At 44.5% G+C, this 55686-nt stretch carries 71 protein-coding genes and 1 other annotated feature (1 of these 72 only partly in view); of the genes, 69 read left to right on the top strand and 2 right to left on the bottom strand.

From position 1 onward, the window contains the following. The 66 genes from AC0YN7_RS28080 to AC0YN7_RS27755 all read left to right on the top strand — a co-directional run. Positions 1 to 690, top strand: partial view of a PIN/TRAM domain-containing protein gene (locus tag AC0YN7_RS28080; RefSeq protein WP_475813314.1) — the 3' portion only. Its footprint begins 408 nt before the window's first position; the window shows 690 of its 1098 coding nt (coding positions 409-1098); its start codon lies off the left edge, out of view; it ends in the stop codon at positions 688 to 690. Positions 691 to 1060: 370 nt separating this feature from the next. Next, a complete protein-coding gene (ispD, locus tag AC0YN7_RS28075) occupies positions 1061 to 1780 on the top strand; it encodes a 2-C-methyl-D-erythritol 4-phosphate cytidylyltransferase (protein WP_475813313.1) in 720 nt (239 codons plus the stop codon). After that, positions 1777 to 2259, top strand: a complete 483-nt coding sequence (ispF, locus tag AC0YN7_RS28070) for a 2-C-methyl-D-erythritol 2,4-cyclodiphosphate synthase (protein WP_475813312.1) — start codon at positions 1777 to 1779, stop codon at positions 2257 to 2259. The genes ispD and ispF overlap by 4 nt, the downstream gene beginning before the upstream one ends. A 36-nt stretch (positions 2260 to 2295) precedes the next feature. Next, the gene (gene gltX / locus AC0YN7_RS28065) at positions 2296 to 3759 is read left to right on the top strand and encodes a glutamate--tRNA ligase (protein ID WP_475813311.1); all 1464 of its coding nucleotides are present in this window, start codon (positions 2296 to 2298) and stop codon (positions 3757 to 3759) included. A gap of 593 nt (positions 3760 to 4352) precedes the next feature. Then, complete coding sequence (cysE, locus tag AC0YN7_RS28060; protein WP_475813310.1) at positions 4353 to 5015, top strand: serine O-acetyltransferase; 663 nt, start codon at positions 4353 to 4355, stop codon at positions 5013 to 5015. Then, a complete protein-coding gene (gene cysS, locus AC0YN7_RS28055) occupies positions 5012 to 6460 on the top strand; it encodes a cysteine--tRNA ligase (protein WP_475813309.1) in 1449 nt (482 codons plus the stop codon). Before cysE ends, cysS begins: the two co-directional genes overlap by 4 nt. Then, positions 6457 to 6891, top strand: a complete 435-nt coding sequence (locus tag AC0YN7_RS28050) for a Mini-ribonuclease 3 (RefSeq protein ID WP_475813308.1) — start codon at positions 6457 to 6459, stop codon at positions 6889 to 6891. The genes cysS and AC0YN7_RS28050 overlap by 4 nt, the downstream gene beginning before the upstream one ends. Before the next feature lie 3 nt (positions 6892 to 6894). Beyond that, positions 6895 to 7662 (top strand): 23S rRNA (guanosine(2251)-2'-O)-methyltransferase RlmB, encoded by a 768-nt coding sequence (gene rlmB, locus AC0YN7_RS28045; protein WP_475813307.1) that lies wholly within the window; start codon positions 6895 to 6897, stop codon positions 7660 to 7662. Positions 7663 to 7665: 3 nt separating this feature from the next. After that, positions 7666 to 8190 (top strand): NYN domain-containing protein, encoded by a 525-nt coding sequence (locus AC0YN7_RS28040; protein WP_475813306.1) that lies wholly within the window; start codon positions 7666 to 7668, stop codon positions 8188 to 8190. A 300-nt stretch (positions 8191 to 8490) separates the two neighbouring features. Then, entirely contained in the window at positions 8491 to 9141 is a 651-nt protein-coding gene (gene sigH, locus AC0YN7_RS28035; RefSeq protein WP_475813305.1) for an RNA polymerase sporulation sigma factor SigH, read from the top strand. A gap of 319 nt (positions 9142 to 9460) precedes the next feature. Next, positions 9461 to 9610, top strand: a complete 150-nt coding sequence (gene rpmG, locus AC0YN7_RS28030) for a 50S ribosomal protein L33 (protein ID WP_015847242.1) — start codon at positions 9461 to 9463, stop codon at positions 9608 to 9610. A 19-nt stretch (positions 9611 to 9629) separates the two neighbouring features. After that, positions 9630 to 9839, top strand: coding sequence for a preprotein translocase subunit SecE (secE, locus tag AC0YN7_RS28025; protein WP_028609673.1), 210 nt, complete (start codon positions 9630 to 9632; stop codon positions 9837 to 9839). Between the two features lie 24 nt (positions 9840 to 9863). Further along, a complete protein-coding gene (gene nusG, locus AC0YN7_RS28020) occupies positions 9864 to 10397 on the top strand; it encodes a transcription termination/antitermination protein NusG (protein WP_475813304.1) in 534 nt (177 codons plus the stop codon). A gap of 123 nt (positions 10398 to 10520) precedes the next feature. Beyond that, positions 10521 to 10946, top strand: coding sequence for a 50S ribosomal protein L11 (gene rplK / locus AC0YN7_RS28015; protein ID WP_475813303.1), 426 nt, complete (start codon positions 10521 to 10523; stop codon positions 10944 to 10946). A 109-nt stretch (positions 10947 to 11055) separates the two neighbouring features. Then, complete coding sequence (gene rplA, locus AC0YN7_RS28010) at positions 11056 to 11748, top strand: 50S ribosomal protein L1 (RefSeq protein ID WP_475813302.1); 693 nt, start codon at positions 11056 to 11058, stop codon at positions 11746 to 11748. Positions 11749 to 11762: 14 nt separating this feature from the next. Next, positions 11763 to 11925 (top strand) — a sequence feature (ribosomal protein L10 leader region). Between the two features lie 56 nt (positions 11926 to 11981). After that, positions 11982 to 12485 (top strand): 50S ribosomal protein L10, encoded by a 504-nt coding sequence (gene rplJ, locus AC0YN7_RS28005; RefSeq protein ID WP_475813301.1) that lies wholly within the window; start codon positions 11982 to 11984, stop codon positions 12483 to 12485. A gap of 89 nt (positions 12486 to 12574) precedes the next feature. Then, positions 12575 to 12934, top strand: a complete 360-nt coding sequence (gene rplL, locus AC0YN7_RS28000) for a 50S ribosomal protein L7/L12 (RefSeq protein ID WP_475813300.1) — start codon at positions 12575 to 12577, stop codon at positions 12932 to 12934. Positions 12935 to 13198: 264 nt separating this feature from the next. After that, positions 13199 to 13807: a class I SAM-dependent methyltransferase gene (locus tag AC0YN7_RS27995; protein ID WP_475813299.1), complete on the top strand. Its 609-nt coding sequence runs from the start codon at positions 13199 to 13201 to the stop codon at positions 13805 to 13807. Positions 13808 to 14185: 378 nt separating this feature from the next. Continuing rightward, positions 14186 to 17734 carry a DNA-directed RNA polymerase subunit beta gene (gene rpoB / locus AC0YN7_RS27990; protein WP_475813298.1) on the top strand — a complete coding sequence of 1183 codons (3549 nt, stop codon included), beginning with the start codon at positions 14186 to 14188 and terminating at the stop codon, positions 17732 to 17734. A 56-nt stretch (positions 17735 to 17790) separates the two neighbouring features. Next, complete coding sequence (gene rpoC, locus AC0YN7_RS27985; RefSeq protein WP_475813297.1) at positions 17791 to 21462, top strand: DNA-directed RNA polymerase subunit beta'; 3672 nt, start codon at positions 17791 to 17793, stop codon at positions 21460 to 21462. 245 nt (positions 21463 to 21707) lie between these two features. After that, on the top strand, positions 21708 to 21938 hold the full coding sequence (locus AC0YN7_RS27980; RefSeq protein ID WP_475813296.1) for a ribosomal L7Ae/L30e/S12e/Gadd45 family protein: 231 nt from the start codon (positions 21708 to 21710) through the stop codon (positions 21936 to 21938). Between the two features lie 257 nt (positions 21939 to 22195). Continuing rightward, positions 22196 to 22618 (top strand): 30S ribosomal protein S12, encoded by a 423-nt coding sequence (gene rpsL / locus AC0YN7_RS27975; RefSeq protein ID WP_475813295.1) that lies wholly within the window; start codon positions 22196 to 22198, stop codon positions 22616 to 22618. Between the two features lie 71 nt (positions 22619 to 22689). Next, the gene (gene rpsG, locus AC0YN7_RS27970; RefSeq protein ID WP_102715357.1) at positions 22690 to 23160 is read left to right on the top strand and encodes a 30S ribosomal protein S7; all 471 of its coding nucleotides are present in this window, start codon (positions 22690 to 22692) and stop codon (positions 23158 to 23160) included. Between the two features lie 29 nt (positions 23161 to 23189). Then, positions 23190 to 25265, top strand: a complete 2076-nt coding sequence (fusA, locus tag AC0YN7_RS27965; RefSeq protein WP_475813294.1) for an elongation factor G — start codon at positions 23190 to 23192, stop codon at positions 25263 to 25265. 115 nt (positions 25266 to 25380) lie between these two features. After that, positions 25381 to 26571, top strand: a complete 1191-nt coding sequence (tuf, locus tag AC0YN7_RS27960) for an elongation factor Tu (RefSeq protein ID WP_475813293.1) — start codon at positions 25381 to 25383, stop codon at positions 26569 to 26571. Between the two features lie 214 nt (positions 26572 to 26785). Further along, positions 26786 to 27814, top strand: coding sequence for an ABC transporter substrate-binding protein (locus AC0YN7_RS27955; RefSeq protein WP_475813292.1), 1029 nt, complete (start codon positions 26786 to 26788; stop codon positions 27812 to 27814). Between the two features lie 96 nt (positions 27815 to 27910). Beyond that, a complete protein-coding gene (locus AC0YN7_RS27950; RefSeq protein WP_475813291.1) occupies positions 27911 to 28825 on the top strand; it encodes an ABC transporter permease in 915 nt (304 codons plus the stop codon). Next, the gene (locus AC0YN7_RS27945) at positions 28825 to 29619 is read left to right on the top strand and encodes an ABC transporter ATP-binding protein (protein ID WP_475813290.1); all 795 of its coding nucleotides are present in this window, start codon (positions 28825 to 28827) and stop codon (positions 29617 to 29619) included. The genes AC0YN7_RS27950 and AC0YN7_RS27945 overlap by 1 nt, the downstream gene beginning before the upstream one ends. 415 nt (positions 29620 to 30034) lie before the next feature. Then, on the top strand, positions 30035 to 30343 hold the full coding sequence (gene rpsJ, locus AC0YN7_RS27940; RefSeq protein WP_197938307.1) for a 30S ribosomal protein S10: 309 nt from the start codon (positions 30035 to 30037) through the stop codon (positions 30341 to 30343). A gap of 41 nt (positions 30344 to 30384) precedes the next feature. After that, positions 30385 to 31008: a 50S ribosomal protein L3 gene (gene rplC / locus AC0YN7_RS27935; protein WP_475813289.1), complete on the top strand. Its 624-nt coding sequence runs from the start codon at positions 30385 to 30387 to the stop codon at positions 31006 to 31008. A gap of 28 nt (positions 31009 to 31036) precedes the next feature. Then, positions 31037 to 31660 (top strand): 50S ribosomal protein L4, encoded by a 624-nt coding sequence (rplD, locus tag AC0YN7_RS27930; RefSeq protein WP_475813288.1) that lies wholly within the window; start codon positions 31037 to 31039, stop codon positions 31658 to 31660. After that, the gene (gene rplW, locus AC0YN7_RS27925) at positions 31660 to 31950 is read left to right on the top strand and encodes a 50S ribosomal protein L23 (protein ID WP_475813287.1); all 291 of its coding nucleotides are present in this window, start codon (positions 31660 to 31662) and stop codon (positions 31948 to 31950) included. The genes rplD and rplW overlap by 1 nt, the downstream gene beginning before the upstream one ends. Positions 31951 to 31967: 17 nt before the next feature. Further along, a complete protein-coding gene (rplB, locus tag AC0YN7_RS27920; protein WP_475813286.1) occupies positions 31968 to 32798 on the top strand; it encodes a 50S ribosomal protein L2 in 831 nt (276 codons plus the stop codon). 67 nt (positions 32799 to 32865) lie between these two features. Then, positions 32866 to 33147 (top strand): 30S ribosomal protein S19, encoded by a 282-nt coding sequence (gene rpsS, locus AC0YN7_RS27915; RefSeq protein ID WP_056635975.1) that lies wholly within the window; start codon positions 32866 to 32868, stop codon positions 33145 to 33147. Positions 33148 to 33190: 43 nt separating this feature from the next. Next, positions 33191 to 33526 (top strand): 50S ribosomal protein L22, encoded by a 336-nt coding sequence (gene rplV / locus AC0YN7_RS27910; protein ID WP_475813285.1) that lies wholly within the window; start codon positions 33191 to 33193, stop codon positions 33524 to 33526. Positions 33527 to 33540: 14 nt separating this feature from the next. Then, positions 33541 to 34203 carry a 30S ribosomal protein S3 gene (gene rpsC, locus AC0YN7_RS27905; protein WP_475813284.1) on the top strand — a complete coding sequence of 221 codons (663 nt, stop codon included), beginning with the start codon at positions 33541 to 33543 and terminating at the stop codon, positions 34201 to 34203. A gap of 2 nt (positions 34204 to 34205) precedes the next feature. Further along, positions 34206 to 34640, top strand: a complete 435-nt coding sequence (rplP, locus tag AC0YN7_RS27900) for a 50S ribosomal protein L16 (protein ID WP_054025320.1) — start codon at positions 34206 to 34208, stop codon at positions 34638 to 34640. Further along, a complete protein-coding gene (gene rpmC / locus AC0YN7_RS27895; RefSeq protein ID WP_475813283.1) occupies positions 34630 to 34830 on the top strand; it encodes a 50S ribosomal protein L29 in 201 nt (66 codons plus the stop codon). Before rplP ends, rpmC begins: the two co-directional genes overlap by 11 nt. Before the next feature lie 50 nt (positions 34831 to 34880). Next, complete coding sequence (gene rpsQ, locus AC0YN7_RS27890; RefSeq protein ID WP_475813282.1) at positions 34881 to 35144, top strand: 30S ribosomal protein S17; 264 nt, start codon at positions 34881 to 34883, stop codon at positions 35142 to 35144. A gap of 47 nt (positions 35145 to 35191) precedes the next feature. Continuing rightward, positions 35192 to 35560 (top strand): 50S ribosomal protein L14, encoded by a 369-nt coding sequence (rplN, locus tag AC0YN7_RS27885; RefSeq protein ID WP_076271425.1) that lies wholly within the window; start codon positions 35192 to 35194, stop codon positions 35558 to 35560. Positions 35561 to 35608: 48 nt separating this feature from the next. Next, positions 35609 to 35962 carry a 50S ribosomal protein L24 gene (gene rplX / locus AC0YN7_RS27880; protein ID WP_475813281.1) on the top strand — a complete coding sequence of 118 codons (354 nt, stop codon included), beginning with the start codon at positions 35609 to 35611 and terminating at the stop codon, positions 35960 to 35962. A gap of 31 nt (positions 35963 to 35993) precedes the next feature. Further along, on the top strand, positions 35994 to 36536 hold the full coding sequence (rplE, locus tag AC0YN7_RS27875; RefSeq protein ID WP_475813280.1) for a 50S ribosomal protein L5: 543 nt from the start codon (positions 35994 to 35996) through the stop codon (positions 36534 to 36536). Positions 36537 to 36562: 26 nt separating this feature from the next. Continuing rightward, positions 36563 to 36748 (top strand): type Z 30S ribosomal protein S14, encoded by a 186-nt coding sequence (locus AC0YN7_RS27870; RefSeq protein ID WP_115995323.1) that lies wholly within the window; start codon positions 36563 to 36565, stop codon positions 36746 to 36748. 30 nt (positions 36749 to 36778) lie between these two features. Next, positions 36779 to 37177, top strand: coding sequence for a 30S ribosomal protein S8 (gene rpsH, locus AC0YN7_RS27865; protein WP_138756281.1), 399 nt, complete (start codon positions 36779 to 36781; stop codon positions 37175 to 37177). 31 nt (positions 37178 to 37208) lie between these two features. Next, positions 37209 to 37751 carry a 50S ribosomal protein L6 gene (gene rplF, locus AC0YN7_RS27860; RefSeq protein WP_475813279.1) on the top strand — a complete coding sequence of 181 codons (543 nt, stop codon included), beginning with the start codon at positions 37209 to 37211 and terminating at the stop codon, positions 37749 to 37751. A 60-nt stretch (positions 37752 to 37811) separates the two neighbouring features. Then, positions 37812 to 38180 carry a 50S ribosomal protein L18 gene (rplR, locus tag AC0YN7_RS27855; protein WP_475813278.1) on the top strand — a complete coding sequence of 123 codons (369 nt, stop codon included), beginning with the start codon at positions 37812 to 37814 and terminating at the stop codon, positions 38178 to 38180. Positions 38181 to 38210: 30 nt separating this feature from the next. Then, on the top strand, positions 38211 to 38708 hold the full coding sequence (gene rpsE / locus AC0YN7_RS27850) for a 30S ribosomal protein S5 (protein WP_475813277.1): 498 nt from the start codon (positions 38211 to 38213) through the stop codon (positions 38706 to 38708). Positions 38709 to 38721: 13 nt separating this feature from the next. Further along, the gene (gene rpmD, locus AC0YN7_RS27845) at positions 38722 to 38901 is read left to right on the top strand and encodes a 50S ribosomal protein L30 (protein WP_475813276.1); all 180 of its coding nucleotides are present in this window, start codon (positions 38722 to 38724) and stop codon (positions 38899 to 38901) included. 44 nt (positions 38902 to 38945) lie between these two features. Beyond that, positions 38946 to 39386, top strand: coding sequence for a 50S ribosomal protein L15 (gene rplO / locus AC0YN7_RS27840; RefSeq protein ID WP_475813275.1), 441 nt, complete (start codon positions 38946 to 38948; stop codon positions 39384 to 39386). Then, positions 39387 to 40688: a preprotein translocase subunit SecY gene (gene secY, locus AC0YN7_RS27835; RefSeq protein WP_475813274.1), complete on the top strand. Its 1302-nt coding sequence runs from the start codon at positions 39387 to 39389 to the stop codon at positions 40686 to 40688. Between the two features lie 89 nt (positions 40689 to 40777). Beyond that, complete coding sequence (locus AC0YN7_RS27830) at positions 40778 to 41428, top strand: adenylate kinase (RefSeq protein WP_475813273.1); 651 nt, start codon at positions 40778 to 40780, stop codon at positions 41426 to 41428. Beyond that, positions 41428 to 42186, top strand: a complete 759-nt coding sequence (map, locus tag AC0YN7_RS27825; RefSeq protein ID WP_475813272.1) for a type I methionyl aminopeptidase — start codon at positions 41428 to 41430, stop codon at positions 42184 to 42186. Before AC0YN7_RS27830 ends, map begins: the two co-directional genes overlap by 1 nt. Positions 42187 to 42194: 8 nt before the next feature. Continuing rightward, positions 42195 to 42476 (top strand): hypothetical protein, encoded by a 282-nt coding sequence (locus tag AC0YN7_RS27820; protein ID WP_475813324.1) that lies wholly within the window; start codon positions 42195 to 42197, stop codon positions 42474 to 42476. 2 nt (positions 42477 to 42478) lie between these two features. Continuing rightward, positions 42479 to 42694, top strand: coding sequence for a translation initiation factor IF-1 (gene infA / locus AC0YN7_RS27815; protein ID WP_015847200.1), 216 nt, complete (start codon positions 42479 to 42481; stop codon positions 42692 to 42694). 42 nt (positions 42695 to 42736) lie between these two features. Next, positions 42737 to 42850, top strand: a complete 114-nt coding sequence (gene rpmJ / locus AC0YN7_RS27810; protein WP_003333770.1) for a 50S ribosomal protein L36 — start codon at positions 42737 to 42739, stop codon at positions 42848 to 42850. Positions 42851 to 42869: 19 nt separating this feature from the next. Beyond that, positions 42870 to 43238: a 30S ribosomal protein S13 gene (gene rpsM, locus AC0YN7_RS27805; RefSeq protein ID WP_475813271.1), complete on the top strand. Its 369-nt coding sequence runs from the start codon at positions 42870 to 42872 to the stop codon at positions 43236 to 43238. 19 nt (positions 43239 to 43257) lie between these two features. Then, entirely contained in the window at positions 43258 to 43653 is a 396-nt protein-coding gene (rpsK, locus tag AC0YN7_RS27800) for a 30S ribosomal protein S11 (RefSeq protein ID WP_475813270.1), read from the top strand. A gap of 126 nt (positions 43654 to 43779) precedes the next feature. Continuing rightward, positions 43780 to 44724: a DNA-directed RNA polymerase subunit alpha gene (locus AC0YN7_RS27795; RefSeq protein ID WP_475813269.1), complete on the top strand. Its 945-nt coding sequence runs from the start codon at positions 43780 to 43782 to the stop codon at positions 44722 to 44724. Between the two features lie 44 nt (positions 44725 to 44768). Beyond that, positions 44769 to 45134 carry a 50S ribosomal protein L17 gene (gene rplQ / locus AC0YN7_RS27790; protein ID WP_235240408.1) on the top strand — a complete coding sequence of 122 codons (366 nt, stop codon included), beginning with the start codon at positions 44769 to 44771 and terminating at the stop codon, positions 45132 to 45134. Between the two features lie 516 nt (positions 45135 to 45650). Beyond that, positions 45651 to 46394, top strand: a complete 744-nt coding sequence (gene truA, locus AC0YN7_RS27785) for a tRNA pseudouridine(38-40) synthase TruA (RefSeq protein WP_475813268.1) — start codon at positions 45651 to 45653, stop codon at positions 46392 to 46394. A 190-nt stretch (positions 46395 to 46584) separates the two neighbouring features. Continuing rightward, positions 46585 to 47022 carry a 50S ribosomal protein L13 gene (gene rplM / locus AC0YN7_RS27780; protein WP_235240409.1) on the top strand — a complete coding sequence of 146 codons (438 nt, stop codon included), beginning with the start codon at positions 46585 to 46587 and terminating at the stop codon, positions 47020 to 47022. 20 nt (positions 47023 to 47042) lie between these two features. Next, on the top strand, positions 47043 to 47435 hold the full coding sequence (gene rpsI / locus AC0YN7_RS27775) for a 30S ribosomal protein S9 (protein ID WP_054025303.1): 393 nt from the start codon (positions 47043 to 47045) through the stop codon (positions 47433 to 47435). A gap of 274 nt (positions 47436 to 47709) precedes the next feature. Continuing rightward, complete coding sequence (locus tag AC0YN7_RS27770; RefSeq protein WP_475813267.1) at positions 47710 to 48405, top strand: phosphoadenylyl-sulfate reductase; 696 nt, start codon at positions 47710 to 47712, stop codon at positions 48403 to 48405. 17 nt (positions 48406 to 48422) lie between these two features. Continuing rightward, positions 48423 to 49589 (top strand): sulfate adenylyltransferase, encoded by a 1167-nt coding sequence (gene sat, locus AC0YN7_RS27765; RefSeq protein WP_475813266.1) that lies wholly within the window; start codon positions 48423 to 48425, stop codon positions 49587 to 49589. A 116-nt stretch (positions 49590 to 49705) separates the two neighbouring features. After that, positions 49706 to 50494 (top strand): N-acetylmuramoyl-L-alanine amidase CwlD, encoded by a 789-nt coding sequence (gene cwlD / locus AC0YN7_RS27760; protein ID WP_475813265.1) that lies wholly within the window; start codon positions 49706 to 49708, stop codon positions 50492 to 50494. A gap of 50 nt (positions 50495 to 50544) precedes the next feature. Further along, positions 50545 to 51657: an Mrp/NBP35 family ATP-binding protein gene (locus tag AC0YN7_RS27755; protein ID WP_475813264.1), complete on the top strand. Its 1113-nt coding sequence runs from the start codon at positions 50545 to 50547 to the stop codon at positions 51655 to 51657. A 125-nt stretch (positions 51658 to 51782) separates the two neighbouring features. Here AC0YN7_RS27755 and gerD read toward each other — a convergent pair whose 3' ends face one another. Further along, positions 51783 to 52472, bottom strand: a complete 690-nt coding sequence (gene gerD, locus AC0YN7_RS27750; RefSeq protein WP_475813263.1) for a spore germination lipoprotein GerD — start codon at positions 52470 to 52472, stop codon at positions 51783 to 51785. Positions 52473 to 52676: 204 nt separating this feature from the next. Here gerD and AC0YN7_RS27745 point away from each other — a divergent pair, with 204 nt between their 5' ends. Continuing rightward, the gene (locus tag AC0YN7_RS27745) at positions 52677 to 53300 is read left to right on the top strand and encodes a KinB-signaling pathway activation protein (RefSeq protein ID WP_475813262.1); all 624 of its coding nucleotides are present in this window, start codon (positions 52677 to 52679) and stop codon (positions 53298 to 53300) included. 4 nt (positions 53301 to 53304) lie between these two features. Here the strand turns inward: AC0YN7_RS27745 and pdaB are convergent, their stop codons facing one another. Continuing rightward, positions 53305 to 54111 (bottom strand): polysaccharide deacetylase family sporulation protein PdaB, encoded by an 807-nt coding sequence (gene pdaB / locus AC0YN7_RS27740; RefSeq protein WP_475813261.1) that lies wholly within the window; start codon positions 54109 to 54111, stop codon positions 53305 to 53307. Positions 54112 to 54314: 203 nt separating this feature from the next. Here pdaB and AC0YN7_RS27735 point away from each other — a divergent pair, with 203 nt between their 5' ends. Together AC0YN7_RS27735 and AC0YN7_RS27730 are read left to right on the top strand one after the other, a co-directional pair. Further along, positions 54315 to 54941: a stage II sporulation protein M gene (locus tag AC0YN7_RS27735; RefSeq protein ID WP_475813260.1), complete on the top strand. Its 627-nt coding sequence runs from the start codon at positions 54315 to 54317 to the stop codon at positions 54939 to 54941. Positions 54942 to 55250: 309 nt separating this feature from the next. Further along, entirely contained in the window at positions 55251 to 55472 is a 222-nt protein-coding gene (locus AC0YN7_RS27730; protein WP_475813259.1) for a hypothetical protein, read from the top strand. Positions 55473 to 55686 lie beyond the last annotated feature (214 nt).

Here is a 55686-nt window from a genome sequence, read left to right as displayed (position 1 = left end):
CAAGAGGAGCTTGCAGCATTATTTGCATCAATGCTGGAGAAGCGTCGTGTTGCACCAGCAGTTGATGAACCAGGCGGCTTCGAGGAACATAAAATTCTCGATACCAGTGTTATTATTGATGGGCGAATCGCGGATATTTGTAAAACGGGATTTATTGAAGGCACGCTGGTCATTCCTGAATTTGTGCTGGAGGAGCTGCAGCATATCGCAGACTCGTCGGATTTACTGAAACGGAACAGAGGACGGCGTGGGCTTGATATTTTAAACAAGATTCAAAAAGAGCTCGATGTGAGGGTGCTTATTTACGAAGGCGACTTCGAGGAAATCGGAGAGGTCGACAGCAAGCTCGTGAAGCTGGCAAAAGCGCTTAAAGGCAAAGTTGTCACCAACGATTTCAACTTAAATAAAGTGTGCGAGCTGCAAGGGGTATCTGTTCTGAATATTAATGATTTGGCAAATGCGGTTAAGCCTGTTGTCTTGCCTGGTGAGGAAATTATTGTTCAAGTAATAAAAGATGGCAAAGAGCATGGACAAGGCGTAGCGTATTTGGATGATGGCACGATGATCGTGGTAGAAGGCGGCCGAGACTATATTGGCACAACGATGGAAGTGCTTGTCACAAGTGTCTTGCAAACGTCTGCGGGCCGAATGATATTCGCAAAGCCAAAGCTGTTGGAAAAAGCGCTGTAACAAGGTATGATAGTACTATTGTTTAAAATATAGGGAAGTACAAGTTTTACGCTTATACTCTGCCTATATTTTGCGAGAAACCACTTGTCCTTAAACAAAGACGGCGTAGTCGTTTCTTCTTAAAATATAGGAAAGTACAGGTTTCACACTTATACTCTGCCTATATTTTTGCGAGAAACCACTTGTCCTTAAACAAAGACGGCGTAGTCGTTTCTTCTTAAAATATAGGAAAGTACAGGTTCTACTCTTATACTTTGCCTATATTTCACCGCGAAACGAGCTTATGCCGCCAGAAGACGGCGCCAGCCGTTTACGCTTAAATAACGGTATTATCCGTAAACGCTTGATTACAGAGGCAGGTCGAAGGCACATGGGAGCAGAATGGGGAGTTGTCGTTGTGGCGGCCGGAAGAGGCACGCGCATGGGGACAAAGGAAAGCAAACAGTACTTGCAGTTAGGGGACAAGCCTATTCTCGTCCATACACTGGAGCTGTTTGAGGCGATGGAATCGGTTACGGAAATAGCGCTCGTCGTCGGAGAGGGCGATGTGGAGCGTTGCAAGGAATGGGTACTGAAGTACAAGCTTGCAAAAGTAAAGGCTGTAGTAATTGGCGGTAAGGAACGCCAGCATTCTGTTCATTACGGGTTACAAGCACTCGGTACAGAATGGGTGATGGTGCATGATGGTGTTCGCCCGCTTGTTACTGCGGATGCCGTTAACGCTTGCTGCGCTGCCGCAGAGCTTAGCGGGGCTGCTGTACTTGCTGTACCAGTTAAGGATACGATCAAGCAAGTAAATGAAGCGGGTGTTATCGTTTCAACACCGGATCGGCGAAGCTTGTGGGCGATACAAACGCCCCAAGCTTTTCGTCGTGTCCTGCTGCTCGAAGCACATGAACGGGCGCTCTTGGAAGGATTTATTGGTACCGATGATGCAATGGTGGTCGAACGAACAGGGGCGAGGGTTACCGTTGCGGAAGGCGAATATACGAACATAAAAATTACGACGCCCGACGATTTGCCATGGGCGGAATTTTTGCTCGCAAAGCGTCGTGCCAATAGAGCAGAGGGGAATGGTGAGCACGAATGATTAGAGTAGGTCAAGGTTTTGATGTGCATCAACTAGTAGAAGGTAGGCCATGCATTATTGGGGGAGTTACGATTCCTTATGAGAAAGGCTTATTGGGTCATTCCGACGCAGACGTATTGCTGCACGCGATAACGGATGCGGTTCTGGGCGCTCTTGGGCTTGGTGATATCGGCAAGCATTTCCCCGATACGGATGTGGCATTCAAGGATGCGGATAGCTTAAAGCTTCTTGAAGAGGTTTGGAAGCTTGTTAGAGAACGCGGCTATAAACTTGGAAATATCGATTCAACGATCATTGCTCAGAAGCCAAAGATGCTGCCTTATATACCGCAAATGGCTGAGGTGATTGCGACTGCTCTTGAAGCGGATGTATCACAAGTGAACGTGAAAGCAACTACGACAGAGCAGCTTGGCTTTACTGGACGCGGTGAGGGCATCGCAGCGCAATCTGTTGTTTGCTTAATTAAGGATGTGCTATGATCGGTTTGTTCTAATAAATCTAGGAGGGATTTTCAGATGACACAAGAAGTTCGTGTTCGGTATGCGCCTTCACCGACAGGTCATTTACATATTGGTAACGCAAGAACGGCCTTATTTAATTATTTATTTGCAAGAAATCTAGGCGGGAAATTAATTATTCGAATTGAAGATACTGATGTGAAACGCAACATCGCCGGCGGTGAAGAAAGTCAGCTTACTTATTTGAAATGGCTGGGTATCGATTGGGATGAAAGCATTGATATCGGTGGAGGCTATGGTCCCTACCGTCAGACAGAAAGACTTGATATTTACAGCAAGTATTGGCAAGAGCTGATTGACAGAGGCTTAGCGTATCGTTGTTATTGCACGGAAGAAGAGCTGGAGCAGGAGAGAGAAGCACAAACCGCACTTGGAGAAACGCCGCGTTATTCCGGTCGGCACCGTGATTTGACAGATGAACAGCGTCAGGCTTTTGAATCAGAAGGCAGAGTGCCAAGTATTCGATTCCGTGTACCGGAAGGCCGCACCTATTCGTTTGATGATATCGTGAAAGGCTCTATTAGCTTTGATACGGCGGAGATGGGCGATTTTGTTATTGTAAAGAAGGACGGTATTCCTACCTACAACTTCGCGGTTGCGCTGGATGACCATTTGATGAAAATCAGTCATGTGCTTCGCGGTGAGGACCATGTGTCGAATACACCTCGTCAACTGATGATCTATGAAGCGTTCGGCTGGGAGCCGCCGAGGTTCGGACATATGACGTTGATCGTCAATGAGCAGCGGAAAAAACTGAGTAAACGGGATGAGTCTATCATTCAGTTTATTGAGCAATACGATAAGCTTGGCTATTTGCCGGAAGCGATGTTTAACTTTATAACCTTGCTTGGATGGTCTCCGGAAGGAGAGCAAGAGATCTTCACACGTGAAGAACTTATTCAAGTATTTAATCCTGAGCGTTTAAGCAAAAGCCCTGCTGTATTTGATACGCAAAAGCTAAGCTGGATGAACAATGAGTATTTGAAAAAAGCTGACCTTTCGCGTCTAGTTGATCTATGCTTAATTCATCTGCAAAGTATGGGCCGGGTATCGAATACGCTGGATGCTGAAGGACGCGCATGGGTAACTGATCTTGTAGCCTTGCATCAGGATAAGCTGCGTTATGCCGCGGAGATCGTGCCAATGACAGAGCTATTCTTCCGTGATTCGGTAACGGATGAGGAAGAAGCGACAGTTGTCCTAGCTGAGGAGCAGGTGCCTACGGTTCTTAAAGCTTTTCTTGCTTTGATTGAAGTGGGCGAAACGCCGTTTCAAGTTGATGACATTAAAGATATGATTAAGTCTGTACAAAAAGAAACAGGTTTCAAAGGGAAGCAGCTATTCATGCCGATACGCGCTGCTTTGACCGGTCAAACACATGGTCCAGATTTGAATCAGTCCATCGCGCTCCTAGGTAAACAAAAGGTAATCGATCGTCTTCACGGACGTATAAACGGCTAAATCGAAAGCGTGATATGAGCCTGCTTGCATGGAGCTTGGATAATACCCTTGTCACATTTTCGGGTATTCGGTATACTATGTCTAATAAATGAATGAATTGAACGGCCATGAACAGGAAGAGTACGTTGCTTGAGGATTCGCAGAGAGGACAACCGTCATTCGAATCGACGTCGTATCATTAACGGCAGTAGAGAAGGTAGAATGAGGCTGCAAGTTGTCTAGTCCAACGAACGGAAATATGCACCTGGGAGCTTTGTTCCGAGCTGCTGAAGCGGGAAATAGAGGATCATAGAGTACAGCGGTTTGCTGTATCCCCTTATGAGCCTATATATTTCGGCTGAGCGGGGTAGGCAGCAACGTATTGTCTGCGTTAAAGACACGAAGACGGACGATCTAATGAATGTCGGCTGCGCTTATGAAGTCATTGCTTAAGGCAAACCTTCTAAGAGGAGCAGATTAGTCAAAGGTTGTTCAAGCAGAGTGGAACCGCGCGATTATACGCCTCTGCAGCATATTAATATGCTGCGGGGGCTTTTATTTTTTATCTGCACAGCCATAGGCAGGTGTCAGGCGCTTGAAAGGAGCAAAAGCTTATGTTTCGCCATTTTCATTCGGATGTTCAAACAGTTTTTGAAAATGACCCGGCTGCTCGCAGTCGATTCGAAGTCATTTTCACCTATTCAGGCGTACATGCTATATGGGCTCACCGTATTGCCCATGCCTTACACCGTCACGGGTGGTATACGATCGCGCGAATGATTTCTCAAGTCAGCCGCTTTATGACGGGAATTGAGATTCATCCTGGGGCACGAATCGGCAATAGACTGTTTATCGACCATGGCATGGGTGTCGTAATTGGGGAAACGTGTGAAATTGGCGATGATGTAGTCATCTATCAAGGGGTTACGCTCGGTGGTACCGGTAAAGAGAAAGGGAAGCGACATCCGACAATTGGAAACAATGTTGTTATCGGCTCTGGAGCAAAGGTGCTTGGTTCATTTCAGGTAGGTGACTTTTCGAGTATTGGTTCAAATGCGGTTGTTCTACGAGAGGTGCCGACAAATAGCACGGTGGTTGGAAATCCGGGACGTATAGTGAAGCGGAATGGAGAGCGGGTTGGAGATCGACTAGACCATACACAGCTGCCAGATCCGGTCATTGAAATGTTTCGTACGATGCAGAAAGAAATTGATGAATTAAAATCCGAGCTGGAACAGCTTCGGGAACCTGTAGCTGAAGGAGAATTACTAAAATGACAGTGTCGATATATAACACAATATCACGGTCAAAAGAACCGTTTGAATCACAGGAGCCAGGCAAAGTGAAGATGTACGTATGCGGACCAACCGTCTACGACTATATTCATATTGGCAATGCGCGTCCTGTTATTTTCTTCGATGTCGTTCGTCGATATTTAGAGGATGTCGGGAATGAAGTGCAATATGTAGTGAATTTTACAGATGTAGACGATAAGCTGATTCGTAAGGCGGAGCAGCTTGGTTCGACAGTTCCTGAGGTTGCTGAGAAGTATATTACGGCATTTTATGAGGATATTGATGCGCTAGGGGTTCGAAAAGCTACTGTTAATCCGCGGGTAATGGAGCATATCCCAGAGATAATTGCGTTTATTCAGGGCTTAGTTGACAAAGGCTATGCTTATACGAGTGAAGGTGATGTGTATTTCCGTACTGCTGCTTTTGAAGACTATGGAAAGCTGTCCCATCAAAAAATCGATGAGCTGCAATTCGGCATTAGAGTGGATATTGGTGATCGTAAACAAGATCAACAGGACTTTGTGTTGTGGAAGGGCGCTAAGCCTGGAGAGATTAAGTGGGATAGTCCGTGGGGAGCGGGACGTCCAGGCTGGCATATCGAATGCTCGGCAATGGCGCGTGTATATCTAGGTGATACGCTTGATATCCATGCGGGCGGTCATGATTTGCAATTTCCACATCATGAGTGTGAGGTTGCGCAGTCTGAGTCGTTGACCGGCAAACCTTTTGCCAATTACTGGATGCATAACGGATATATTCATATTAACAATGAGAAAATGTCGAAATCTTTAGGGAACGGCATTACGGTTCATGAGCTTGTGAAGCGGGTGAAGCCGCAGGCGATTCGGTATTTTATGTTGGCAACCCATTACAGAAGTCCGCTTAACTTCAATGATGATACGATAGCGCAAGCTGAGAACAGTGTGGAGCGAATTGCGAATTGCGCGGCTAACTTGAAGCATAGGCTGCAGGCGGCAGGCGAAGCTTCGAATTCTGCAGCAGGATCAGATGGCGACAGCGGTCTTGCAGCATCTGGCGATATTGAACTGGATACTAAGCTTAAAACGATTTTTGAACAGTTCCATGCGAAAATGAGTGATGACTTCAACACACCGGATGCAGTTACCGCAATGTTCGAATTGGTAACGGAAGCAAACCAATATATGAACCGGGCTGATGGCACGGTTGAAGCGCTGCGTGCTCTTCTTCAATTGCTTGAGCGTATGGACGGAGTGCTTGGTTTGCTGCCACAACAGCAAGCAGACGCTGATTTGTTGGATGCTGATATCGAGCAGCTAATCATAGACCGGACTGAGGCGCGGCAATCGAAAAATTGGGCAAGAGCCGATGAAATTCGTGATTTGCTTATTGAAAAGAATATTGTGCTTGAGGATACTCCACAAGGCATTCGTTGGCGGCGCAAATGAGCGGGCCTATAGATTCTAATTCATTGTTATTTCATTTACCATCCAAAAAGCCGCAGCTGATGAGTCCGGTCATTCTAGCCTATATTGGCGACGCGGTGTTTGAAATGCTGGTACGTCAATATTTGATATCATTGCCGAATCAAAAGTCGCATCATTTGCATCGCGAAGCGACTAAGTTTGTATCAGCTAGAGGACAGAAGCGAATACTGGATCGTTGGCAGCCCTATTTGACCGAGGAAGAAGCGGATATCGTTCGTCGCGGACGGAATGCGAAATCGGGCGCGCCGCCCAAAAATGCAGACGCCTCGGAATACCGGCTCGCTACCGCGCTGGAAAGTCTCGTTGGATATTTATATTACGAAGGACGAACTGCAAGAATAGGCGAGCTGTTTGACATCGCTGTTGCGGACGCAAATATTTTAGGAGGATAACTAATGACTGAGGAAATGAATCAGGAAATGAATCAAGATGAAATGATTGCCGGCAAGCACCCAGTGCTTGAGGCATTACGCTCTGGACGTGAAATTAATAAAATATGGATAGCGGATGGCGCACAGAAAACTTTAACGCAGCCAATCGTAGCTGAAGCCAAGAAATCGGGCATCATCGTACAGTTTGTCGATAAGAGAAAGCTGGACAGCTTGGTTCCTGGCGTTACTCATCAAGGAGTAGTTGCTCAAGCGGCTGCATTCGCCTATGTAGAAATAGAGGAAATTCTTGAAATAGCTAACAAGAAGGGTGAAACGCCCTTTTTGCTTCTTCTTGACGAGATCGAGGATCCGCATAACCTAGGATCAATACTAAGAACAGCCGAATGTACGGGTGTGCATGGTGTCATTATTCCAAAGCGTCGTTCAGCGGGATTGACAGCTACTGTGTTGAAGACATCGGCCGGTGCCGCGGAGCATGTTCCTGTAGCTAGAGTGACGAACTTGGCCCAAACGATCGAAAAGCTCAAGGAAGCGGGCGTTTGGGTAGCAGGAGCGGACGTAAGCGCTAAGCAGGATGTATATAAAATGAAATTTGACATGCCACTTGTTGTAGTTATTGGTAACGAAAACAAAGGGATGGGAAGACTTATTAAAGAAAAATGTGATTTTCTAGTTAAGCTTCCTATGTTAGGACAATTGAACTCGTTAAATGCTTCCGTTGCAGCCGGAGTACTTATGTATGAAGTGGTACGCCAGCGCCGGAGCGTTTAGGGCATGAACCGGCGCGACGATATTTTGTTAGTCGATGGGTATAACATAATTGGTGCTTGGCCGGTGCTCGAGAGGTTAAAGGAACATGGTTTGGAAGAAGCGCGCGATAAGCTGCTAGATATGATGGCTGATTATCAAGGGTTTACGGGGATGCAGGTGTACGTTGTATTTGACGCGCACCAAGTGCCCGGTCATGGTGCGACCTACAGACATCATAAGCTGATGATTGTATATACCAAAGAGAAGGAAACGGCAGACGAATGTATTGAACGTCTTTGCTCCGAGCTATATGTCAGACGTCGAAACATATATGTAGCTACCTCTGATTTAGTAGAGCAGCATGTTGCCTTTGGTAAAGGAGCGCTTCGAATATCAGCTAGGGAATTGCTAATTGATATCGGTCAAAACCGCAAAGAAATCGAGCAAACGCTTCGCGAGGATAAGCCGGGGAAACGCAACACGGTTGACGGAATTGTAAGCAGAGAGGTGCTTAGTCAACTAGAGAGACTGCGTCGAGGTGAGAAATAAAGGATGCCGCTTATTACTGAGTGATCCACAAAGTGAAAAAAGAATCTATCATCATTCCACAAAATTACAATTTTCAAGGAGTTATGGTAGCTTTCGAGGGCCTGATTGGTTGACGTTTTAAGGTTACATAATGTATACTGACTCTAGATTTGTAGTAGAGAACGTGTAAGTAACACTAGATTATACTAACTTAACTTTAGAGGCGAAACGTTGCTGTAATCTCATAAAAGGTATCAGCAGTTTACGCTTGCATGAGTGTGAATCTAGCGGTGTACGCCTTGCAGGCCGGAGGGATAGTTCGTGAGTATCGACCTCAAAGAATGGAGTACGCTCGAGTATGACAGCAGTACGGACGAGGAGATCGTTGAAGCGGTACACAATGGCGATAGTATAGCGCTGGAATATTTGATAACCAAATATAAGAATTTTGTGAGAGCTAAAGCACGCTCCTATTTTCTAATTGGTGCGGATCGAGAAGATATCGTTCAAGAAGGAATGATCGGCCTTTATAAGGCAATTCGTGATTTCAAAGGGGACAAGCTTGCCAGCTTCAAAGCCTTTGCGGAATTGTGTATAACACGGCAGATTATTACCGCCATCAAAACAGCCACGCGTCAAAAGCATATTCCGCTTAATTCCTACGTATCGCTCGATAAGCCGATCTACGATGAAGACTCAGACCGTACGCTACTTGATGTCATTTGTGGAACGCGAGTTTCTGATCCTGAAGAGCTTATTATCAATCAAGAAGAGTTTACGGGCCTGGAAGACAAGATGGCCGAAATATTAAGCGACCTTGAACGGAAGGTGCTTATGCTTTATTTAGACGGAAGATCATACCAAGAAATAGCTGTTGATTTGGACAGGCATGTAAAATCAATCGACAATGCTTTACAGCGTGTAAAACGAAAGCTAGAACGCTACTTGGAAGTTAGAGACATAAGCGGATAACCGCATTTATATGTAATAAGCTAGGTTTGTCAAAGGACTGTATTTTTATCTGGCTATGTCCAGAATGAAAGTACAGTCCTTTGGTTTTAAAAGGCAATGAATAGACTATACTGATAGATACGAGACCGATTCAGAGTTTGTTGCCAATTTTTCGTATGCCGAATACTTATCTTTTGCGTTGACTTCAATATTAGCGTGTGATAAAGTGTTTAGGTAGGCCTGCAGTCAGGGTTTTTTTTAGTTTTGGTATTGGAATCAATGATGTTTCATATAGAGCTTCATGATTCGTAATTTGTAGCAGTTCGGGAGGTGTAATTCAATGCGGGTAATTATCACGTTGGCATGCACAAACTGCAAACAGAGAAACTATGCGAGCAGCAAGAACAAACGCAATCACCCCGACCGCATCGAGTTGAAGAAGTTTTGCAAGTTCTGTAACGAGCAGACTCCTCATCGCGAGACGAGATAGTCAATTTGGAGGTGTGAACGTGGCATTTTTGGCTAAACTAAAGCAAAGCTTTGGTACAACGTTTAGTTTTTTTGCCGACAGCTGGGCAGAACTGAAGAAGGTTCGCTGGCCAAGCCGTAAAGAGTTGACAAGCTATTCGATAGTAGTACTACTAACGATAACGTTTGTAACTATTTACTTCTGGCTTCTTGACATCGGGATCTCGTCTCTGGTTGAACTCATTGTTTAAGAAGGGTCCAAAGGTGGATTTGTGATGGAAAAAAGATGGTACGTCGTGCATACTTACTCTGGCTATGAGAACAAGGTGAAAGCCAATTTGGAACGCCGTGTTGAATCAATGGGCATGGAAGACAAGATCTTCCGCGTGCTGGTTCCTATGGAAGAAGAAGTGGTAGAGAAGGACGGCAAGAAAAAGGTCGTCCAACGTAAGGTCTACCCCGGATATGTTCTTGTGGAAATGGTTCAAACTGACGATTCATGGTACGTTGTTCGAAATACGCCTGGCGTAACTGGATTTGTAGGATCGACGGGTTCTGGTTCAAAACCGGTTCCTCTATTGCCTCATGAAGTAGAGCAAATTCTCAAACACATGGGTATGGAAGAGCCAAAGCCAAAAATCGAGTTCGATTTGAAAGAAACAGTTCGCGTCAAAGTAGGTCCTTTCGCAGATTTTGTTGGTACAGTAGAAGAGATTTTGCTGGACAAATCAAAGCTTAAGGTACATGTGAACATGTTTGGTCGGGAAACCCCTCTTGAGTTAGATTATACTCAGGTGGAGAAGATTTAATATCTGGTTTCTGAATTCGTTGGAGAAATCCGACGGATGTTGTATTGCGAAATAGCGGATTCTATTCATATAGGATCATAAGCTGTTTACGTTTGGATTACAGGGTAGGGAGGTGTCTCAGGCATGGCAAAAAAGGTTATCAAAATGGTCAAATTGCAAGTATCTGCTGGTAAAGCAAACCCAGCGCCACCGATTGGTCCAGCACTTGGTCAAGCAGGCGTTAACATTATGGCGTTTTGTAAAGAGTTTAATGCTCGTACAGCAGATCAAGTAGGCTTGATTATTCCAGTTGTAATCACAGTATTCGAGGACCGTTCCTTTACATTCGAAACAAAAACGCCGCCGGCAGCAGTATTGCTTCGCGTCGCAGCAGGTATCGAAAAAGGTTCAGGCGAGCCGAATAAGAAGAAAGTTGCTACTGTAAAACGCGATAAAGTTCGTGAAATTGCAGAGCAAAAAATGCCGGATCTAAACGCAGCTTCTGTAGAATCAGCAATGCGTATGGTTGAAGGTACTGCTCGCAGTATGGGCGTAACAATCGTTGACTAATTGCGCTTCGTCCATCGGGACGAACGTCTTGCAAGGCTTATAGGCTTGCAAGTGGGAGGATCATCCCTAGGAGGGTGCTCCGCTACAACCACATGAGGAGGAAATTACAATGGCTAAACACGGCAAGAAATATATCGAAGCTGCTAAGCTAATTGATAGCGAAGCAACATACGAGCCTTTAGAAGCGATTGAGCTTGTGAAAAAGGCAGCAACAGCTAAATTTGACGAATCCGTTGAAGTAGCAGTTCGTTTGGGTGTAGACCCTCGTAAACAAGACCAAGCAGTGCGTGGCGTAGTAGTACTTCCGCACGGAACTGGTAAAACAAAACGCGTTCTCGTTTTCGCAAAAGGCGAAAAAGTGAAAGAAGCGGAAGCTGCTGGAGCTGACTTTGTTGGCGATGCAGATATGATTAACAAAATTCAACAAGGCTGGTTCGAATTCGACGTTTGCGTAGCAACGCCGGATATGATGGCTGAAGTTGGTAAACTTGGTCGTATCCTCGGTGGTAAAGGCTTGATGCCTAACCCTAAAGCAGGAACAGTAACGTTTGACGTTGCTAAAGCCGTGCAAGAAATTAAAGCCGGTAAGATCGAGTATCGTCTTGATAAAGCAGGTCAAATCCACGCGCCAATCGGCAAAGTATCATTCGATGCTGAGAAACTCAATGAGAATCTTAAAGCCTTGGTCGACGCACTTAGCCGCGCTAAACCAGCTGCAGCTAAAGGGGTTTACTTGAAAAACATTGCCGTTTCCTCAACTATGGGCCCTGGTGCTCGTGTGTCAACAGCGGTATACCGCTAAGTCGGAACGGAACTAAAATTCGAATACGCATACCGAAGACAGTAGGTGCCCTAGGGCTTAATTTCCTACCGAGGTGTTATGATAAACGTTTGTGAGCAAAATTCGGCCTTATGGTCGATGCGCAATAACGACATCATGGCCTTCGCTAAGTCTGCGAAGGCCTTTCTCATGCATCGAGGCGTGGAAAGCCTGTCGTATTAACGGAATGTATACTATTACGGGAGGTGTACAATTTGGCTAACGCAAATATCATCCAAGCAAAACAAGAGTCAGTAGCAGTTATTGCTGCTAAACTTGCTGAAAGCTCCAGCACGGTCGTTGCTGATTATCGGGGGTTGAACGTTTCCCAAGTAACTGAGCTTCGTAAACAACTTCGTGAAGCAGGAATTGAATTTCAAGTTCTGAAAAATTCACTTGTTCGTCGTGCTACTGAAGGAACAAACTATGAAGAATTGAACCAAATTCTGACTGGTCCTACAGCAATTGCATTCAGCAAAGACGATGCTATCGCACCTGCGAAAATTTTGAACGATTTTGCTAAGAAGAACGATGCTTTGAAACTTAAAGGCGGCGTTGTTGAAGGTAAAGTTGTGAGCATGGAAGAAATTAAGGCTCTTGCGGAACTTCCGTCCCGCGACGGTTTGCTATCTATGCTACTCAGCGTATTGCAAGCTCCAATGCGCAACTTCGCGCTTGCAGTTAAAGCAGTCGGCGAGAAACAAGAAGCACAAGCTTAATTATATCGAACCTATTTATTCTGTTCTAATCCGGCTTGGCCGGTTGTTTGACCAAACAAAAAATAAACCATATTCCTGGAGGTATAACCATGTCTAAAGAGCAAATCTTAGAAGCGATTAAAGTTATGAACGTTCTTGAACTGAACGAGCTAGTTAAAGCAATTGAAGAAGAATTCGGCGTTACAGCTGCAGCACCAGTTGCAGCAGCAGGCGCTGGCGCAGCTGTTGAAGCTGAGCAATCCGAATTCGACGTAGTTCTTAACGGTGCTGGCGCATCGAAAATCAACGTAATCAAAGTTGTTCGCGAAATTACAGGTCTTGGCCTGAAAGAAGCGAAAGACTTGGTTGATAGCGCTCCTAAAGCAGTTAAAGAAAAAGTTTCTAAAGAAGAAGCTGAAGCTGTTGCAGCTAAACTTACTGAAGCAGGCGCTTCTGTAGAAGTTAAGTAATTTTGTTTCAACAAGCGCAAACGGCTGTAGCTTGCCTTGCGGCAGAAGCATCGTTTCGCGTTGAAATATAAGCTGAGGATAAGGTCAAACTTATGCTTTCTTATATTTTAAAATATAGCTGATCATGTAGACTTACAATGAATCGGCTGACGAGCCCCTTGAAACGTCAGGTTTCAAGGGGTTCGTTGTATATTGAAAGATAAGAAAGTTAAGCGATTAACGCAGCTTATGCAAGAAGTAATGAGATCGCGGAGGAAATAGAATATGTCGAATCATTATTACTCCCAAAGTCCTGATGTAAAGCATAATCGTCACACACATGAGGTGCAGCTTCGAGGCTTTTCTTTGAAACTGGTGACGGATGCTGGCGTTTTCTCGAAATCAGGTGTCGATTATGGGAGCCAAGTTTTAATAGATGCATTGGAGTTGGAATCAAACGCAAGAGTGCTGGATGTCGGTTGTGGTTATGGGCCGATCGGATTGACGGCTGCGAAGCTCGCAGAGAATGGTCATGTCACAATGATTGATATTAATGAAAGAGCGGTTGAGCTGGCGAGAGAAAATGCAGAGCTAAATGGTATTTCCAATGTTACTGTTCTACAAAGCGATATCTATGAGTCTGTGAAAGACAAGCTATTTACAGCGATAATAACTAATCCGCCGATACGAGCTGGTAAGAATGTGGTACATCGGATTTTTGAAGAGGGTTATGAGTTGCTGGAGCATGGCGGAAGTATGTGGGTTGTCATTCAGAAGAAGCAAGGCGCACCTTCGGCTGAAGCTAAGCTGCAAGCGTTATTCGGTGATGTAGAGGAAGTAACAAAGGATAAAGGATACCGCATATTCCGAGCTGTAAAAGGATTGTCGAATTAGACAAAAAATAGTATAAAAATTTATGTTGAAATTCGATGTATATTTATTGACTTGACATTTCGAATATGATATTATTATGAAATGTCAGCATTAAATTGGGCTCAATCTCTTTAGTTAACTAAAATGTCAAGTGTGATTTTTAAGCGCGGAATGCATAAGATTTACACATTTGACGTATAATGTTTACGTTTTGGGCAAAATTATTTGATATGAGACTATCGTGCCCGCGCTGCGATCGGTTAACTGCCGGAACATGCTCTTTTTTCGAAATCATTCGAAAAGGGCTTTTCTTTATTTGACTATACAGGCGGCTGATGCCGTCTATGGTGACGCAGTAAGTATCGATGCTGTGAGACAGACATGAGGGGTGAGGTTAAGTTGGCAGGACAACTTGTTCAGTATGGTCGGCGCACGCGAAGAAGCTACGCCAGGATCAACGAGGTGCTGGAAGTCCCGAACCTGATTGAAATCCAACAAAAATCGTATGAGAAGTTTTTGGAAAGCGACTTGATTGAGTTGTTCCAAGATATTTCTCCGATTTCGGACTTTACGGGCAATCTATCGCTTGAGTTTATCGACTATAGCTTGGGCGAACCGAAGTATTCGGTCGATGAATCAAAAGAGCGTGATGTAACGTATGCGGCTCCTTTACGCGTAAAAGTAAGACTTTTCAATAAGGAGACTGGCGAAGTAAAGGAACAAGAAGTGTTCATGGGTGATTTCCCGCTTATGACTGAGACAGGCACGTTTATAATAAACGGTGCAGAACGTGTCATAGTCAGCCAATTGGTTCGATCCCCGAGTGTGTATTTCAGCACGAAGGTCGATAAGAACGGGAAGAAAAATTATACAGCTACGGTTATACCTAACCGTGGTGCGTGGCTTGAGCTTGAAACGGATGCTAAAGATATTATCTACGTACGTATTGACCGGACCCGGAAAATACCGGTAACGGTACTTTTGCGTTCACTTGGATTCGGTACTGACGCGGAAATATTAGAGCTGCTTGGCCATGATGAGTATATTCGCAACACGTTAGACAAAGATAACACGGATTCTACGGAGAAAGCTCTGATTGAAATTTATGAGCGTCTTCGTCCGGGTGAGCCACCAACTTTGGATAATGCGAAGAGCTTGCTGGTAGCTCGTTTCTTTGATCCAAAACGATATGATTTGGCCAATGTTGGCCGTTACAAAATAAACAAGAAGCTCCATATCAAGAACCGTCTGTTCAATCAGCGTCTTGCGGAAAACTTAATTGATCCGACCACTGGCGAAATTATCGCTGAAACCGGACAAATGATTGACCGCCGTTTGCTGGATGAAATTCTCGAGAAACTTGAGAAGGACGTAGGTTATAAAACGTATCATGTCGCTAATGGTGTACTTGATGCAGATAGTATTCCACTACAAACGATCAGCGTATTCTCACCATACGACGAGAGTAAAGTTATTAAGGTTATTGCGAATGGGATAATTGATAAATCCGTTAAGCATATCACGCCAGCGGACATCATTTCTTCCATAAACTACTTTATTAACCTGCTGCACGGTGTAGGTAGCACGGATGATATCGATCATCTAGGCAACCGTCGTCTGCGTTCTGTAGGCGAGCTGCTTCAAAATCAATTCCGTATCGGTTTATCCCGTATGGAGCGCGTTGTACGTGAAAGAATGTCGATTCAGGACGCGAATGCTATTACGCCTCAAGCGTTAATTAACATCCGCCCTGTTATTGCATCAATCAAAGAGTTTTTCGGTTCCTCGCAGTTGTCCCAGTTTATGGACCAAACGAATCCGCTTGCTGAGCTGACGCATAAGCGTCGTCTATCTGCACTCGGACCCGGCGGTTTGACGAGGGAACGCGCAGGCTTTGAGGTTCGTGACGTTCATAATTCCCATTACGGACGTATGTGTCCGATCGAGACGCCTGAGGGCCCGAACATCGGTTTGATTAACTCCTTGTCTTCCTTTGCTCGTATTAACGAATACGGCTTTATTGAAGCGCCGTACCGTTGGGTAGATCCGAAGACTGGAATTGTTACCGAACAAATTGATTATTTGACTGCTGATGAAGAAGATAACTACGTTATCGCGCAAGCGAATGCGCTCTTGAATCCAGATGAAACATTTGCTGAAGAGAGCACAATCGTTCGTTACAATAAGCAAGCAGATAATATTTTAACAATGCCTAGAGAACGTGTTGACTACATGGACGTTTCTCCTAAACAAGTTGTATCCGTTGCGACAGCGTTAATTCCGTTCCTGGAAAACGATGACTCCAACCGTGCGCTTATGGGATCGAACATGCAACGTCAAGCGGTTCCACTTCTTATTCCGAGATCACCACTAGTTGGTACGGGTATGGAGCATAAAGCGGCAAAAGACTCCGGAGTTTGTATCGTAGCTAAATATGACGGTGTGATTGAACGTTCGTCCGCTAATGAAATTTGGCTTCGTCGTGTAGAAGTGATCGACGGCAAACCGGTTACTGGAGATCTAGTTAAACATAAGCTTCATAAGTTTATGCGCTCTAACCAAGGGACTTGCATTAACCAACGTCCACTTGTTAACAAAGGCGATATCATCAAGAAAGGTGATATTCTTGCGGACGGTCCTTCCACTGAAAAAGGCGAATTAGCACTTGGACGTAACGTTGTCGTTGCATTCATGACGTGGGAAGGCTACAACTACGAGGATGCTATCTTGCTTAGTGAAAAGCTTGTGAAGGAAGATGTGTATACATCGATTCACATCGAGGAATATGAATCCGAGGCTCGTGATACGAAGCTTGGACCTGAAGAAATTACAAGAGACATTCCGAATGTCGGCGAAGAAGCTCTTCGCAACCTTGACGAGCGCGGAATCATTCGTGTCGGAGCCGAAATTGGCGCTGGCGATATCCTTGTCGGTAAAGTAACGCCTAAAGGTGTTACGGAGCTGACAGCGGAAGAAAGATTGCTTCATGCTATCTTTGGTGAGAAAGCTCGTGAAGTACGCGATACATCGCTGCGCGTACCGCATGGTACAGACGGAATCGTCGTTGATGTTAAAGTATTTACCCGCGAGAACGGTGACGAATTGCCACCAGGCGTTAACCAGCTAGTTCGTGCTTATATTGCTCAAAAACGGAAAATTTCCGAGGGTGACAAAATGGCCGGACGTCATGGTAACAAAGGGGTAATCGCTCGGATTATGCCTGAGGAAGATATGCCGTTCCTACCAGACGGTACGCCTGTAGAGGTTGTTCTTAACCCGCTCGGCGTTCCTTCACGGATGAATATCGGTCAAGTGCTTGAGGTTCACTTAGGTATGGCTTGTAAACATCTTGGTATTCATGCCGCTTCACCTGTATTTGATGGCGCTCGTGAGAATGACGTCTTCGATGCAATGGAAGAAGCAGGTATGCAACGTAACGGTAAAACCGTACTTTATGATGGACGGACTGGAGAATCGTTCGAACGTGAAGTTACAGTAGGGGTCATGTACATGATCAAACTGGCGCACATGGTCGATGATAAAATTCATGCCCGTTCCACTGGACCATACTCACTTGTTACGCAGCAGCCGCTTGGTGGTAAAGCACAATTTGGTGGTCAACGTTTCGGGGAGATGGAAGTTTGGGCGCTTGAAGCATATGGTGCCGCTTATACACTCCAAGAAATTTTGACAGTGAAATCCGATGACGTGGTTGGACGTGTGAAAACGTATGAGTCCATTGTCAAAGGCGAGAATGTACCAGAGCCGGGTGTACCGGAGTCGTTTAAAGTACTAATCAAGGAGCTTCAAAGTTTGGGTATGGACGTTAAGATCCTTGCTGAAAACGAAGAAGAGATCGAGTTAAGAGAATCGGATGATGATGAAGAGGCTGCGGGCGATAAGCTCAACCTTAACTTAGAAAGCGCAGAAACAGGCGCTATGGAATAAACTGGCAGCTGAATTCCGTCTATAGTCACGCGCTCAGGCGGAATTCAGTCACTAGAATGACTAGAATTACACAGTCATACATGACGAAGGAGGGTTGCTCCTTGTTGGACGTGAACAACTTCGAGTATATGAAAATCGGTCTGGCTTCGCCGGATAAAATTCGCTCGTGGTCCCGCGGAGAAGTTAAGAAACCGGAGACGATAAACTATAGGACCTTGAAACCGGAGAAGGAAGGACTCTTCTGCGAGAAAATTTTCGGACCTACAAAAGACTGGGAATGTCATTGCGGTAAATATAAACGCGTTCGTTATAAGGGTGTAGTTTGTGACCGTTGCGGCGTTGAAGTAACTCGCGCGAAAGTTCGTCGTGAGCGTATGGGTCACATTGAGCTTGCTGCTCCTGTTTCTCATATTTGGTACTTTAAAGGTATTCCTAGCCGCATGGGTCTTGCACTAGATATGTCCCCTCGTTCACTTGAGGAGATCATCTATTTTGCATCCTATGTTGTTACGGATCCAGGTGATACGCCGCTTGAGAAAAAACAACTGTTGTCCGAGAAAGAGTATCGCAGCTACCGGGAGAAGTACGGCTATGGTTTCCATGCCGGTATGGGTGCCGAAGCTGTTAAGAAACTCCTTCAGGATATTGATGTAGAGAAAGAACTGGAGCAATTGAAGGAAGAGTTGCGCACCGCTCAAGGGCAACGTCGCAACCGTGCCATCAAGCGATTGGAAGTCATTGAAGCATTCCGTAATTCCGGCAACCTGCCGGATTGGATGATTCTAGACGTACTGCCAGTTATACCTCCAGAGCTTCGTCCGATGGTACAACTTGACGGTGGACGTTTCGCAACGTCTGACCTGAATGATTTGTATCGCCGTGTAATTAACCGTAACAATCGTCTGAAGCGTCTGCTTGATCTTGGCGCGCCTGACATCATTGTTCAAAATGAGAAACGGATGCTTCAGGAAGCTGTCGATGCGTTGATCGATAATGGTCGTCGTGGTCGTCCAGTTACTGGACCGGGCAACCGTCCGCTCAAATCCCTCAGCCACATGCTGAAGGGTAAGCAAGGACGTTTTCGTCAAAACTTGCTCGGCAAACGGGTTGACTATTCTGGTCGTTCTGTTATCGTCGTAGGACCAAACTTGAAGATGTTCCAGTGCGGTCTACCGAAGGAAATGGCGCTAGAACTGTTTAAGCCGTTTGTGATGAAAGAGCTTGTCAACAAAGGTCTTGCACATAATATCAAAAGTGCGAAGCGCAAAGTTGAACGAGTAAGCCCAGAGGTTTGGGACGTTCTAGAGGAAGTAATCAAAGAACATCCGGTATTGCTTAACCGTGCCCCGACGCTTCATAGACTCGGTATTCAAGCTTTTGAACCGATTCTAGTTGAAGGCCGCGCTATCAAGCTGCACCCGCTCGTATGTACAGCTTACAACGCTGACTTCGATGGTGACCAAATGGCTGTTCACGTACCGTTATCCGCCGAAGCGCAAGCGGAAGCACGTTTGCTGATGCTCGCATCTGGTAATATCTTGAACCCGAAAGACGGTAAGCCTGTCGTTACTCCTTCACAGGATATGGTTTTGGGGACTTTCTACTTAACGATGGATAATACGGATGCAAAAGGTACTGGTTCTGTATTCGGAACCATTAACGAAGCAATCTCCGCATATCAGCGTGGTATAGTTTCCTTACATGCCAGGATCTTTATACCTGTTCGTGTTCTTAAGAAAACAAATTTCACCGAACAACAGCAAAAATCGTTACTTGTTACAACGGTAGGTAAAATAATCTTCAACGAGATTTATCCTGAAGATTTCCCTTACATTAACGAGGCGACAAAAACGAATCTGTTGCAAGGTACTCCCGATAAATATTTTGTGTATGAAAAAGGCGCTGACCTTAATAAGTTCATTGAAGACAAAGCCGTTCCTGGCGCTGTCGGCAAGGAGTATCTCGCACTGCTAATAGCCGAGTGCTTCCGTCAATATCATACAACACTTACCGCGGTCATCCTTGACCGGATCAAGCAACTAGGCTTCACATACTCTACTCGCGCAGGTATTACGGTAGCCGTCTCAGACGTTATCGTACCACAAGAAAAAGTAGAAGTTATGGCGAAATCCGATGCTAAGGTCGCGATTGTAATGGGCCAGTACCGTCGTGGTTTAATTACGAATGAAGAGCGTTATGACCGTATCATTAGCATCTGGAGCAAGTGTAAAGATGATATTACTGATATCCTGATGAAATCGATGGATCGTTATAACAACATCATGCTTATGGTGGATTCCAAAGCACGGGGTAACAAATCTCAAATTACACAGCTCGGCGGTATGCGTGGTCTGATGGCGAACCCATCCGGTCGTATTATCGAATTGCCTATCAAATCAAACTTCCGTGAAGGTCTTACCGTACTCGAGTACTTTATCTCGACGCATGGTGCGCGGAAAGGTTTGGCCGATACAGCACTTCGTACAGCTGACTCTGGCTACTTGACTCGTCGACTCGTTGACGTTGCACAGGATGTTATTGTTCGTGAAGACGATTGCGGTACGGATAAAGGCTTCTCTGTAAGCAAAATTCAAGACGGCAAAGAGGTTATTGAGGATCTCTACGATCGTATTGAAGGACGTTATGCATTTGAAACGGTTCGTCATCCGGCAACAGGCGAAATTATCGTTAATCGCAGCGAGTTAATTGACTCAAGTAAGGCAGACGCGATTATTGATGCGGGTGTTGAGAAGCTTCAAATTCGTTCAGTACTCAGCTGTCGTGCTCGTCACGGCGTTTGTAAGATTTGTTATGGACGTAACTTGGCTACTGGCAAGCACGTTGAGATTGGTGAAGCGGTTGGTATTATCGCAGCACAATCCATCGGTGAGCCAGGAACACAATTGACAATGCGTACGTTCCATACGGGTGGCGTTGCCGGCGATGATATCACGCAAGGTTTGCCGCGTATTCAAGAGCTATTTGAAGCGCGTAATCCTAAAGGTCAAGCAATTATTTCCGAGCTTGATGGTGTCATCAAAGAAATTCGTGAAGCTAAGGATCGTCGTGAGATCGAAGTGCAAGGCGAAGCAGAATCGAAAGTGTACGCAGTTACTTACGGTTCCCGTATTCGTGTTGTACAAGGCCAACATATTGAAGCAGGCGATGAGCTGACAGATGGTTCTATCGACCCTAAAGATATGCTGCGCATCAAAGGTATCCGCGGCGTTCAAAACTATATATTGCAAGAAGTACAACGTGTTTACCGGAACCAAGGGGTAGAAATCAATGACAAGCACGTTGAGGTCATGATTAAGCAAATGCTCCGTAAAATCCGTATCGTAGACGCGGGAGGTACAACTCTTCTGCCAGGCGCGTTTGTTGACATTCATGAATATGAATCTCAGAACCGTGAAGCTATTCTATCTGATAACGAGCCAGCTGTTGCAAAACCAGTATTGCTCGGTATTACGAAGGCTTCGCTTGAAACCGACTCGTTCTTGTCTGCAGCATCCTTCCAAGAAACAACTCGCGTATTGACTGATGCCGCTATCAAAGGCAAAGTTGACCAGTTGCTTGGACTTAAGGAAAATGTTATTATAGGTAAGTTGATTCCAGCAGGTACTGGTATGGGACGTTACCGTAACATTCGTTTTGCAGGCTTGGAAGATGAAGTTAAAGCTGTAGTAGAAGGCGAGTTAGAAACAGAGGCTGTTACGATCGAATAATGATCGCATCAGTGGAAAGCTTCTAATTGTAAGTATAATCGTACATGGAGAGAGCGTCCCATTAATCGCTTCGCTTAGAAGCGGAAGATGACCGCTCTTTCCCATGTTTATAGTATGAAGTGAATGCTTAGTAACTATAAAATGATTATCATTACAAGACCTTGACATAAGTACAACTTAGGTGTTAATATATCGAAGTGTGCCTAATTGTGTAATCACTGATTGGAAGAAATGAAGGTGATTTCATGCAGTTTAAGGTCGGTGCAAAACAAACGATGAAGATGCTTGAGCAGCAAAGAGCAGTCAAAGTCTATGTTGCACGAGACGCAGACTCGCAGATGATTGAGAGAATCATTCATCAATGTGAACGTTCAGGTGTTCCGGTTAAATGGGTCGATACGATGATAAGCCTTGGGGAAACCTGCGGTATCGATGTCGGAGCTGCAATGGCAGCACTCATTATCGAAGAAGAATGAAGTAGTAACCGTTTTTGTTAGTTGATTATTTAACGATAGTCATCTGGCGAGAATTTTTCTTTGCTCCTTTATGAACCGCCTGGATCTGTGGGCTTAAAATCAAGGTGAAATGTCTACCTAGCGCAAACGGCTCAAGTCTTTCTCGATTGACAGAGTTACTGTTTCGCAGTGAAATATAGACTTAGGACAGTCAATCAAGTAAGTGTCCTAAATTTCAGTTTTCAAAAGACATGAAAATAGGGGAAGGGGGTGGCATCATGCCAACAATTAATCAATTGGTCCGTAAAGGACGTCAAGCGAAAGTAGTTAAATCGAAATCGCCAGCCTTGCAAAAAGGATTTAACGCCCTAAAACGTGAAGCAACTAACATCAGCGCTCCTCAAAAACGCGGTGTGTGCACTCGTGTAGGAACTATGACTCCAAGGAAACCGAACTCCGCACTTCGTAAATATGCTCGTGTTCGTTTAACGAACCGCTTAGAGGTTACGGCTTACATTCCGGGTATCGGACACAACTTGCAAGAGCATAGCGTTGTTTTGATCCGTGGTGGTAAAGTAAAAGATTTAGCAGGAGTACGTTATCATATCGTTCGCGGAGCACTTGATACTGCAGGCGTTAACAACCGTAATCAAGCTCGTTCGAAATACGGTACTAAGCGTAAAAAAGTTAAAAAAGCATAGAATAGCCTTTTAGGTTTATCGTAATGCTAGTTTTAGAATGAATGACTATTAGAAGAAAGGGGGACTTTCTCATGCCACGCAAAGGTCCTGTAACGAAACGCGATGTATTGCCAGATCCGTTGTATAACAGCAAGCTGGTAACACGCCTTATTAACCGCATTATGCTTGACGGTAAAAGAGGTGTTGCAGCAACACTATTATATGATGCTTTCAAACTGATTCAAGAACGCACGGGTAAAGATCCAATGGAAGTTTTTGAAGCAGCTTTGAAAAATATTATGCCGGTTCTTGAGGTTAAAGCACGCCGTGTAGGTGGAGCTAACTATCAAGTGCCAATCGAAGTTAAACCAGAGCGCCGTACGGCACTTGGTCTCCGTTGGCTCGTGAACTATTCACGTAACCGCGGTGAAAAAACGATGGAAGAGCGTTTAGCTGCTGAAATCACAGATGCTTCCAATAACACTGGTGCAGCTGTTAAGAAGCGCGAAGATACTCACAAAATGGCTGAAGCAAACAAAGCGTTTGCTCACTACCGCTGGTAGAAGCTTTTCAATCGAGAGGAGAAATTATCATGTCAAGAGAGTTCTCCTTGAAAAATACGCGTAACATCGGGATTATGGCGCATATCGATGCCGGTAAAACCACTACTACTGAACGGATCTTGTTCTTTACTGGTCGTACCCACAAAATCGGAGAAGTTCACGAAGGTGGCGCTACGATGGACTGGATGGAGCAAGAACAAGAGCGCGGCATTACAATTACGTCTGCCGCGACTACCGCTCAATGGCATGGACACCGCATCAATATTATCGACACCCCGGGACACGTTGACTTCACAGTTGAGGTTGAACGTTCCCTACGCGTATTGGACGGGGCCGTTGGGGTTTTTAGTGCAAAAGAAGGCGTAGAACCACAGTCCGAAACAGTATGGCGTCAGGCTGATCGCTACAACGTACCTCGGATTGCCTATGTAAACAAAATGGATATCATTGGTGCTGACTATCTGAATGTTATCAAAGACATGCGTGAGCGTCTTGGTGCCAATGCTGTTGCGATTCAAATACCGATTGGCGCTGAGAATGGTTTCGCAGGTGTTATCGATATCGTTGAACGCGTAGCTTATGTTTACAATGACGATCTAGGTAAAGATGTACCGAAATCAGAAATTCCTGCGGAGTATGCTGAACAAGTTGAAGCACTTCGTACTGAATTGATCGAGAAAGTAGCAGAATTGGATGAAGACTTAACGATGAAATATTTGGAAGGTGAAGAAATCACTATTCCAGAAATTAAAGCTGCACTCCGTAAGGGTGTTTGCGAAGTTAAAATCTTCCCAGTTGTTGCTGGTTCCTCATACCGTAACAAGGGTGTTCAACCAATGTTGGATGCTGTTGTTGACTACCTTCCTTCACCACTTGACGTACCAGCTATTAAAGGTACGCTTGAAGATGGCGAAGAGGGTGAGCGTCCATCTTCGGATGAAGCTCCGTTTGCAGCACTAGCGTTCAAAATCATGACTGACCCTTATGTAGGTAGATTGACATTCTTCCGTGTATATTCAGGCGTACTGAAATCCGGATCGTATGTTCTTAACTCAACTAAGGGCAAACGTGAGCGTATTGGACGTATTCTGCAAATGCACGCTAACAGCCGTCAAGAAATTTCGGAAGTTTACTCTGGCGATATCGCAGCAGCAGTTGGTCTTAAAGATACAACTACTGGCGATACTCTTTGCGAAGAGAAAAGCACGATCATTCTTGAATCAATGAACTTCCCTGAGCCAGTTATCTCGGTTGCTATCGAACCAAAAACGAAAGCTGACCAAGACAAACTAGGTATCGCGATCTCCAAGCTAGCTGAAGAAGATCCTACTTTCCGCGCACATACTGACGAAGAAACAAACCAGACAATTATTTCTGGTATGGGTGAGCTTCACCTTGAGATTCTCGTTGACCGTATGTTCCGTGAATTCAAAGTTGAAACGAATGTTGGTAAACCACAGGTTGCTTACCGTGAAACATTCCGTGAAGCTGCGAAGGTTGAAGGTAAGTTCGTTCGTCAATCTGGTGGTAAAGGTCAATTCGGACATTGTTGGGTTGAGTTTTCACCGCTTGAGCCAGGCTCAGGCTTTATATTCGAAAACAAAACAGTTGGTGGATCAATTCCTCGTGAATTTATCGCTCCTATCCAGGCTGGTATTGAAGAGTCGATGAAGAACGGTGTTGTAGCCGGCTTCCCGCTCGTTGATGTCAAAGCTGTTGTTGTTGACGGATCATATCATGATGTCGACTCCTCGGAGATGGCGTTTAAAATTGCTGGATCGATGGCGCTTAAAGCAGCTAAAGACAAGTGTAAGCCTGTCCTGCTTGAGCCAATCATGAAAGTAGAAGTTACTGTTCCTGAAGAGTACATGGGCGATGTTATGGGTATGTTGAACTCCCGTCGTGGTCGTATCGAAGGTATGGATACTCGTGCAGGTGCACAAATTATCCGTTCTAAGGTACCTCTCTCCGAGATGTTTGGTTATTCCACTACACTTCGTTCCGGTACACAAGGACGTGGCGTATTCTCAATGGAGCTTTCTCACTATGAAGAAGTTCCAAGATCGATCTCTGAAGAGATCATTTCTAAGCATAAAGGCGAGTAATCGTTTTTCGCGAGGAATAAATAAATGCTTTTGGCCGTCATTGCTGATTGCATGCAATCAGCAATGACGGCCCACACATAAAAATTTGATGTAAAATTGAGGAGGCTCAAGTTCAATGGCTAAGGCAAAATTTGAACGTAACAAACCGCACGTTAATATCGGTACAATCGGTCACGTCGATCACGGTAAAACGACTTTGACAGCAGCTATCACTACTGTACTTTCCAAAAAATACGGCGGTGCAGCAATCGCATTCGACCAAATCGATAAAGCTCCAGAAGAGCGCGAGCGTGGTATCACGATCTCGACAGCTCACGTTGAGTATGAGACGCCTACTCGTCACTACGCTCACGTTGACTGCCCAGGTCACGCGGACTATGTAAAAAACATGATCACTGGTGCTGCTCAAATGGACGGAGCTATTCTTGTAGTTTCCGCTACTGACGGTCCTATGCCACAAACTCGTGAGCACATCCTGCTTTCGAAACAAGTTGGCGTTCCTTACATCGTAGTATTCTTGAACAAATGCGATATGGTTGAAGATGAAGAGCTTCTTGAATTGGTAGAGATGGAAGTTCGTGACCTTCTTTCCGAGTATGAGTTCCCAGGCGATGACACTCCGATTATTCGTGGTGCAGCTCGTGAAGCTCTTGCTAACCCAGATGGTCCTTGGGCTGAAAAAATCATCGAGCTCTTCGAGCAAGTTGATACTTACATCCCAACTCCTGAGCGCGACACAGCTAAGCCTTTCCTTATGCCTGTCGAGGATGTATTCACAATCACTGGCCGTGGTACAGTTGCTACAGGTCGCGTAGAGCGTGGAGTTATCAAAGTCGGCGACGAGATCGAAATTATTGGTCTTGCTGAAGAATCCCGTAAATCAGTAGTAACTGGCGTTGAAATGTTCCGTAAATTGCTTGACTCTGCTCAAGCAGGGGACAACGTAGGCGCATTGCTTCGTGGTGTAGACCGCAGCAACATTGAGCGTGGTCAAGTATTGGCTAAACCGGGTTCGGTTAAGCCACACACTAACTTCACTGCTCAAATCTACGTTCTTACTAAAGAAGAGGGTGGCCGTCATAAGCCTTTCTTCACAGGCTACCGTCCACAGTTCTACTTCCGTACAACTGACGTAACTGGAATCATCACTCTTCCAGAAGGTACTGAAATGGTTATGCCTGGTGACAACATCACTGTAACGGTTGAGCTTATCGCTCCAATCGCTGTTGAAGAGGGAACTCGTTTCTCTATTCGTGAAGGCGGCCGTACAGTAGGCGCTGGCGCAGTAGCATCCATCCAAAAATAATTGAAGGCGGCTTAGCCGCTAGCAATAATAAAAACCCTCACTTCGGTGAGGGTTTTTGTTCGTTTATGTACAACATCGTTGTTCACCTAGTTATTCTACTAGTTTTTAATAGAACAAATCATTGACTCTAGATATGAAATCGCTTTAATATTAAGTGATAGATAAATAAAGTATAAGGTACCATTCGATTTAACATTTGAGAGGGGTATTTAAAATGAAAAAAAGAGTTTGGGTTGGGTCAATGCTTTTAGTGGTTATGTTACTAGCTGCTGCGTGCGGTGGGAACAAAAGTGAGACTGGGAACAAAAGTGAGAACACTGGGAACAAAAGTGAGTACACTGTTTCAATATCACAGTTAGTAGAACATCCATCTCTAGATGCTACTCGTGAAGGCTTTATCGCAGCTCTTAAAGATGGTGGGATTGTTGAAGGTGAAAACCTGAAGATTGATTTCAATAATGCACAAGCCGATCCATCAAATAGTAAAGCAATTTCACAGAAAATAGCTTCAGGAAAAAGTGATCTGGCATTTGGAATTGCAACAATGCCTTCTCTAAACCTTGCAGAAGATGTAACGAACAAGCCTGTTTTGTTTGCTGCAGTAACAGATCCTGTTGATGCGGGAATTGTAAAACAATTGAAAGCGCCGGGAGGCAATATTTCAGGGGCATCCGATACAAACCCAGATGCAGTGAAACAAACAATGGACTTTATCGCAGCTGAACTGCCAAATGTGAAAACGGTAGGCCTAGTAATTAATGAAGGTGAGACAAACGCAGTAATAATGGCAAAATATGCTGAAAAAGCACTTGCTGATCATGGCATTAAGCTAATCAAAGCACCAATCGTTAACACTTCTGATGTTAAACAGGCTGTTGATTCATTAGTAGGTCGTGTTGATGCTATTTACATTACTTTAGACAATAACGTTGTTACTGGTGTAGATGCAATTATTGAAGTAGCGAACAAAAATGATATTCCGTTCTTTTCAGCGGATCGTGATACCGTTGAGAAAGGTGCATTCGCAGCTGTAGGCTTTAAATATTTTGATCATGGATACGAGGTTGGTCAAATGGCTGTTGAGATTTTGAAGAATGGCAAAAAACCAGGCGATATGGATATCACTGTTCCTCAAAAGCTGGATTTTATTATCAACTTGAAAGCAGCTGCAGAACAAGGCATCACAGTTACAGATGAAATGAAGAAATATGTTAAAGATCCTGCTAATAATATCCTTGAGTAATAAAGTTTTTAAATAATAAAAAAGTGAAATTAGACGGAAGAGGGATGACAGGCTATATGACTTCATCCCTCTTGTCATATTAAGGAGGATAAGTAGATGCTTACATCAATGGGGGGAGCTATCGAGAGTGGTTTAATGTATGCGCTGATGGCACTAGGCGTTTACATTACCTTTCGAATCCTCGATTTTCCAGATTTAACGGTAGATGGGAGCTTCACTACCGGGGCTGCTATAGGAGCTGTTTTGACAGTAAACGGCACAGCACCTTGGCTTACGGTTGTTTGTGCCTTTTTAGGCGGAGCATTAGCAGGAGTTTGTACGGGTTTGCTTCATACGAAAGGTAAGATAAATGGTTTGCTGTCCGGTATTATTATGATGATCGCTTTATATTCCATAAACCTGAGAATATTAGACAAGCCTAACGTGGGTTTACGTAATATGAATAATTTATTCGATCATGTTTCAATAATATTTGTGATGATTCTTTTTGTTATCGCAGTGAAGCTACTTTTAGATCTTTTCTTTAAAACAGACTTGGGCCTGAGTCTAAGGGCTACGGGAGATAACTCTCGGATGATTCGAAGCTTTGGAGTCAATACGGATAATACGATCATTTTTGGGATAGCTTTATCGAACGCTCTTGTAGCGACATCGGGTGCTCTAGTTGCTCACCATCAGAAATTTGCCGATGCCAGCATGGGAGTCGGGATGATTGTAATTGGACTTGCGTCTGTTATAATTGGTGAAGCTATTTTTGGAGCGCGTACTATATTTAGAGCTACTTTGGCTGTTGTATTGGGTTCGATCATATATCGTATTATTTATGCACTTGCATTGAAAATAGAATGGCTGGAAGCTTCGGATATGAAGTTGATCACAGCTGTAATCATAGTGTTTGCACTCGTTGTTCCTTCTACTCGGAGAATAATGAATCAAAAAAATATGGCTCGGAAACGTACAGCGGAAATGCTGGCCTCAATAGAAAAAACACAACCGGGAGGTGGACACTAATGTTGGAGATAGCCCAGGTGTCCAAACTGTTTAATCCAGGTACAGTAGATGAGAAGACAGCGCTTGTCGGAGCAAATCTTATTATGAAGCCAGGCGATTTCATAACGGTTATCGGAAGTAATGGTGCGGGGAAGTCAACTTTGATGAACATTATATCTGGTGTGATGAAGCCTGATGCTGGTGAGGTTAGAATAGACGGCGTAAATATAAGTCAATTATTAGAGCATCAACGCAGCCGCTGGATTGGACGTGTATTCCAAGACCCAATGGCAGGAACAGCGCCAAGGATGTCCATCGAAGAGAATCTTGCTATTGCTTATGCACGTGGGAAGTCACGTGGGTTTTCATTTGGTGTGTCACGTAAAAAACGCGCGATATTTAAAGAAGAGCTTCAACGTATCGGTATTGGACTAGAAAACCGTCTAGGAGCAAAGGTTGGATTGTTATCAGGCGGTGAGCGTCAAGCGCTTAGCTTGCTTATGGCTACATTTACAAAACCACAAATATTGCTTCTAGATGAACATACTGCAGCACTTGATCCAGCAAGAGCGGAGTTAATCACTACGCTTACGGAAACTTTGGTTAAGGAAATGAACTTAACAACACTTATGGTTACACACAATATGGAGCAAGCTATTCGACTTGGGAACAGATTGATTATGATGGACAAGGGACGCATTATTCTCGATGTGACGGAAGAGCGGAAAAAGGATTTAACCGTTGATCAGCTTCTGGGTGAGTTTGAACGGATTAGCGGCAAAAAGTTGGCCGATGACCGAATGATGTTGGGATAGATATATTATAATAGAAGAAACGCAGCGACTCTTAGGGTCGTTGCGTTTCTTTTTCATAGGAATATCAAATTTAAAATTCATGTCTAAGTATAGGCTGTCTGTATTTTGTTAATAAGAAAAATTGTACATATATGGATCGAAAAAATTGTAGTATTTTGGCGCAGTGGCGACTATAATTGTGCGAGTGAGTATTAGGCTGAGCGGTTATAAATCAAGCAATAAAGTTTTTATGCAGCATGAATAAACTTTATGTTGCAATTGCCTATTAGATTCGGTATAATATTGACTGTTGGTCTGACGTTGCGATGATGTGAGAGGTTGCCGACACACCCGGCCCCTTTGCCATGGGGCATGTGCCGGGTTTTCTCACGGAGTATGTCCGATAATAAATTGGGCGATAGAAGGAGGGACTTATATGGCAAAGCAAAAGATTCGTATCCGCTTGAAAGCATACGATCATAGAATTCTTGACCAATCCGCAGAGAAAATTGTTGAAACTGCAAAACGTTCCGGAGCAAGCGTATCCGGGCCGATTCCGTTACCGACGGAAAAGCAAATCATCACCGTTCTTCGTGCGGTTCACAAGTACAAGGATTCCCGGGAACAATTCGAAATGCGCACTCATAAGCGTCTAATCGACATTGTAAACCCAACACCGCAAACGGTTGATGCGTTGATGCGCTTGGATTTACCATCCGGTGTAGATATCGAAATCAAACTGTAATAACAGTATATGCGATTATAGAAAGGAAATGAGGTGTCAACATGAAAGGTATCTTAGGGAAAAAACTTGGTATGACTCAAGTGTTTACTGCTGAAGGTAACGTAATACCAGTTACGGTTATCGAAGCTGGACCTTGTGTGGTTCTACAGAAGAAAGACCAAGAAAACGACGGCTACGAAGCTGTACAATTCGGTTTTTCTGATAAGAAAGAAAGCAGATCGAACAAGCCAGAAGCTGGTCACGCTAGCAAGGCTAACACGACTCCTAAGCGCTACGTTCGTGAAATTCGCGGAATTAACTTAGGTGATTATGAAGTTGGCCAACTTGTAAAAGCTGACCTATTCACAGAAGGCGAATTCGTTGACGTAACAGGTGTTTCGAAAGGTAAAGGCTTTGCCGGCGTTATCAAACGTTGGGGACAAAGCACGGGTCCTATGTCTCACGGTTCCCGTTACCACCGTGGACCAGGTTCCATGGGTTCAATCCAAGCTAACCGTGTACCGAAAGGCAAACGCCTTCCAGGACATATGGGTAGCGAAACAATTACGATCCAAAAACTTGAAGTTATCCGTGTAGATGTAGAACGTAACGTTCTTCTTATAAAAGGATCGATTCCTGGCCCTAAAAACGGATTTGTAAAAGTGAAGCAAACAGTTAAGAAATAATCTCTCTTGAAGAAAGGAGGAACAGGAAATGCCAAAAGTAACAGTATTTAACGTGAGTGGCGCTCAAGTGGGCGAACTTGAACTGGCTGAAACGGTTTTTGGAATTCAACCAAATGTTCACGTTTTGCACAGTGCTGTTGTTAATCAACAAGCATCTGAACGCTTCGGTAATCACAAAACTAAAGGACGCTCCGAAGTACGTGGTGGCGGTCGTAAGCCTTGGAAACAAAAAGGAACAGGTCGTGCTCGTCAAGGTAGCATTCGCTCCCCGCAGTGGGTTGGCGGCGGTACAGTATTTGGACCGACTCCTCGCACATACGGATTTAAGCTTCCTAAGAAAGTTCGTCGTCTTGCGATCAAATCGGCATTGTCTTCTAAAGTGATTGATAACGACATCATCGTTTTGGATGCATTGACATTTGCACAGCCTAAGACGAAAGAATTCGCGGCAATCTTGAATAACCTTAAAGCTGGTCGCAAAGCTCTTGTAGTTACAGCTAGTTATGAAGATAACGTAGCATTGTCTGCACGTAATATTCCAGGTGTTAAATTCGTCGCAGCTGACGGCATTAATGTTCTGGATGTATTAGTACATGACAAGCTTATTATCACTAAAGAAGCAGTAGAGAAAGTACAGGAGGTGCTTGCGTAATGAAAAATCCACGCGATATTATCAAGCGCCCGGTTATTACGGAACGTACGAGCGATTACATGGCTAACAAACGTTATGTGTTTGAAGTTGATCTTCGTTCGAACAAAACCGAAATCAAACTTGCAATTGAGCAAATCTTTAAAGTGAAAGTAACCGGCGTTAACACAATGCGTGTAGCGGGTAAACCGAAACGTTATGGTAAACATAGCGGATACAGACCGGATTGGAAAAAAGCGATCGTTCAATTGAGCGCTGACAGCAAAGAGCTTGAGTTCTTTGAATCCGTTTAGAAAAGGAGGAAATCGAAGTGCCTATTAAAAAGTACAAACCGACATCTCCAGCTCGTCGTAACATGTCCGTTTCGACTTTTGAAGAGATTACAACAAGCACACCGGAGAAATCGTTGCTTGCACCACTTTTCAAAAAAGCTGGTCGTAATAACCAAGGTAAAATTACGGTTCGTCACCATGGCGGCGGACACAAACGTAAATACCGTATTATCGACTTTAAACGCACGAAAGACGGCATCGTTGGTAACGTTGCGACGATCGAATACGATCCGAACCGTACATCCAACATTGCTTTGATCCATTATGCTGATGGTGAGAAAGCTTACATCATCGCACCAAAAGGACTGAAAGTCGGAGATCAAGTTATGTCCGGCCCAACTGCTGATATTAAACCGGGCAACGCGTTGCCACTTGTGAATATCCCAGTCGGTTCAGTTATCCACAACATCGAATTGAAACCAGGCAAAGGCGGACAGCTAGTTCGTGCTGCTGGTACTGATGCTCAACTTCTTGGTAAAGAAGAAAAGTACGTATCAATTCGTTTGAGTTCAGGCGAAGTTCGTCACATCTTGAACACTTGCCGCGCGACAATCGGTTCTGTAGGTAACGGAGATCACGAGCTCGTGAAAATCGGTAAAGCCGGCCGTAACCGTTGGCTTGGCAAACGTCCACAAGTACGTGGTGTTGTAATGAACCCTAACGATCACCCACACGGTGGTGGTGAAGGCCGTGCTCCAATCGGACGTAAATCGCCATTGTCACCATGGGGTAAACCAACTCTTGGTTACAAAACGCGTAAGAAGAAAAAAGCATCTAGCCAATACATTATTCGTCGTCGTACGAAGTAATAGTAGCTTGAAGCGAATAGCGTGATACAAATGTATCGCAACTGCTTATATGAAGGGAGGAACTCAAATGGGTCGCAGTTTAAAGAAAGGTCCGTTTATCGACGGTTACCTGCTTAAAAAAGTCGAGGTATTGAACGAAACTGAGAAAAAAGTCGTTATCAAAACCTGGTCCCGCCGCTCGACCATTTTCCCGCAATTCATTGGACACACGTTTGCAGTATATGACGGACGCAAGCACGTGCCGGTATATGTAACGGAAGATATGGTAGGACATAAACTCGGTGAATTCGCACCGACTCGTACGTATAAAGGCCATGCCGGCGAAGACAAGAAAACGGGCAGACGTTAATTTGCCCTAATAAATCTCTAAATGAACGAGAGGAGGTTCCTACATGACAGAAGCTAAAGCGCACGCTAAATTTATTCGTATTGCTCCTCGTAAAGCTATGCTAGTTGCGGATTTGATTCGCGGTAAGCAAGTGGGTGAAGCGATCGCAATTTTGCGTCACACGCCTAAGTCTGCATCCCCAATTCTGGAGAAGCTGCTTAACTCTGCTATTGCTAACGCTGAGCATAACTATCAGCTCGATGTTAATAAATTGGTTATATCGCAAGCTTTCGTAAACCAAGGGCCGACGATGAAACGTTTCCGTCCTCGTGCGATGGGTCGCGCAAGCCGGATTAATAAAAGAACCAGCCACATTACCTTGGTGGTATCTGAAAAATAAAGGAGGGATTACGTGTGGGTCAAAAGGTAAATCCAGTAGGGTTTCGTATCGGAGTTATCCGTGATTGGGAATCCAAATGGTTCGCGGGTAAAGATTTCGGCGATCTTCTTATGGAAGACGTTAAAATTCGCGAATATTTGAAAAACAAGCTGAAAGACGCAGCTGTTTCTCATATCGAGATCGAACGTGCAGCTAACCGAGTGAACGTTACAATCCAAACTGCTAAACCAGGTATGGTTATTGGTAAAGGCGGTTCTGAGGTTGAAAACCTTCGTACAGAGCTTGGTAAAATCACTAAAGGCAAAAAGGTTCACATCAACATCTCTGAAATTAAATATGCTGATCTTGACGCTATTCTTGTAGCTGAAAGCATCGCACAACAACTTGAGCGTCGTGTATCTTTCCGTCGCGCATTGAAGCAAGCTATTCAACGCTCCATGCGTTCAGGTGCTAAAGGGATTAAAACCGCAGTAAGCGGACGTCTCGGCGGCGCGGAAATCGCACGTTCGGAAGGCTACAGCGAAGGAACAGTACCTCTTCATACGCTGCGCGCCGATATTGACTACGGCACAGCTGAAGCGGCAACAACATACGGCCGAATTGGCGTTAAAGTATGGATCTATCGTGGCGAAGTCCTTCCGACTAAGAAGAAAGCTCCCCAGGAAGGAGGCAACTAATCATGTTGGTACCTAAACGTGTAAAACACCGTAAACAACAACGCGGTCATATGAAGGGTCGCGCTAAAGGCGGCACAACTGTAGCATTTGGTGAATATGGTCTTCAAGCACTTGAGCCATCATGGATCACGAACCGTCAGATCGAAGCGGCTCGTATCGCAATGACACGTTACATTAAACGTGGCGGTAAAGTGTGGATCAAAATATTCCCAGCGAAACCAATTACTCAAAAGCCTCTAGAAGTGCGTATGGGTAGTGGTAAAGGTAACGTTGAGAAATGGGTAGCAGTCGTTAAACCAGGTAAAATCCTGTTTGAATTGGCTGGCGTATCTGAAGAAACCGCTCGTGAAGCGATGCGTCTTGCGGCTCATAAATTGCCAATTAAGACGAAGTTCGTGAAGCGCGAAGAAGTGGGTGGTGAAGCAAATGAAAGCTAGTGATATTCGTAACCTAACCTCCGCTGAGATTGAACAGCAGGTAACTGGTTTTAAAGAAGAGCTTTTCAACCTTCGTTTCCAATTGGCTACTGGCCAACTGGATAACCCGACTCGGATCCGTGACGTACGTAAGGAAATAGCTCGTGCTAAAACCGTTTTGCGTGAAAGAGAACTCGGAATCAGCAGCTAGTAAAAACCTTGCATGAAAGTATAATCACGGCTGAAGGAAGGAGGAAGAACATGAGCGAACGCAATGCCCGCAAAGTTCAAATCGGCAAAGTGGTAAGCGATAAAATGGACAAAACAATCGTTGTTGCTGTTGAAACATACAAAAAACACGACTTGTACCATAAACGCATTAAATACACGAAGAAATATAAAGCGCATGATGAAGATAACCAAGCGAAAATTGGCGACATCGTGAAAATCATGGAGACTCGTCCGCTATCGAAAGACAAGCGCTTCAGACTAGTAGAGATTGTTGAAGTTGCGATTGTTATTTAATGAGCGTATGCAGTATCTGAGCATTTTTCCGAAAGGAGGACGTTGAAATGATTCAACCATTTTCGCGCTTAGCAGTTGCTGACAACTCTGGCGCAAAACAATTGATGTGTATCCGTGTACTTGGTGGAACGGGACGTCGCGTTGGACACATCGGCGATTTGATCGTTTGCTCAGTAAAACAAGCAACACCAGGCGGCGTTGTCAAAAAAGGTGACGTTGTTAAAGCCGTTATCGTTCGCACAAAGCGTTCGGTACGTCGTAAAGACGGTTCATACATCGCATTCGATGAGAATGCAGCTGTAATCGTAAAAGAAGATAAGAGCCCGCGTGGCACACGTATCTTTGGACCTGTTGCCCGTGAACTACGCGATAGAGATTTCATGAAAATCGTATCGTTAGCACCAGAAGTTATCTAATTAACCATATATAAGCTTGAAAGCACAAGCGTGCAGGAGGTGTAACTCATGCCAAGGCTGAAAAAAGTACTCGAATCTCATAACAACAAATTGCACGTGAAAAAAGACGATACGGTTATCGTCATTACCGGTAAAGACAAAGGTAAGAAGGGCCGTATTATCGCTGCGTACCCGCGTGAAAACCGCGTTCTCGTAGAAGGTGTTAACATGGTGAAGAAACATACTCGTCCATCTCAAACGAATCCACAGGGCGGTATTATCGAACAAGAAGCACCAGTTCACGTGTCAAACGTTATGCATATCGATCCGAAAAGCGGTAAAGTAACACGTATCGGATACAAAGTGCTAGACAACGGCAAGAAAGTTCGGATCGCGAAACGTTCCGGAGAAGTAATCGACTAACCGTCACTGTATGAAAGGAGGTCCATGAACAATGGTAGCAAGATTGAAAGGTCGCTTTCTTAACGAAATAACTCCTGCTCTTATGCAGAAGTTCAACTATACGTCAGTCATGCAAGTACCGAAAGTTGAGAAGATTGTTATCAACATGGGGGTTGGCGAAGCGGTTTCCAATTCGAAAATCCTAGATGTAGCTGTTGAAGAACTACGTATCATTTCCGGTCAAAAACCAGTCGTAACTCGTGCGAAGAAGTCTATTGCAGGCTTCAAGCTTCGTGAGAACATGCCAATCGGAGTTAAAGTAACATTGCGCGGTGAGCGCATGTACCACTTCCTTGACAAGCTGATTAACATTTCCCTTCCGCGTGTACGCGACTTCCGTGGTGTATCCAATAAAGCATTTGATGGCCGCGGTAACTATACGCTTGGCTTGAAAGAGCAATTGATATTCCCAGAAATCGAGTACGATAAAGTTGATAAAGTACGCGGTATGGATATCGTCATCGTCACGACGGCAAAAACGGACGAAGAATCTCGTGAATTGCTGACCCAAATGGGCATGCCGTTCACGAAGTAATCCACTTTTAGGAGGTGTAATACCCAGTGGCAAAAACTTCGATGAAAGTGAAGCAACAACGCACACCGAAATTTAAAGTGCAAGCATATACGCGCTGTGAGCGTTGCGGCCGTCCGCATTCTGTTTTGCAAAAGTTTAAAATTTGCCGGATTTGTTTCCGCGAGTTAGCACATAAGGGCCAGATTCCTGGCGTTAAAAAAGCAAGCTGGTAATCAGCCTAGTTCGGGAAGGAGGTTAACACAATGGTTATGTCTGATCCGGTTGCAGATATGTTGACGCGTATTCGTAACGCGAATGTCGTTCGTCACGAAACCGTAGAAATGCCCGCTTCGAAATTGAAGAAGCAAATCGCTGAAATTCTTAAGCGTGAGGGTTTCATACGCGATGCTGAATATATCGAGGACAACAAACAAGGGATTATCCGTATTTTTCTGAAATACGGCCCTAACCAAGAGCGCGTTATTACAGGTTTGAAGCGTATTTCCAAACCAGGTTTGCGCGTTTACACGCAATCAACTGAAATCCCTCGCGTGCTCGGAGGACTTGGAATTGCTATTATTTCCACTTCCAAAGGTATTATGACGGATAAAGAAGCTCGTCAAGTTAAATCAGGCGGCGAAGTAGTCTGCTACGTATGGTAAGTAACAAGTCACAAAGATAGGAGGTGTAACAATGTCCCGTATTGGTCGCAAACCAATCCAAGTGCCTAACGGCGTAAGCATCAACTTGGACAACACAGTTATTACTGTAAAAGGACCGAAAGGAACTCTTTCCCGTGAATTTCACAAAGAAATGCAAGTGAATGTTACGGAAACAGAAATCCTAGTAGAACGTCCTTCCGATAATAAATTGCATCGCTCCCTGCACGGAACAACTCGCAGCATCATCGCTAACATGGTGAGCGGAGTTACTGAAGGCTTCTCGAAAAACTTGGAGCTAGTAGGCGTTGGTTACCGTGCAAGTAAATCTGGTGATAAAATCGTACTTAACGTCGGTTATTCTCATCCAGTGGAGATCGCTCCGGATAATGGAATCGAGTTTGATGTACCTGCTAACACGAAAATTACTGTTCGCGGTATCGACAAAGAGCTCGTAGGCGCAACTGCTGCTAAAATCCGTTCCGTACGTGAGCCTGAGCCGTATAAAGGTAAAGGTATCAAGTATGAAGGCGAACGCATCATCCGTAAAGAAGGTAAGTCCGGTAAGAAGAAATAAGCAAACAGCAAGTTTGCTTAAGATAGTGGTTTAAGGCATAAGGAAAGGAGTGAACTTTGTATGATTACGAAAGGCGACAAAAACAAGGCGCGTCTGAAAAGACACCTACGTGTTCGTAAAAAAATTAACGGTACAGCTGCACGTCCGCGTCTATCTGTATTCCGTTCCTCCAAGCATATGTACGCACAATTAATCGACGATGTATCAGGAGTAACAATCGTATCTGCATCCACACAGGATAAAGAATTGGTTGAAGCGATCAGCAACGGTGGAAACATCGAAGCTGCTGCTAAAGTCGGAGAATTGGTTGCGAAACGCGCTCAAGCGAAAGGGGTAACCCAAGTAGTATTTGATCGCGGCGGTTACTTGTATCACGGCAGAATTCAGGCACTAGCTACTGCAGCTCGCGAAGCTGGCCTTGAATTCTAATCGACTTTATTTATAAGGAGGTTAAACGACTTGCGTGTAGATCCAAATACGTTAGAACTGACTGAAAAAGTAGTTAATATCAATCGTGTATCTAAAGTTGTTAAAGGCGGACGCCGCTTTAGCTTTAGCGCACTAGTAGTTGTCGGCGACGGTAAAGGCTACGTTGGCGCAGGGATCGGTAAAGCAGGCGAAGTACCTGACGCAATCCGCAAAGGTATTGAAGATGCTAAGAAAAACCTGATCCACATTCCAATCGTTGGAACAACAATTCCACATCTTGTCCTCGGACATTTCGGCGCTGGAGAAGTTCTCTTGAAGCCTGCATCTGAAGGTACAGGCGTTATCGCTGGTGGCCCGGTTCGTGCAGTTCTTGAACTTGCTGGCGTCGGCGACATTTTGACCAAATCGCTCGGTTCTTCGAACTCCATGAACATGGTTAACGCAACGCTCGAAGGTCTTTCACGTTTGAAACGTGTAGAAGAAGTTGCAAAGTTACGTGGGAAAACAGTCGAAGAGCTGTTACGCTAAGGAGGGAAATACGATGGCAAAATTGCAAATCACCCTCGTTCGCAGTTTGATCGGTCGCAACGAGAAACAACGCGCAACGGTTGAATCTTTGGGTCTTAAAAAGATTCGTCAAGCTGTTGTTTTGAACGATAGCCCGGCTATTCGCGGCATGGTTAATCATGTCAGCCACTTGATCAAAGTAGAAGAAGTTTAAAGTTAGTACATTTCGTTAGAAATATATAAGGAGGTGCACGAACGATGAAATTGCATGAGCTAGCTCCAGCACCCGGGTCGACCCAAGCGCCTAAGCGCAAAGGTCGGGGTATCGGTTCCGGTAACGGCAAAACAGCAGGTCGTGGTCACAAAGGGCAAAACGCTCGTTCCGGTGGCGGCGTTCGTCCTGGATTCGAGGGCGGACAAAACCCATTGTATCGTCGAGTGCCGAAGCGTGGATTTAACAACGTCTTCCGTAAAGAGTACGCAATTGTCAACATTGAAGAGCTAAATGCATTTGCAGCAGGTACTGAAGTCACTCCAGATGTACTTCTTGAGACCGGGATTGTTAAAAACCCACTCGCAGGAATTAAGATTTTGGGTAATGGTGAAGTTAACGTTCAACTTACTGTAAAAGCAAACAAGTTCTCTCAATCTGCGGTAGAGAAAATCCAGGCTGCCGGCGGTAAAACCGAGGTGATCTAATTGTTCAAAACCGTATCCAATATTTGGAAAGTGGCGGATCTTCGTACAAGGATCCTTTTCACCCTTTTCATTCTACTCATTTATCGTATCGGTTCATTTATACCGGTACCAGGTGTAAATAAAGATGTGTTTAAGCAGGTTGATCAAGCCGGTTCGGATCTGTTCGGCTTGCTTAACACGTTTTCCGGCGGTGCTTTGTTCCAATTCTCAATTCTCGCAATCGGAATTACGCCATATATTACAGCTTCGATTATCGTACAGCTGTTATCTATGGATGTTATTCCCAAGTTTGCGGAGTGGGCAAAGGAAGGCGAGAACGGTAAACGTAATCTCGCGCAAATTACTCGTTACGGTACAGTTGGTCTAGGTTTAGTGCAAGGTTTTGCGACAGCTATCGGATTTAACCGTCAATACGGTTATGAAATGATCGTTGGAGCAACATTCGTTGATTACTTACTGATCGCTATTATTTTGACTGCAGGTACTGCTTTCTTGATGTGGCTCGGTGAACAAATTACCGAAAAAGGAATCGGAAATGGTATTTCGATTCTGATCTTCGCAGCAATCGCAGCTGGTATCCCTGGACACATTCGGACGATCTATCAAGATCAATTCGTAGGTGCACAAGATCAACTGTTTTTGAACATCGTTAAGATGGTATTGATTCTGATTGCGATCATCGCAATCATTGTGGGTGTCATCTTTGTACAACAGGGTATTCGTAAAATCCCCGTACAATACGCTAAACGTGTTGTTGGACGGAAGATGTATGGTGGACAATCGACACATATTCCTATGAAAGTGAATGGCGCAGGAGTTATTCCGGTCATTTTCGCAGTGTCGCTCATTATGTTCCCTATTACGATTGCACAATTCTTTGCTACCCAACCTTGGGCAGACTGGATAATTAATAATATGAGCTATGACCAACCGCTGGGTATGGTATTGTACGTATTGCTAATTATCGGTTTTACCTTCTTCTATACTTTCGTGCAAATTAATCCGGTTCAAATGGCTGATCAGATGAAGAAAAATGGTGGATACATTCCTGGAATTCGTCCTGGTAAACCGACATCCGCTTACTTAACTCGCGTTATGTCGCGGATTACGTTAACAGGCGCAGTTTTCCTTGCTGTTATCTCTGTTCTTCCTGTGTTCTTCGGATCACTTGCTGGACTACCGCGCTCTGTGCAACTAGGCGGCACCTCGCTGCTTATCGTTATCGGAGTTGCACTTGACACGATGAAGCAAATCGAGAGCCAGTTGATCAAACGCCATTACAAAGGGTTTATCAATAAATAACAATAGGTTCTGACCGGGCTTCCGCTTTCGTCTATCCGATGGTGCGGAACCCGCCCGAACCTATTGTGCTTAAAGCGAGGAACTCAGCAATGAACATTTTATTCATGGGCCCTCCGGGAGCCGGTAAAGGTACTCAAGCTGAACGGATCGTAGAAGAGTTCGGTATTCCCCACATTTCCACTGGCGACGCATTCCGCCTCGCTATGAAACAAGGAACTGCACTCGGGCTCAAAGCGAAGGAGTATGTCGATCAAGGACTGCTCGTTCCCGATGAGATTACGAATGGTATTGTTAAAGAACGTCTGGCACTAGAGGATTGCAACAAAGGGTTTTTGCTTGATGGTTTTCCGCGCACACTGCAGCAAGCTGAAGCGCTTGACAGTATGCTTGTAGAACTTGGCCGCAATATTGACCATGTTGTTAATCTAAAGGTTGACCGCGGACTGCTGCTTGCTCGCTTGACGGGTAGACGCATCTGTAGAACTTGTGGAACGACCTATCATGTAATTTTTAATCCGTCTAAGGTCGAAGGTATTTGCGACAAAGACGGTGGAGAATTGTATCAACGTTCAGATGATACAGAAGAAAAGGTAGGCACGCGTTTGGATGAGTATACATCCAAAACTGCTCCTCTACTTAATTACTATAGTGATAAAGGTCTCCTGCGCGAAGTCGACGGCGAGAAGGATATTGATGTTGTAACAGCAGACATCATTTCCAACCTGCGAGGTTCATTGTAATGATTATTTGCAAATCCGATTCGGAACTGCGATATATGAGAGAAGCTGGACGCATCGTTGCGGAAACGCATCGTTTAATGTCGGAAGCTGTGAAACCAGGTATCACTACTCGTGAGCTTGACCAAATCGCTGAAACGTACATTAAAAGCCAAAATGCGATTCCATCCTTCAAAGGTTACAATGGTTTTCCTTCGAGCATTTGCGCTTCTGTGAATGACGAGCTGGTGCACGGCTTCCCTGGTTCACGCAAGTTGAACGAAGGCGATATTATAAGCATCGATATCGGCGCACAGTTCGAAGGATTTCATGGTGATTCAGCTTGGACCTACGCGGTCGGAACAGTTTCTAATGAGGTTCAAAAACTGCTTGAAGTAACGGAGCAATCGCTATATGCGGGACTGCAGTTAATCAAGCCCGATGTGAGATTATATACAATATCGCACGCTATTCAAAAGGTAATTGAAGATGCAGGGTATTCGGTTGTCCGTGAGTATGTAGGACATGGAATTGGTGCGGACCTTCATGAGGAACCACAAATTCCAAACTACGGCTTGCCAGATCGCGGTCCGCGTCTTAAACCGGGAATGGTGCTTGCAATAGAACCAATGGTCAACATTGGTGAACGCTATGTCCGTACACTTGAAGACAATTGGACGGTCGTAACGGAAGACGGTTCATGGTGCGCTCATTTCGAGCACACGGTAGCCGTTACTGAGGACGGCTTTGAAATATTGACCATTTTGCCGAAGCAGCCATAGTTATGACGATGGCAGCTCGTCCCCAGATTGGTCAGTTAGTCAAAGTACTTCGTGGTAAAGATGAAGAAAGCTATGCCGTCATCATTGCTATCGTCGATGAACGATTCGTGATGATTGTGGACGGCAACAAACGCCGATTCGATCAACCGAAGAAAAAGAACGTTCTACATCTCGAGTTATTACCTGCCATTAGTCAAGAGGTATCAAGCAGTTTGCTTGAAACAGGCAGAGTGACCAATGCCAAGTTGCGTTATGTGATTCAGAAGTACGCGTATGCGAAAGGAGAATGACGGTGGCTAAGGAAGACGTCATTGAGGTCGAAGGAACGGTTATAGAGCCGTTGCCGAATGCCATGTTCAAGGTGGAGCTGGAGAACGGTCATCAAATTCTCGCACACGTTTCCGGTAAGCTCAGAATGCATTTTATTCGCATCCTGACAGGAGACAAAGTGGTTATACAGTTATCGCCTTATGATTTATCAAGAGGGCGCATCACCTATCGTAAGTAGCTCTATGAGGCTTACTTACGAAAGATTCGGGAGGTAATCACAATGAAGGTAAGACCTTCGGTAAAGCCGATTTGCGAAAAGTGCAAAGTCATTCGTCGCAAAGGCAACGTTATGGTGATTTGTGAAAATCCGAAACACAAACAAAAACAAGGATAGAAGGAGGGGAATATAGCCTATGGCACGTATATCTGGTGTGGACTTGCCGCGTGATAAACGCGTCGAAATTGCCCTGACGTACATTTTCGGTATTGGTAAAACAACATCGCAAAGAATTTTGAAAGAATCCGAAGTGAGCTTTGATACTCGCGTTCGTGATCTAACTGAAGACGAATTGGCTCGTTTGCGTGAAGCAATCGACAAATCAGTTCGAGTGGAAGGCGACCTACGTCGTGAAATTTCACTAAACATCAAACGCTTGACTGAAATCGGATGCTATCGTGGTCTTCGTCACCGTCGTGGTCTACCTGTTCGCGGTCAACGTACGAAAACAAATGCTCGTACTCGCAAAGGTCCTCGTCGGACTGTAGCTAACAAGAAGAAATAAGAAAGGGGGATAATGGACAATGGCTAAACCAAAAAAAGTCGTTCGTACGAAACGTCGCGACCGGAAAAATATTGAGACTGGCGTTGCGCACATTCGCTCAACGTTCAACAATACGATCGTTACGATCACGGATCCACACGGAAATGCTATTTCATGGGCGAGCTCTGGAAACATGGGTTTCAAAGGCTCACGTAAGAGCACGCCGTTCGCAGCACAATTGGCTGCTGAAACTGCAGCGAAAGCTGCTATGGAGCATGGCATGAGAACTGTCGAAGTGATGGTAAAAGGACCAGGCGCTGGCCGTGAAGCAGCAATTCGCTCGCTTCAAGCTGCTGGATTGGAAGTTAACCTCATTAAAGACGTAACACCAGTTCCTCATAATGGATGCCGTCCTCCGAAACGTCGTCGCGTATAGTTAGATCAGCTGTGGTATCAAATATCAACAACTTGTGAATAATGGTTGTGAAGGTTTGGCATACTACAAGATTTGACATAATTAACGGTAAGGTAACGGAGCGACGTTTGAAGGAGGGTACTATTAGTGATTGAGATCGAAAAGCCGAAAATCGAAACCGTAGATTTGAACGACGAAGGAACTTACGGACGTTTCGTCGTCGAACCGCTGGAGCGCGGCTACGGCACGACTCTTGGGAATTCGCTTCGCCGAATTTTGTTGTCGTCTTTGCCGGGTGCGGCAGTAACCTCGGTTCAAATCGACGGAGTGTTACATGAGTTCTCTACGGTTCCCGGAGTGATTGAGGATGTTACCGAAATCATTCTGAACCTGAAAGGCCTCTCGTTGAAAATCCACTCTGATGAAGAAAAAGTGTTGGAAATCGACGCGGAAGGCGAAGGGAATATTACAGCGGGCGACATTCGAGCTGATAGCGATGTCGAGATTTTAAGCCCTGATCTTCACATCGCAACCTTGGCCTCCGGCGCGCGGCTCCATATGCGGGTATTTGCTAATCGGGGACGCGGTTACGTGCAAGCGGACCGCAACAAGAAAGATGAACAACCGATTGGGGTAATACCTGTCGATTCGATTTACACACCAATTACTCGTGTTAATTACAGCGTAGAAAATACTCGCGTAGGTCAAGTAACAAACTATGACAAGCTAACGCTTGAAGTTTGGACTGATGGCAGTATTAGACCGGAAGAGGCTGTAAGCCTCGGCGCAAAAATATTAACTGAGCACTTGGATTTGTTTGTCGGATTGACCGATGAAGCCAAAGACGCGGAAATTATGGTTGAGAAGGAAGAAGATAAGAAGGAGAAAGTTCTAGAGATGACGATCGAGGAACTTGATCTTTCCGTCCGTTCTTACAACTGCTTGAAACGCGCTGGCATCAATACCGTTCAAGAGCTGATCACGAAATCCGAAGAGGACATGATGAAGGTTCGTAACTTGGGCCGTAAATCCCTTGAGGAAGTACAAGAGAAGCTTGAAGAGCTCGGTTTGGGCCTTCGCATGGAAGAGTAGTAACCAACTAGTGAAGACAAAATTGCAAGGGAGGGGAAAACAAGATGGCATATCAAAAATTAGGACGTGACGCTAGTGCACGGAAAGCTTTGTTCCGTGACCTCGTTACTGACTTGTTCCTTTATGAGCGTATTCAAACGACTGAAGCAAAAGCGAAAGAAGTTCGTTCTATCGCTGAGAAACTGATCACTAAAGCTAAGCAAGGTGATCTTCATGCTCGTCGTCAAGTAGCTGCTTATGTTCGTCGCGAAACTGTAGACGGACAACAAGACGCTATTCAAAAGCTATTCTCCGAACTGGCTACCCGTTACTCGGAACGTGCTGGCGGATACACGCGTATTTTGAAACTAGGACCCCGTCGCGGCGACGCTGCGCCTATGGTTTACTTAGAACTAGTTGATCGTGCGTAATTGATCCAACATACGAGAAACGTACAAATCGTCCTTTCTTAAGGACGATGCCGTTTCACGTTAATATATAAGCATGTCCACAGCGTTAAACCTTGATCATGCTTGTATGAAGAGAAAAGGGTGGACCCTTGTGGCCACCTTTTTTTATTTGGAACACCCTGATGTACTCCTTTAACACCATCAATCAACTACAAGCGTGTCAAATCTGCGGTGAATACGGCAAATGGGGACGTTAGTTCGCAGAAGCACATCCTAATACGCCATACTAATGGCTATAATGAATGTAAGTATGCAGCATTGCATACTCAGAGGCATATTCTTACTGCCCGTGTAAAGCGGCAGAGGAGAACGAAATAGCGCAATAGCGCAAACGCTGAAGCTTAATTGAAGAAGCGTGTCCTTAACGCCGTGTGAGCGGCTGGAGAGGACGTAAGCAGCTTGTATGTTGATAGGTTCACAGGAGAGAATCAGCAGCTTTAAAACAAACATTCCGAGGCTATAGGGGGATGGTGAAATTTGCGCAATATTTGCGTCAAAGTGAGCTATGACGGAGCTGGTTTCAACGGGTTTCAAACGCAGCCGTATGGCAGAACGGTTCAAAACGAAATTGAGAAGGCATTAAAGAAGCTAACGGGAGAGTCTATATTAATCATTGGCTCTGGACGTACGGATGCTGGCGTGCATGCGCAAGGTCAAGTATTTAACTTCTACACTGAGTCAACAATACCAACAGAACGTTGGGCAATTGCGCTAAACACTCGATTGCCGAAGGATATTGTTATTATTGAAGCACTCGAGGTGCCGGAGCATTTTCATGCGAGACGCTCTGCAAAACGTAAAACGTATCGATACACGATTGATACCGGGAAATTTCCAGATGTGTTCGGTCGCCAATACCGCTTTCATCATCCGACTCCACTGGATGTTGATGCGATGCGTGAAGGGATTCATTGCTTGGTCGGCGAGCATGACTTTTCTTCATTTACATCCATTCATTCAACGAAGCCTCATCATATCCGATCAATCTATGAAGCTTATTTCGTACAAGAGGGACCAATAGTCCATATGTACGTTACAGGCAACGGTTTTCTGTATAATATGGTCCGTGTCATAATGGGAACTTTACTGTGGGTAGGCGAAGGCAAGTTAGCTTCGTCAGAAGTGAAAACTATTTTAGAAGGTCGAAATCGATCTTTGGCTGGACCTACGGCAATGCCGCATGGATTGATGTTATTGAGTGTTGAATATTCCAGTAGATAGCTATAATAAAAGCGTATAATTCACTTGCACTTAGCTATTATTTATAGTAGAATATAACTTGTGCTTTCGAAGTGGCTATCCCACAGCCCCGACTGAGATTGTCACAAACTTGGCGAACTACAATGACTAACAAACCAACGATTACGTTGTTATAAAAACGATTAATGTAAGAAATTAAGGAGGATCATCCATGCGTACCACTTATATGGCTAAGTCAAATGAAGTTGAGCGTAAATGGTTCGTCGTTGATGCGGAAGGCAAAACACTAGGCCGTTTGGCTAGTGAAGTAGCTGCCCTGATTCGCGGCAAGCACAAACCTACATTTACTCCTCATGTTGATACAGGCGATTTCGTCGTTGTTATCAACGCTGAGAAAATTCATTTGACAGGTAAGAAATTCACTGACAAAATGTACTACCGTCACTCGATGTATTCAGGTGGTTTGAAAGTTACCCCTGCTAACGAGATGATCAAAAACAAACCAGAGCGCGTTATCGAATTCGCGGTACATGGTATGTTGCCTAAGAACCGTCTTGGCGACAAAATGAAGCTTAAACTTAAAGTATACGCAGGTGCGGAACATCCACATCAAGCACAAAACCCTGAAGTTTACGAACTTCGCGGGTAATAAAGAGGAGGACAAGTTTCATGGCTCAAGTGCAATACTATGGAACCGGTCGTCGTAAACACTCTGTTGCACGTGTACGTCTTGTGCCGGGTGAAGGACGAATCATTATTAACAAACGCGACCTTAATGAATATTTCGGTTTAGAAACTCTTAAACTGATTGTAAAACAACCGCTTAACCTTACTGATACATTGTCAAACTACGATGTACTAGTAATCGCTAACGGCGGCGGAATGTCCGGTCAAGCCGGTGCTATCCGTCACGGTATTTCACGCGCTCTGCTTAAAGCAGATCCTGAATTCCGTCCAGCTCTAAAACGTGCGGGCTTCCTGACACGTGATCCGCGTATGAAAGAACGTAAAAAATACGGTCTTAAAGCGGCTCGTCGCGCTCCACAATTCTCGAAACGTTAATTTATACGACAAATGCCTTCTCTGTTTATCAGAGAAGGCATTTTTTTGTTCTTTTTTTGAATATAAAAAAGTATAAGTTCCGTCTTTAACTCGTCTATATACTTCATTATGTAACGAGTTTAGGCCATCAAAGATGGCGAAGACCATTTAAACCAGTAGGAAATATAAACTTTATTTCATTTTGGAGTGAACTGGTTATTGAACTTCGGTGATTTAGGTCGTATAATTTAAATACAAACTAAACCAATAGGAATTAACAACGGAGGGTATGACAATGAACCTTTTTGAAAAAGAAGCTTTAGTTAAGCAAAAGGCAGAAGAACTCGAAACCGCGTCGCCGGAAGAAATATTGGCTTATGCGGTTGAAGTATTTCCTAATCTTACATTTGCATGCAGTTTCGGTGCAGAGGACGTAGTTCTAGTCGATATGCTCCAAAAGGTGAGCCCGACAACAGATATTTTTTACTTAGATACAGATTTTCATTTTAAGGAAACCTATGAGACTCGTGATCTTATGGTGGAAAGATACCCTGGAATTCCGTTTGTTAAAGTAAGCCCTGAAATAACGCCAGAAGAGCAAGCAGCACAATTTGGAGAAGAGCTATGGAAATCTGATGCCAATGCTTGCTGTAATATACGTAAAGTTAAACCTCTTACGAATATCTTATCGAAGTATGATGCTTGGATAACGGGTATACGTCGCGATCAAGCTCCTACACGTGCAAATTCAAAAAAAATTGAATATGATACAAAGTTCGGTCTTATCAAATTTAACCCAATCGCTCATTGGACTTCTGAGGATGTCTGGAATTATATACGCGACAATAATGTTATTTATAACCCATTGCACGATCAAAACTACCCGAGCATAGGCTGTGAACAATGTACTCGGAAAGTTATGCCAGGAGAAGACCCACGCGCTGGACGTTGGTCCGGTCAAGAAAAAACAGAATGCGGACTGCATAAATAAGGAGGATACACAAAGTTATGACTCAAATTTTACCGCACGGCGGCGTACTGGTTAACCGAGTCGCTAATGGCGATCAACGTGAAGCATTGTTATACGAAGCAAAATCACTGCCATTTATCTTAATTAATACGTGGACAATATCTGATTTGGATTTAATAGCAGTAGGAGCATTTTCTCCGTTAACGGGCTTTATGAATGAGGCGGATTACCGTTCTGTAGTTGAAAGCACGCGTCTAGCGAATGGCACGGTTTGGAGCATACCTATTACCCTTGCGGTAGAAGAGTCGAAAGCGGCTGAATTTGCTGCAGGACATCGCGCAGCATTAATCGGTGAGGACGGCGTTATCTATGCTGTAATAGACATTAATAGCATCTACACGGTTGATCATAAGCTAGAAGCCATTAATGTGTTCAAAACTGATGATCTTGCGCATCCAGGAGTAGAAAAGCTGTTCGAACGTCCTACGACTCATATTGGCGGAGACATTACCGTTTTGAATCGTCCGCAGCCTGAGAAGTTTGAAGAGTTCTACTTTGAGCCATCGGAAACGCGTCGTATTTTTGCAGAAAAAGGCTGGAAAACGGTAGTTGGCTTCCAAACTCGCAACCCTGTGCACCGGGCTCATGAATATATTCAGAAAACAGCGATGGAAATTGTTGATGCATTATTTTTAAACCCGCTGGTTGGGGAAACGAAATCGGATGATGTACCGGCGAACGTGCGTATGACTTCGTACCTTGCATTGCTCGAAAACTACTATCCGAAGGATCGCGTGTTTCTAGGCGTATTTCCAGCGGCTATGCGTTATGCGGGCCCTCGTGAAGCGATTTTCCATGCGATTGTTCGTAAAAACTACGGTTGTACACACTTTATTGTAGGACGCGATCATGCTGGTGTAGGTGACTACTATGGTACTTATGAAGCACAGGATCTGCTAAAAACCATTCCAGTTGAAGATCTGGGCATTACGCCGCTCTATTTCGAGCATAGCTTCTTCTGCAAAAAATGCGGCAATATGGGTACGACTAAAACATGCCCGCACGATAAAGAGCATCATTTGACCCTTTCAGGTACGAAGGTCCGCGCATTGCTGCGTGACGGGATTTGCCCTCCTCCGGAATTTTCACGACCAGAGGTTGCGAAAATTCTTATTGAAGGTATGTCTGAGCAGCCTGTCGTCTAACACTTTAATTTTTCATAATCGACCGCCTCGTCCCATATAAATGAAAGTGAGCATAGGCTTATCCTAACTGATAAGAAATGATCATTCATTTAGATGGAGGACGAGGTGGTTTTTTTATGCGCCGAATCGGTCGGCATGTTGTTATTTGGATGACGTACAAAGGGGCAATTCGAATAGGTATTGGTTTACTAGTTATTACGGTTACTGGTATTTTGCTTGGAAGAAGTATGCCAAATAATGAAACGTGGTCCTACTGGACGATGCCGCTCTCGGGTAAGACGATTGCGATAGATGCGGGGCATGGAGGAGCGGATGGCGGAGCGGTCAGTAAGCAAGGGGTTATTGAGAAGGATTTAAATTTGGCGATTGCTTTATATTTACGCGATTATTTACAGCAAGCAGGGGCGGTTGTCATTATGACGCGTGAAGGAGATTACGATTTGGCCACAGGTGATTCGCGCGCTTACAGTAAACGTAAGACAGAGGATTTGAAAAAGCGGGCGGCTTTGATCAGTCAAAATAAACCTGCAGCAGTAATCAGCATCCATATGAACAGCATTCCATCCGCGAAATGGTCAGGAGCACAAACCTTTTATCAGGAGGGGAATCATCCTGACAATGTGGCTCTCGCAACATTTATACAGGATGAGATTAAACGTAATCTTGAAAATACGAATCGCCTTGCCAATACAGTAAAGGATGTATATTTACTCAAAACATTGACGGATATTCCGACCGCTCTTGTTGAGGTTGGCTTCTTATCTAATCCAGGTGAAGCACAGAGACTTGCTGATGCCGAATATCAGCGTAAGGTTGCTGCATCGATCTATCAGGGCATACTAAGGTATAGCTCGGGTGAGAAGCTAAGTGGAAGTACACTTCTGGAAGTAGAACCTATGTTATAATGAATAATGATTATCGTATAACTATCATTACAAAAGGTGGGATACATATTATGCTAGCACGTGAGCAAGTAATAGAGGCCGTCGATTCAGTGAGGGCAAAATATAGCGCGGAGAAGGCAGTCATCCGCGATGTTATGGTTAAGGACCGTCAGGTTTCCATGACGGTCCTCGGGGTTAGCGCGGCTGCGCAGCCCGCGCTGGAAGCCTCGCTCCGCGAGGCTCTGGCGCACCTAGGCGCCGAAACCGTGCATTGCCGGTTTCGTGACGAGGCTGCGCCTGTCGCAGGCGCTGCTTCGCAGCCTGCGGCAGCTAAAGCGCCGGCCGCGGCTAGCGCCGGTGCCGGCAAAGCTGGCGGGCCCGCACCTGTGCAGGGGCACGGGGCCGGGCTGGCAAACCCGCTGCTGGATCCTAGCAGCGGAGTGCAGTTCATCGCCATCGCCAGCGGCAAGGGCGGCGTCGGCAAATCAACGGTGACCGTCAATTTAGCGGTCGCCTTAGCCCGCAAGGGCAAGCGCGTCGGAATCATTGACGCTGACATCTACGGCTTTAGCGTGCCCGATATGATGGGCATCGAGGAGCGTCCGGAAGTCATCAATGAACGTGTTATTCCGATTGAGAAATTCGGCGTTAAGGTCATGTCGATGGGTTTCTTCGTCGAAGACAACAGCCCGATCGTATGGCGTGGACCGATGCTTGGCAAAATGCTTCGCAACTTCTTTCAAGAAATTGAATGGGGCGAGCTGGACTATTTATTGCTGGACTTGCCGCCAGGTACCGGTGATGTAGCCCTTGACGTACATCAGATCATTCCGCAAAGCAAAGAAATTATCGTCACTACACCACACGCTACTGCTGCATTTGTAGCGGCAAGAGCAGGGGCGATGGCGATTAAGACGGAGCATGAAATCATCGGTATCGTCGAAAATATGTCTTATTACGTGTCTGCTGCAACTGGGGAAAAGGAATATGTATTCGGGCGCGGAGGCGGCGCTCGTCTTGCTGAGACGCTTCATTCGGAGCTGCTTGCACAAATTCCGCTTGGCGCACCGGATAATCATGTGTCTGAACCAGATTTTGCTCCTTCCGTTTACAAGGCTGACTCAGAAACCGGCAAGCTGTATTTAGAGTTAGCGGATCGTGTTTTAAGTAAATACGCAAATTAATGGTTAGTATCAATTAATAAAGCCCGAACATTTGTTTTCTGACGCATTGTAAATGCTTCATTGGACAAGTTGTTCGGGCTTTTGTTTTTTTTGCTTAAAAATAACTCTATAAGAATACGCTAACCTTATTCTCCGCTAGCTTCTCCACTTGCTTCTTCACTTTTCTGTTCTTCATCATCCGATGCCTTTTCTGAATCTTCTTCTTTTTTCTTATCCACTTTTTCATCAGGAGGAGGCTTAAGTTCATCTTGTACAGCTTTCTTCATAAGATCAAGAACTTCTAGTCGAAACAAAGGATTTTGCATCGATTCCTGCATTAAGGACATTACTTGCTTGCGATACTGCGTGCTTTGCAGCACCTCGAGAATCATTTTATCCATTTCCGGTGTTTTAAGCACTTTAACTAATTCAGACTGATAACCAGGATCTTTAATTAGCTCTTTATGAATATCTTTATTTTGTTTATTAATTGCTTTTGCAAATTCTCCTGCAAAGCGAGTGTCCGTCATCAGCTTCTTAATGACTTTGTCGTAATCGGGAGAGATAAGCACATCCTTTACAGCTAAACGAACTTCTTCCTGATCTTGAATGGATAACAGCTTCGAGGTCTGACCACTATAGCCAGTTAGCTGCTGTGAGGATTGCTGCAGCGCCTTTTGAGCATCCTCTGTTTTCAAAATATCGATAACCATCGTTTTCATATCCTTATAACTTACTTGCTGACCACCACCACCACCTGAGGACTCAGCGCCGCAGCTTGTTAAAACGATTGCCATTGCCGCTAATAGTGGTAATAAAGTCCATCGAATGCGCATATTTTCGTTATCTCCTTCCTATGTCCGCACATCTATGTTCAAATTAGCTGGAAAACCATCTAGAAAATATGGATCTGTAATCTTATTATGCGCATTGTTCACCTTATTATCATGGACAGCAATTAGCTTTTTGTTGCGAACGTGGTAAAATAAAGGGTATTGTGGAAGCAAGCTTCAACTTCAACTTTCAGGAGGAAAATGAACGTGAATTTAAAAAAGTGGTTCTTTTTATTTTGGAGCACTATGGCGGTAGGGGCGGTAGTCTGTGTGATTGCCGGTGCGATTATGCAATGGACAGATCCATCCTTTGGATTTTTAGGATTAAAAGCCGCTGGTTTTAATGCATTAATGATGGCTATGGTAGGCTTGATGATAGGTGCATTTAGTCAAATGGGCTTCTTTGCTTACTTATCACTAAACTATATTGCACTTAGCGTATTTGGCAAAAAATATTTATGGAACACGCTTCAAGGCTACACAACCTTATTTGCGGTTGCAGGCTTAGGTTATCTGTTGTTTGAGCAACGAGTAAACAATTGGTTTTTCTGGGTGCTGCCGCTTGTCCTGCTGATTTTCTCTTTCCTCGTGTCGTGGTTGAAAGTGAAGCAAACGAACAAAACAGCGTTTATTCCAACCATGTTCCTCATGTTCGTAATTACTTTCATTGAAGCATGGCCAGCTCTGCAAGGGGAAACAAATGTATCTGCTATTGTATTTATGATGATCCCATTATTCATTTGTAATGCGTACCAAATTATGATGATGCATCGAATGGCCAAAAAAGAAACAACCGACCCTGCAGCAATTGCCGCAAAGCCAGTTGTATAAGGATTTATTCTAAAGCGGCGGCATTAAGCTGCGGGAAGGTAGACGACGTCTTATCCTGCACGGCTTTGCCGTCGATTTCTGTTTGTGAAAGCAAGGCGGATACTGAAACAAAATCATAGCCTTTCTCGCGGAGCTGATCAATAATGACGGGAAGAGCCTCATGTGTTTGTTTTACAGAATCGCTTGCGTGGAGAAGAATGATATCACCAGGATGAGCTCTTGTTACGACACGGTTAATAATTTTATCCGTACCGATATTCATCCAATCAAGTGAATCCGTATCCCACTGGATGACTTTATATTGAAGATCATCTGCAATGCGAAGTACCCTTTTATCAAAATCCCCGTTTGGCAGCCTTATCAAATTCGGTTGTTTACCGATCATATCGGACAAGATGGAATGTGCGGTTGTAATCTGCTTGCGGATTTCTTCATCACTTAGCTTGCTGTAGTTGTCGTGCTTATGACCGTGACTTCCGATTTCAAATCCTGCATCCAATATTTTTTTCACAATATCAGGATGAGATTTGCTCCAAGGTGATGATAAGAAAAAGGTTGCCTGTTTGACGTTCTTTTCTTTAAGCACATTAAGAATGGGTTCCGTACGCTTATCGCCCCAGCTAATGTCGAAGGTCAGAGAGACGACCTTTTTGTCCGTCGGTACACTGTAGATGGCAGCCGGCTGCTGCGGTGCGAAGACTGTAATGTTGTCGCGTTCGGCATAGATGATGCCAACTGAAAACACTAGCGCGATTGCAATTAGAAAATACCTTTTCAGCTTTTGTCCATTCAACACATAAAAGAAACTCATGAGAAAGAGCTCTCCTTTCTAATAGAAGCTTGTACAAAGATAAGAAAGTATAATGTCACCGTTATACTCTGTTATCTTTAGCGCGCGTCGAGCTTAAGGCCACCATGGAAGGCTTAAGTCATTTACGCTTGTTGTACAATCTATGCTCGTACACCAAAGATATTCATCTATATTTGGAAACTTACGTATTAGGAGATGATTACATGTTTAAGCGTGCAGCTATAATAGACCATTTCAAGCAAATGAATCATTATATTGCGTTTGGTTTTATTTTATTTTTTGCAGGGATGGTTATTGGAGGCACAAATCCGGCATTCCATGCTTTTCTGGACAGTCAAATAGAAGGGTTAGGGCAGTTGACTAATTTTATTGATCAATCCAAAAACCCTACATTAACGATGATTATCGTCATATTTCTAAACAATGCGATCAAATCGATTCTAGTCATGTATATCGGCGCGTTTCTTGGGATTGTACCGCTACTATTTCTTGTGATTAATGGCATGGTAATTGGATATTTGTTGCAAAATATCGCGGGTCTGCATGGGGGGGCCCAGGTATTCGAAGTCGTCGTGAAGGGACTTCTTCCGCACGGAATCATTGAAATTCCAGCAATTATTATTGCATGTGCCTATGGGTTGCGTTTTGGAGTTCTCTCATTTAAAGGGTTAGGATCCTTATTATTCACTAGATCAAAGCTGCCTGTAATCGGACGTGATATCGAAACATTCGTTATTAGGAGCGTCCCGGTCATGGTTATTTTAACCGTATCGTTGCTCATTGCTTCTGTAATTGAAAGTACTATTACAATCTGGTTGTTAAAAATGTAATAATTTTTCCAATATTTGAGCATAACAGTAAAGCAGTGTCGTAACGCATTTGCGTGAGATGTTGCTTTTTTGTTCGTATATAAGAATTTATAAGTGGTCACTTATGAATGTACTTATATATCTCCGCGAACGAGCTTATGCCGCAAGGATGATGACAGCCGTTCATGCTTTGATTATGAGTTTTTTTAAAACATATAATCAGCAGTGAAACGTAATCTGTGCAGCCATTACATTGGCATCAGTCATTTGCGCTTAGTTCTAAGACGATCCATTTGCGCGCTTTACATCTAAAGGAGGTCGCTCACGGCTATGCTCGGAATACTGTTCAACGATAAAGAATGCAAAGAACTCGACTACGTCCTTCGCAAGGAATTAGATGAGATGTTATTGGATCTCAGTGATTCAAGATTAGACGGTGATATTAAGACAGCCATTACAAGAAGGTATAAAGTCATCTTTAGAATGTACGCCCGAATTGCCTCCCCGAAAGAGCTGTCACGATATGCGCTGAATGCCCGTTCATACCGATAAAAGTAACTTTTTTAAAAAAACTTTCAAAAAGGGGTTGCAATTAAACGGGCCCCTGTGATATATTATTTCTTGTCGCCGACGAGACACACGCCGACAACACGAAAAAAGATTGCTCTTTGAAAACTGAACAACGAGTATTAAACTGCCCTAACGATCCTAACGGATCATTAGAAAAAGCGATAAAAAGTAATGAGCAAGTCAAACACCAATTTGG

The sequence above is a fragment of the Paenibacillus sp. J31R122 genome (genome assembly GCF_056269185.1).
Note: the sequence above shows the minus strand (reverse complement) of the source record. Positions and strands in the feature narration are given on the sequence as shown.

What these genes read in the sequence shown, in the direction of transcription:
- ispD (WP_475813313.1), top strand. Translation starts at nt 1,061, where the DNA reads ATGGGAGCAGAATGGGGAGTTGTCGTTGTGGCGGCCGGAAGAGGCACG.
- ispF (WP_475813312.1), top strand. Translation starts at nt 1,777, where the DNA reads ATGATTAGAGTAGGTCAAGGTTTTGATGTGCATCAACTAGTAGAAGGT.
- gltX (WP_475813311.1), top strand. Translation starts at nt 2,296, where the DNA reads ATGACACAAGAAGTTCGTGTTCGGTATGCGCCTTCACCGACAGGTCAT.
- cysE (WP_475813310.1), top strand. Translation starts at nt 4,353, where the DNA reads ATGTTTCGCCATTTTCATTCGGATGTTCAAACAGTTTTTGAAAATGAC.
- cysS (WP_475813309.1), top strand. Translation starts at nt 5,012, where the DNA reads ATGACAGTGTCGATATATAACACAATATCACGGTCAAAAGAACCGTTT.
- AC0YN7_RS28050 (WP_475813308.1), top strand. Translation starts at nt 6,457, where the DNA reads ATGAGCGGGCCTATAGATTCTAATTCATTGTTATTTCATTTACCATCC.
- rlmB (WP_475813307.1), top strand. Translation starts at nt 6,895, where the DNA reads ATGACTGAGGAAATGAATCAGGAAATGAATCAAGATGAAATGATTGCC.
- AC0YN7_RS28040 (WP_475813306.1), top strand. Translation starts at nt 7,666, where the DNA reads ATGAACCGGCGCGACGATATTTTGTTAGTCGATGGGTATAACATAATT.
- rpmG (WP_015847242.1), top strand. Translation starts at nt 9,461, where the DNA reads ATGCGGGTAATTATCACGTTGGCATGCACAAACTGCAAACAGAGAAAC.
- nusG (WP_475813304.1), top strand. Translation starts at nt 9,864, where the DNA reads ATGGAAAAAAGATGGTACGTCGTGCATACTTACTCTGGCTATGAGAAC.
- rplK (WP_475813303.1), top strand. Translation starts at nt 10,521, where the DNA reads ATGGCAAAAAAGGTTATCAAAATGGTCAAATTGCAAGTATCTGCTGGT.
- rplA (WP_475813302.1), top strand. Translation starts at nt 11,056, where the DNA reads ATGGCTAAACACGGCAAGAAATATATCGAAGCTGCTAAGCTAATTGAT.
- rplL (WP_475813300.1), top strand. Translation starts at nt 12,575, where the DNA reads ATGTCTAAAGAGCAAATCTTAGAAGCGATTAAAGTTATGAACGTTCTT.
- AC0YN7_RS27995 (WP_475813299.1), top strand. Translation starts at nt 13,199, where the DNA reads ATGTCGAATCATTATTACTCCCAAAGTCCTGATGTAAAGCATAATCGT.
- rpoC (WP_475813297.1), top strand. Translation starts at nt 17,791, where the DNA reads ATGACTAGAATTACACAGTCATACATGACGAAGGAGGGTTGCTCCTTG.
- AC0YN7_RS27980 (WP_475813296.1), top strand. Translation starts at nt 21,708, where the DNA reads ATGCAGTTTAAGGTCGGTGCAAAACAAACGATGAAGATGCTTGAGCAG.
- rpsL (WP_475813295.1), top strand. Translation starts at nt 22,196, where the DNA reads ATGCCAACAATTAATCAATTGGTCCGTAAAGGACGTCAAGCGAAAGTA.
- rpsG (WP_102715357.1), top strand. Translation starts at nt 22,690, where the DNA reads ATGCCACGCAAAGGTCCTGTAACGAAACGCGATGTATTGCCAGATCCG.
- fusA (WP_475813294.1), top strand. Translation starts at nt 23,190, where the DNA reads ATGTCAAGAGAGTTCTCCTTGAAAAATACGCGTAACATCGGGATTATG.
- tuf (WP_475813293.1), top strand. Translation starts at nt 25,381, where the DNA reads ATGGCTAAGGCAAAATTTGAACGTAACAAACCGCACGTTAATATCGGT.
- AC0YN7_RS27955 (WP_475813292.1), top strand. Translation starts at nt 26,786, where the DNA reads ATGAAAAAAAGAGTTTGGGTTGGGTCAATGCTTTTAGTGGTTATGTTA.
- AC0YN7_RS27950 (WP_475813291.1), top strand. Translation starts at nt 27,911, where the DNA reads ATGCTTACATCAATGGGGGGAGCTATCGAGAGTGGTTTAATGTATGCG.
- AC0YN7_RS27945 (WP_475813290.1), top strand. Translation starts at nt 28,825, where the DNA reads ATGTTGGAGATAGCCCAGGTGTCCAAACTGTTTAATCCAGGTACAGTA.
- rpsJ (WP_197938307.1), top strand. Translation starts at nt 30,035, where the DNA reads ATGGCAAAGCAAAAGATTCGTATCCGCTTGAAAGCATACGATCATAGA.
- rplC (WP_475813289.1), top strand. Translation starts at nt 30,385, where the DNA reads ATGAAAGGTATCTTAGGGAAAAAACTTGGTATGACTCAAGTGTTTACT.
- rplD (WP_475813288.1), top strand. Translation starts at nt 31,037, where the DNA reads ATGCCAAAAGTAACAGTATTTAACGTGAGTGGCGCTCAAGTGGGCGAA.
- rplW (WP_475813287.1), top strand. Translation starts at nt 31,660, where the DNA reads ATGAAAAATCCACGCGATATTATCAAGCGCCCGGTTATTACGGAACGT.
- rpsS (WP_056635975.1), top strand. Translation starts at nt 32,866, where the DNA reads ATGGGTCGCAGTTTAAAGAAAGGTCCGTTTATCGACGGTTACCTGCTT.
- rplV (WP_475813285.1), top strand. Translation starts at nt 33,191, where the DNA reads ATGACAGAAGCTAAAGCGCACGCTAAATTTATTCGTATTGCTCCTCGT.
- rplP (WP_054025320.1), top strand. Translation starts at nt 34,206, where the DNA reads ATGTTGGTACCTAAACGTGTAAAACACCGTAAACAACAACGCGGTCAT.
- rpmC (WP_475813283.1), top strand. Translation starts at nt 34,630, where the DNA reads ATGAAAGCTAGTGATATTCGTAACCTAACCTCCGCTGAGATTGAACAG.
- rpsQ (WP_475813282.1), top strand. Translation starts at nt 34,881, where the DNA reads ATGAGCGAACGCAATGCCCGCAAAGTTCAAATCGGCAAAGTGGTAAGC.
- rplN (WP_076271425.1), top strand. Translation starts at nt 35,192, where the DNA reads ATGATTCAACCATTTTCGCGCTTAGCAGTTGCTGACAACTCTGGCGCA.
- rplX (WP_475813281.1), top strand. Translation starts at nt 35,609, where the DNA reads ATGCCAAGGCTGAAAAAAGTACTCGAATCTCATAACAACAAATTGCAC.
- rplE (WP_475813280.1), top strand. Translation starts at nt 35,994, where the DNA reads ATGGTAGCAAGATTGAAAGGTCGCTTTCTTAACGAAATAACTCCTGCT.
- rpsH (WP_138756281.1), top strand. Translation starts at nt 36,779, where the DNA reads ATGGTTATGTCTGATCCGGTTGCAGATATGTTGACGCGTATTCGTAAC.
- rplF (WP_475813279.1), top strand. Translation starts at nt 37,209, where the DNA reads ATGTCCCGTATTGGTCGCAAACCAATCCAAGTGCCTAACGGCGTAAGC.
- rplR (WP_475813278.1), top strand. Translation starts at nt 37,812, where the DNA reads ATGATTACGAAAGGCGACAAAAACAAGGCGCGTCTGAAAAGACACCTA.
- rpmD (WP_475813276.1), top strand. Translation starts at nt 38,722, where the DNA reads ATGGCAAAATTGCAAATCACCCTCGTTCGCAGTTTGATCGGTCGCAAC.
- rplO (WP_475813275.1), top strand. Translation starts at nt 38,946, where the DNA reads ATGAAATTGCATGAGCTAGCTCCAGCACCCGGGTCGACCCAAGCGCCT.
- AC0YN7_RS27830 (WP_475813273.1), top strand. Translation starts at nt 40,778, where the DNA reads ATGAACATTTTATTCATGGGCCCTCCGGGAGCCGGTAAAGGTACTCAA.
- map (WP_475813272.1), top strand. Translation starts at nt 41,428, where the DNA reads ATGATTATTTGCAAATCCGATTCGGAACTGCGATATATGAGAGAAGCT.
- AC0YN7_RS27820 (WP_475813324.1), top strand. Translation starts at nt 42,195, where the DNA reads ATGGCAGCTCGTCCCCAGATTGGTCAGTTAGTCAAAGTACTTCGTGGT.
- rpmJ (WP_003333770.1), top strand. Translation starts at nt 42,737, where the DNA reads ATGAAGGTAAGACCTTCGGTAAAGCCGATTTGCGAAAAGTGCAAAGTC.
- rpsM (WP_475813271.1), top strand. Translation starts at nt 42,870, where the DNA reads ATGGCACGTATATCTGGTGTGGACTTGCCGCGTGATAAACGCGTCGAA.
- rpsK (WP_475813270.1), top strand. Translation starts at nt 43,258, where the DNA reads ATGGCTAAACCAAAAAAAGTCGTTCGTACGAAACGTCGCGACCGGAAA.
- rplQ (WP_235240408.1), top strand. Translation starts at nt 44,769, where the DNA reads ATGGCATATCAAAAATTAGGACGTGACGCTAGTGCACGGAAAGCTTTG.
- rplM (WP_235240409.1), top strand. Translation starts at nt 46,585, where the DNA reads ATGCGTACCACTTATATGGCTAAGTCAAATGAAGTTGAGCGTAAATGG.
- rpsI (WP_054025303.1), top strand. Translation starts at nt 47,043, where the DNA reads ATGGCTCAAGTGCAATACTATGGAACCGGTCGTCGTAAACACTCTGTT.
- AC0YN7_RS27770 (WP_475813267.1), top strand. Translation starts at nt 47,710, where the DNA reads ATGAACCTTTTTGAAAAAGAAGCTTTAGTTAAGCAAAAGGCAGAAGAA.
- sat (WP_475813266.1), top strand. Translation starts at nt 48,423, where the DNA reads ATGACTCAAATTTTACCGCACGGCGGCGTACTGGTTAACCGAGTCGCT.
- cwlD (WP_475813265.1), top strand. Translation starts at nt 49,706, where the DNA reads ATGCGCCGAATCGGTCGGCATGTTGTTATTTGGATGACGTACAAAGGG.
- AC0YN7_RS27755 (WP_475813264.1), top strand. Translation starts at nt 50,545, where the DNA reads ATGCTAGCACGTGAGCAAGTAATAGAGGCCGTCGATTCAGTGAGGGCA.
- gerD (WP_475813263.1), bottom strand. Translation starts at nt 52,472, where the DNA reads ATGCGCATTCGATGGACTTTATTACCACTATTAGCGGCAATGGCAATC.
- pdaB (WP_475813261.1), bottom strand. Translation starts at nt 54,111, where the DNA reads ATGAGTTTCTTTTATGTGTTGAATGGACAAAAGCTGAAAAGGTATTTT.
- AC0YN7_RS27735 (WP_475813260.1), top strand. Translation starts at nt 54,315, where the DNA reads ATGTTTAAGCGTGCAGCTATAATAGACCATTTCAAGCAAATGAATCAT.
- AC0YN7_RS27730 (WP_475813259.1), top strand. Translation starts at nt 55,251, where the DNA reads ATGCTCGGAATACTGTTCAACGATAAAGAATGCAAAGAACTCGACTAC.